This window comes from Micromonospora sp. NPDC050187, from assembly GCF_044459745.1.
GTDB lineage: Bacteria > Actinomycetota > Actinomycetes > Mycobacteriales > Micromonosporaceae > Micromonospora.
On the sequence record NZ_JBITJH010000007.1, the window covers coordinates 230,003 to 287,673 of the forward strand.

Annotated in this window: 15 protein-coding genes and 1 tRNA gene (2 of these 16 running past the window's edge); 10 read left to right on the forward strand and 6 right to left on the reverse strand. The window is 71.9% G+C overall.

The window, feature by feature from the left end; genetic code table 11:
• Positions 1 to 33,565 carry the 3' portion of a toxin glutamine deamidase domain-containing protein gene (locus ACIBJE_RS14315; protein WP_396748100.1) on the forward strand. The gene continues 10,880 nt to the left of window position 1, outside the view, so only the last 33,565 of its 44,445 coding nucleotides appear in the window; its start codon lies off the left edge, out of view; it ends in the stop codon at positions 33,563 to 33,565.
• A gap of 193 nt (positions 33,566 to 33,758) precedes the next feature.
• Here ACIBJE_RS14315 and ACIBJE_RS14320 read toward each other — a convergent pair whose 3' ends face one another.
• The 6 genes from ACIBJE_RS14320 to ACIBJE_RS14345 all read right to left on the reverse strand — a co-directional run bounded on the left by ACIBJE_RS14320 (position 33,759) and on the right by ACIBJE_RS14345 (position 40,642).
• Positions 33,759 to 35,018 (reverse strand): DUF6357 family protein, encoded by a 1,260-nt coding sequence (locus ACIBJE_RS14320; RefSeq protein WP_396748102.1) that lies wholly within the window; start codon positions 35,016 to 35,018, stop codon positions 33,759 to 33,761.
• Between the two features lie 492 nt (positions 35,019 to 35,510).
• On the reverse strand, positions 35,511 to 37,646 hold the full coding sequence (locus tag ACIBJE_RS14325; RefSeq protein WP_396748104.1) for an Hsp70 family protein: 2,136 nt from the start codon (positions 37,644 to 37,646) through the stop codon (positions 35,511 to 35,513).
• Positions 37,647 to 37,935: 289 nt separating this feature from the next.
• Positions 37,936 to 38,007: transfer RNA gene (locus ACIBJE_RS14330), tRNA-Arg, on the reverse strand.
• 200 nt (positions 38,008 to 38,207) lie between these two features.
• Entirely contained in the window at positions 38,208 to 38,927 is a 720-nt protein-coding gene (locus ACIBJE_RS14335; protein ID WP_396748106.1) for a winged helix-turn-helix domain-containing protein, read from the reverse strand.
• Positions 38,928 to 39,153: 226 nt separating this feature from the next.
• Positions 39,154 to 39,819 carry a DUF305 domain-containing protein gene (locus ACIBJE_RS14340; RefSeq protein WP_396748108.1) on the reverse strand — a complete coding sequence of 222 codons (666 nt, stop codon included), beginning with the start codon at positions 39,817 to 39,819 and terminating at the stop codon, positions 39,154 to 39,156.
• Between the two features lie 4 nt (positions 39,820 to 39,823).
• Positions 39,824 to 40,642 (reverse strand): DUF3105 domain-containing protein, encoded by an 819-nt coding sequence (locus ACIBJE_RS14345; protein ID WP_396748110.1) that lies wholly within the window; start codon positions 40,640 to 40,642, stop codon positions 39,824 to 39,826.
• 98 nt (positions 40,643 to 40,740) lie between these two features.
• On the opposite strand from ACIBJE_RS14345, the gene argS reads away from it, so the two are divergent.
• From argS to ACIBJE_RS14390, 9 genes are all read left to right on the forward strand, one after another.
• Complete coding sequence (gene argS / locus ACIBJE_RS14350) at positions 40,741 to 42,405, forward strand: arginine--tRNA ligase (protein WP_396748112.1); 1,665 nt, start codon at positions 40,741 to 40,743, stop codon at positions 42,403 to 42,405.
• Between the two features lie 5 nt (positions 42,406 to 42,410).
• Positions 42,411 to 43,796 (forward strand): diaminopimelate decarboxylase, encoded by a 1,386-nt coding sequence (gene lysA, locus ACIBJE_RS14355; protein WP_396748114.1) that lies wholly within the window; start codon positions 42,411 to 42,413, stop codon positions 43,794 to 43,796.
• Positions 43,797 to 43,804: 8 nt separating this feature from the next.
• Positions 43,805 to 45,118: a homoserine dehydrogenase gene (locus tag ACIBJE_RS14360; protein ID WP_396748190.1), complete on the forward strand. Its 1,314-nt coding sequence runs from the start codon at positions 43,805 to 43,807 to the stop codon at positions 45,116 to 45,118.
• Between the two features lie 225 nt (positions 45,119 to 45,343).
• The gene (gene thrC / locus ACIBJE_RS14365; RefSeq protein WP_396748192.1) at positions 45,344 to 46,393 is read left to right on the forward strand and encodes a threonine synthase; all 1,050 of its coding nucleotides are present in this window, start codon (positions 45,344 to 45,346) and stop codon (positions 46,391 to 46,393) included.
• A gap of 192 nt (positions 46,394 to 46,585) precedes the next feature.
• The gene (locus ACIBJE_RS14370) at positions 46,586 to 49,843 is read left to right on the forward strand and encodes an efflux RND transporter permease subunit (protein ID WP_396748116.1); all 3,258 of its coding nucleotides are present in this window, start codon (positions 46,586 to 46,588) and stop codon (positions 49,841 to 49,843) included.
• A 116-nt stretch (positions 49,844 to 49,959) separates the two neighbouring features.
• Complete coding sequence (locus ACIBJE_RS14375; protein ID WP_396748118.1) at positions 49,960 to 51,204, forward strand: MFS transporter; 1,245 nt, start codon at positions 49,960 to 49,962, stop codon at positions 51,202 to 51,204.
• Positions 51,205 to 51,257: 53 nt separating this feature from the next.
• Positions 51,258 to 52,202 carry a homoserine kinase gene (gene thrB / locus ACIBJE_RS14380; RefSeq protein ID WP_396748120.1) on the forward strand — a complete coding sequence of 315 codons (945 nt, stop codon included), beginning with the start codon at positions 51,258 to 51,260 and terminating at the stop codon, positions 52,200 to 52,202.
• 297 nt (positions 52,203 to 52,499) lie between these two features.
• Complete coding sequence (gene rho / locus ACIBJE_RS14385; protein ID WP_396748122.1) at positions 52,500 to 54,608, forward strand: transcription termination factor Rho; 2,109 nt, start codon at positions 52,500 to 52,502, stop codon at positions 54,606 to 54,608.
• A 145-nt stretch (positions 54,609 to 54,753) separates the two neighbouring features.
• Positions 54,754 to 57,671: the 5' portion of a phosphodiester glycosidase family protein gene (locus ACIBJE_RS14390; protein WP_396748124.1), read on the forward strand. The gene runs 526 nt beyond the window's last position; the window shows 2,918 of its 3,444 coding nt (coding positions 1-2,918); it begins with the start codon at positions 54,754 to 54,756; its stop codon lies beyond the right edge, outside the window.

Sequence of the window (57,671 nt, forward strand, 5' to 3'; positions counted from 1 at the left end):
TATCGGTATCGCCAGAATCCCGTACACCGCGCCCGACGGCACCGAGAGGTTCGCCTACAAGGAGATCGCCCACAGGTTCACCGACAGCGAGCTGGCCGAACTGTGGAGCACGGCAGCCGGCTCAGTGTGGGAGACCGTCGACCGGTGGACGTTCGGCAATGTCTACCACATCACGGCGCCGGTGAGCGAAAGCGGAACCTTTGACATCACCTTCGGCGGCCAGCGAGTCACGCTCCCACCCGTCGAGATGGCCGACGGACTTCCGCCGGTCATCGCCGCCGAACTGAGGGAGGGGCGTTTCCGGCTCGGATACGGCATGGATAGCCGACCCCTGGCGGTCCTGGAAGCACCGGCCGGAAGGAACGGCACCGGAGCGCCCCTGTACCTGGAGTTGTCCTCGCCGGCCCCCACCGCCTACGACATCGAGCAGCTGCGCTCGATGGCGCTGTGGGAACCAGCCGAGCCAGCGGCGCTTCTTGACGAAGTATCCATCGATCTCGTCATGCAAGAGGACATGCGCACGCCAAACCCGCTGCCGCTCATGCTCGGCGATGACAACTCGGGCAGGACGCTGGACGGGCAGGAGGTGGATCTCTCTGCTGGGACGGAGGTCGCCCTGCGGGTCGGCCGATTCCTCCGGATGGAGGAGTCGAACGTCGTCACGAGCATCTTCGCCGCCGTCAAGGCGCCGTTGGCCGACCAGTCCGGATACGCCTACCGGCTCATCGACACGAACCTGCCGAACGAGTGGTTCGACGAGTTCAAGACGCAGTGGGAGACGACCGACAGCGGCAAACGTCCGGCCGCGCCGGCATGGCCTGCGGGGCCACTCGAGAAGCGTCCGCGTACCGGGGGGTCGTCGTTGCCTGGGGGGCCGGCGGCGTTCGAGTGGGCTGGTGCGGCTTCGGTTGATGCGGAGGTTGGGTCGTCGGGGTGGGCGGCTGGGGTGGAGCCGTCGGTGGTGCGGGTTGATGGTGGTTGGCGTGTGTCGTATCGCAGTGTGGAGGGTTTGCCTTCGTGGGGCGAGATGACGCGGGTGTATTCGGATCGGTTTACGTGGCGGGGTTCGGAGCCGTTGCGGTTTGTGGAGACGCCGGGGGAGGGGCGTCCGTTCCGGGTGGAGACGGCGGGGGAGGACGCGGGGGTTCGGGTCCACGTCGATCATTGGGTGCATCGTGGGTCGGGGAAGGTGGTGTTCCGTCTTCGGTTGGAGCCCGACGCGAACGTGGTGGAGGGTTCCATCCTGCGCACGTTGCGTGCGGTTGAGCAGTGGGTGGTGCAGACCAACGAGCGGGTGCGGCCGGAGGGCGGGCCGCAGACGCAGGCGGTGGCGGTGGTGTTCGATCCGGGCGCGGAGACGGTGGTTCGGCTCAGCCCCTACGGCAGTGACCTGCGGGACAGTGATCGTGTTTGGGTCAGCGAGGATGGCTCGGCGGGTCGGATCACCCAGTTGCACTGGCTCGCGGAGCTTCCGTCCCGCGCCTACGGGCATGAGTTGAAGCATTTCGCTGGGGTGCCGCACGATGGTTCGCCGGGTGATCTGCTCAGGACGTCCAGGACTGTGGGTGACGATCATCTGCACGAGCCGGGGTTCACCGCCTGGGAACTCGACCAGATCCGGGCTACGGCCGCTTCGTACGTCGCTCCCACGGACGCGCCCCAACCGGTTCTGGTCCCGCTCGGCGTGCCCCGCGACGGTCGCGACCTGTTGTCCGCGTTCGTCGCCTCCGAACCGGCCGTGGTCCGCACCGCGCTGGACGCGGGGCTGCCGGCGGACCTGCGGGAGTTCCTGTCCGATCCGGCCGGGGTGCGGGCCGCTGTCGCCGAATCGGTGCGTACCGGAGTGCCGCAGGGGTCCGAGCTCGGTCGGGTCACCGAGTTGTTGCGGGACCACGTGTCGGACTATCTGGCGGAGAACGCGTGGCGGTTGCCGGCGGACGTGACCGCGCAGCGGCTCGCCTTCCGGGAGCAACACGAGCGGGACGTGGCGGCGCTGAGCCCCGACCAGGCGCTGCGGCGCGTCGGTGAACTCGTGGACGCCGGTCTCCTGGACCCGGACACCGCGCGGGCACGTCTCGACGAGATGCGGGCCAATCCGGCGGACGCCGGCCGTCACCTGCTCGAGGTGTTGACCGACCCCGATCGCCAGCTCGACTCCGGGGAACTGGCCGCGGTGAAGGCAGCCGTGCTCGACTGGGCGAACCTGTCGAACAGCCCGGCCGGCCGGTTCCTGGCAGCGCTGCTGGCCCACGCGACCGGTGCCCGGATGCAGGTCTCCCAGGTCGCCCCGGACGGGGTGCGGCCGGTGGGCGTGTACGGCCCGACCGGGGGCACCCCGGTCAACCTGGCCCGATCGGCCGCCGACCCGGAGCGACCGGGCGTCCACTTCGACGCGCTCGTGCCGGAAACCCCTGCGGCGGTCGAGCCGTCGGCCGTACCCCCGCAGCAGCTCGCGCCGACCCCGCAACCGCCGGCCACGGCCGCCGACGACGGTCGACAGCAGGTCGTCCCGCTGGCCGCCTCCCCGGACGCGCCGCTGGTCCTGATGGCCGAGGGGCTGCCGGACGACCTGCGGCTCCAGCGCGCGGTGGGTGGTGTGCTGCTGCACGACACGGACACCGCACCCGGCCCGATCAGCTCGCGGGTGTTGCCCCCGACCGGCCCCGGCCCGGCCATCCTGCTGCACTCCTCGGTGCTCGACCCGGACCGTCTCGGCACCGCGCTGGCCGGGATGCGGACGCAGGACGCCACCATGGCCGTCCTGCACTGGCCGCAGGACCAGCCGGTCAGCGTGGCCCGGGCGCTGGAAATCACCGCGCAGGGGCTGGGGCCGCAGTCCTCGGCCATGTTGTCGGTGCCCCGGTCGGCGCTGCGGGACCGGCCGACGCCCAGCCCGCAGATCGTCCCGCTGGACGCCAACGGCGAGGTGACCTTCTTCAGCGGGCGGCCCGAGCGGTACCTCTTCCTGCCCGAGGTCACCGGCGCACCTCGCCGGCCCGCCCCGTACGGCCTGCCCGAGCAGTCGCCCGGCGTGTACGGGCTCGGCGACGGCTGGGTGGTCTGGGACGGCGGTAGCCACCTGTGGATCGGGCCGGCGACCGAGTTGGACGGGGCGCGGCGGTTGCTGCCGGACACCGGTGGCTGGCTGGCCGAGCCGGTGGTCTTCCTGGGCTGGGCAGCGACTGCGCTGCCGGTCGAGGTGGGTCACCGGGTCGGTCGGATCTTCGGGGGCATGCCCGCTGCCGCGCCGACGCACCTGATCACCTCCGGGATGGGGCTGGACCGGCGTACTCTCGTCCCGTCGGATCTGTCCGGCCTGCCGGCTGGCGTCCAGTTGAGCCACGTTCCGGGTGGGGTGCTCGCCCACGCCGGTCCACGGCCGCCGGCCGGTGCCACGACCCTGAACTGGTCCGACCTGACCAGCCCGGACCGGCCCCGGCTGGTGGTGGACGAGTCGGTCGGCGACCCGGTCGCCGTCGTGGAGGCCGTTGATCGAGGGCTTCCTTCGGGTGCCGGCCCGCTCCAGGTGTTCGTCGCGCCACCGGCCGCCGGTACTTCGGGCACGTCGTCCGGTGCGGTGGACGCTGCCCGGGTGGCGGAGGTGTTGCGGGAACGGTTCGGCGGGCGGCTGGAACTGGTGCTGCCGGTCTCGGTGGTGGGCCGGCAGCCGGCCGGTGCCGACGAGCTGATCCCGGTCGACGCCCGGGGGCAGGAGACCTTCCCGGCCGCCGCGCACGCCTGGCGGGTGCCGCTGCGTCCGGCACCGCCCCGGCAGCCGGGGCCGCTGGGCCTGCGACCGGCTGCCACCGACGGGTACGAGGTGTACCGGGGTTGGACGGTCCGGGAGCAGACCGGGGTCGTCCTGTTCGCGCAGAACGGCACCAGCCCGAACACGCTGTCGCCCGACGCCCTGGCGGCCCCCGCGAGCGGGGTGGCCGTGGTGGTCCAGTCCCGGGGTGGTCCCATCCCGCGCGAGGTGGCCGACACGGTCGCCCGGCTGCTGTCCGGTGTTCCCGAGGCCGACCGGGACGTCCGGGTCTTCGGTAACGCGACCAGCGCCGGACCGGCCGCACCCGATCCCGACGGGTCGTCCGCGTCGGCTCCGGCGCGGCCGGCCACGCCGGACCGGCGGGCGCTGGCGCTCGGCGATCCCAAGGCCAACCTGCCGGACGTCGACCGTATCGAGCAGGGACTGCGCGCCGAGGTGGCCCGTCGGGGCGTCACCGTGCGGGACAACGAGTGGGAACAGTTGCGTGAGCGGCTGCTCAACAACTACCCGCAGTTGGTCTCCGCGGACGGGCACCTGTTCACGCTGGGTGGCATCGAGGTGCGGGCCCGCCTGCGGCCGGAGGACCCGCAGCTGGTGTCGAACCCGGCCGGCTCGTTCGACACGGAGACGCCCGGTCCGTCGCTGGACGACACCGAGGGCCGGACGAGCGAGAACGGCCGTTTCCACGCCAACCAGTTCACCCAGGGTGTCTTCCAGACCGGTGCGCACAGCCAGTCCGACGGCACCACCACGCGGGCGATGCGGTTGCGGGGTGGCTTCAACGTCGACGTGCCGCTCGGCCCGATGACCCACTGGGGACCCAACTTCAACGCCACCCTCAACAAGGTCGACCAGAAGTCCGCCTACCTCATCGACGCCGAGAAGGGCCGGGTGTTCGACACCCGCGCGGATTCGACGTTCTACTCGTACGAGCCGGGGTGGTTGATCGAGGCACGCGGCGACGGGCAGCCGTGGCAGGCGGTGGAGGTGCCGGAGCCGGCGGACGGGCAGGAGGCCGCCCGGCTGGTGGTGGCGATCCCCGACCACCTGCTGGAGAACGCCGGCGAGCAGGTGGTCGCCGGCCTGCCCGAGCACCTGCGGGACAACCTGACGCGGGTGCCGGAGCTCTTCTCCGCCAGCAACATCACCGGTCTCAACGAGCTGTACGACCACATCATCGACCGGCTGCGCGCCGACGGCTTCGACATGTCCATCGAGAGCCCGATGCGCAACGAGTTGCAGCGCAAGCTGTGGAACATGGAGACGCACTTCGACGAGGCGGTGAACAACCGGCGTACGCCGGAGACGGACGGCGACGCCGGCGCGCTGACCCGGGGCTTCGCGTTCACGTTGCACGACGACGGGAACGCGGCGGCCAGCATCCGGGTGTACGGCCGTCGTCTCGGCGGCTCCGTGCAGGTGGGCCTCGGCGGCGGCTCCACGCGGGTGGGCGCCAGCAGCGACAAGGCCCACATCGAGCAGGTGCGTACCGGCATCGTGGGGCAGGGCGGCGAGTTCACCCTCGGGCAGTCCGCCGGGGTGTCCTTCGGTGGCGCGGTGGACCTGCCGTTGGCCCGGCGTCTCGACAATCCACAGGCGTACAAGGAGAACACCAAGCTCGGTCTCTCCGCCCGTGCGGGGATGAGCTGGACCAGCAACGACGGTGGTGGCGTCACGGTGGCGTCGCTGAACGTCGTGGTCGGCCGGTACACCGGTCAGACCGTCGGCCACGAGGTGCCCTTCGAGTGGCACGCCGAGGTGTCCACCTCCCGCCGCCCGCGCGAGTGGCCGCATCCGACGCCGGTGGTGAACGGGTCGGCGGTGCTCCGGATGTCCGAGCCGGACGCCTTCGACTACGGGTTCAGCGTCGACGCCGACGCCTTCGCCCCCGATCCCGTCCCCGGACTGGCGGACGGTGACCTGGCGGTGGTGCCCGCAGGCGGACGACCGCGGTCGGTGCCGCACGACCAGTGGCGGCCGAGGTTGCGCAACACCGGCGTGCACCCGGAGGACACCGGCGGCAACCTGCTGCCGCGGCACGTCATCCAGGGGCGGGGTCTGCTGGGTCAGGCCCTGCCGAGGATCGACAAGCCGGCGGTGCGGCGGCTCCGGGCCGGTCTCATGGAGGTGCTGGCCGGTGAGGGGTTCCTTCCGGCGGACGGGGACCGGCCGTGGGCGCACGGGGAGCAGAACCGGCCGGCGACGCCGGATCCCGGTACGCCCCTGGAGGAACGGCCGCTGCTGGGTCGGATGGTCGACGGGGCGCGGGACGTCTACGACGAGGTCGTCCACCGCGACACCGACGCCACGATCGACAACCTGGACCTGTTCAACAAGATGGTCAGCGGCGACGGCCTGGAGTCGCACTTCGACTCGCTCGTCCAGGACGGCGCCGCGCTCGTCGACGACCCGGACGCGCCCGCCCCGGAGGCGGGCATGTCCTTCACCCTGAACACTTGGCGCAACGCGGTGAAACTTACCGCCGAGGTGACCGTCTTCGCGATCCCCCGGATCACCGCGGACGTGGACGCGGACGGCAACTCGGTGCACTTCGAACGGCTCAGCGACGAGGTGAGCACGGTCACCCTCGGGATGTCGCTCGGCATCGCCGGCCAGGGCGCGAGCGGCAACCAGGGCTGGTCGGTGGAGGGCGGGGTGAACACCGCGCTGCCGCCGAGCGTCAAGGATGTCCGGTCCGTCGGACTCCTCGGCGGGTCGGTGAGCCGCAACGTCGGCGCCGCCGAGCGGGTGACCCGGGTGGTCAACCGGCCGGAGCTGAAGGAGTACGGCGGCCGGGTGATGTTCGTCAACGCGCCGTACGACCTGGGCTACGTGGTCCGGATCAGCGACCGGGACGCCCCGATCGTCTCGCCGGAGCTGATCCCCGCCAACGTGCACGCCGCGCTGCTGAAGTTCAACTCCGACCCGGCCACCTTCAGCGAGGTGACCCCCGGCGACGTCGCACCGTCGGCGCTCCACCAGGGCATCGTGTACTTCGTCGACGCGCACGGCCTGCGCGCCGCGGCGCAGAACCAGTTGCCGCGGGACCTGACCCAGGCCGGCCGGCCGATGACCGGGCCGGTGGCCAGCCTGACCAACCACGTCACCTTCCAGGCGCGGTTCAAGGAGGCCATGCTCGGCCAGTACGGCGCGACCACCCTGGTCGAGCCCGGCTTCTGGGCGAACACCAACGCCGCGCTCTCGGTCAAGGTGCCCCGGATCCGGAGGGCGCGGTTCGTCGGCGCCACCCCGGACCAGTACGTCACCGGTCTGATCGAGCTGTACCTGGCCGAGACCGTCAACGTCGCCAACCGGTCGTTCGCGAAGGCGTTCAACCTGCCCAACATCGGCCTCAACCACAAGTTCGGCCCGCTGAACGTCAGCTTCGGCGAGTCGGCGGGCGTGCGAATCAGCGAGAGCGAGTCGGCGGAGACCAAGCGCGTCGGCGGCCTGGAGATGCTCAAACTGGCCTTCGGCCGGGGGTACGCCTTCGAGGCGGAATTCGACGCCAACGTCCGCGCCGGCGTCCGTACACAGGTCGGGTTCGTCGCCAGCCGGGTCAGCGTGCCACCCGGTGCCGACCTGCGGGGCCGCACGATGCTGTTCATCCTGCCGGAGGCGGAGGCCCTGGCGCAGTACGCGGCCGGGAAGCTGCCGGTCAGCGATGTGCAGTTGGTCGACGCGATGGGCCGGTGGTCCCGTGGTGAGCTGGTGCTCAGCGGCAACACCGTGGCGGGGTTGCTCAGCCGGTGGCGTGGCGAGCTGGCCGACCGCGTGGCCGGCGGTCTGCCCGACCTCGGCGCGTACCTGATCCAGCACCGGGTCCAGACGTGGGCGCACACGCTCGCCGACCGGCACGTGGACCTGGCCCAGCGCGGCGCGGTGCTCGACCCGCGCCGCCGCGCGCAGTTCGCCACCGAATTCGGGATCACCCTGGACCCGAACGCCAACCCGTTCAGCGCGCTGACCATGCCGCCCTACCTGACCCGCACCGGTGACCGCACGCTGGGCCACGCGGGCGTCGACGAGCTGACGCTGTTCACCGGGCCGGCGCCGGCGGACGGCGGGCCGCGCCCCACCACGACCGTGCTGGACGCCGTCCGGGAACTGGTGGACGCCGGCCGGCCCGGGCTGCTCGGAGCCAGCCACGACAACTGGCCGGGGGCGGGGAACAGCTGGGGCGTGCTGATGGTCTCGCCCGACGAGTCGGTGGTCGGCGCGCTGCCCGGCGGCCTCGAAACGCTCCAGTCCACGCTCGCCGGCCAGCGCGCCAACATCGTGTTCGCCGACATGCTGCACCGCTACAACGGCGTGTCGTTCTACCTGGTCGACCAGCGCAACCCGGTGGCGGTCCAGATGTTCAAGCTGAAGGTCTCGGGCACCTTGGGCGGCCGACCGCGGTTCACCGGCTGGCGGGCCGACTATGGCATCGAGAACTACGAGCACGCCTACGGCGCGACCGCTCGCATCATCGGGCAGGCGCTGGGCTGGAACCTGACGCCGGCCCGGTTCGGCCTCTCGGTCGACGGCGTCCCGGTGTCCACCGCCGGGTCGCTGTCGTTCGCGCCGGGAGGAGGGCGCGGCGTCAAGGGTGCCGCGCAGGTCGTCCGGGAACGCACCGTCTACGACTGGACGGGGAACTACGAAGGCGAAGACGACATCGGCCTGACCATGGAGCTCAGCCGGGTGCAGATGCACGGCTGGCAGCCGAGCTACCTGGTGAACCACGTGTTGACGGGTCTGAACAACGCGGCGGACTGGGCGTTGCACCGCGCGCCCGCCGGTTTCGCCGACTCGATCTCCCTCGCGCCGGTGGAGCCGGTGCTGACCCGTCACTACGAGGGACGGATCGACTTCAAGGTGCCCCGGGGGCTGGCCGAGGCCACCCCCGTCCCCCGGTCGCCGCAGCTGGACCTGCGCGCGCTGCCGTCGCTGCCCGGCGACGCCTACGTCAGCGGCGCCCTGGTCGACGACCTCTACCCGGCCGCCCGGCACCTCATGGGCAAAGTGCTCGGCCCGCAGGCCAACGCCCCGCTGTACCGGGGCAGTGTGGCGCTCGACGGCCTGCTGTCCCGGCTCAACGTCGACAACCACCTCTCCGAAGGGCTGGACGACGGCGGATACCTGCTCGGCTCGCACCTGTTCGTCGCCGGCGCGTCCAACAACCGGGTCGCCATGCGGATGTACGTCAAGCTGCACTCGCTGGAGATCATCAGCGAGCTCGCCACCACCGGCACCGGCCGGTACGCCAAGTTCGCGTTCACCACCTCGGCCACCCAGTCGCGCAGCCGGTGGCGGCCCAACGTCGACGTGGGGATGGCCTACGGCGCGCCGATCGGGAAGACGAACATCGGCCCGCAGGAGGACACGACGGCCACCGGCGGAATCTCCACCGGCGCGAACCGGAACGCGCCGGCCAGCCACAGCGCCACCTTCGACGACACCAAGCGGCTCGAGAACCACCTCAAGATGCAGGGGCGGACGTACCTGGTCCGGATCCGCACCCAGGCGCGTTTCGTCGCGGTCCCGCACCGGCACAGCGCGTTCGACCGCGACGCCGGCCTGGCGCCAATGGAGCCGGCGCGGTTCGAGGCCGACGACGCCCCCGGCACCGGTTGGATGAGCGGCGACGGGTATTACGAGATGTTCGCCGACGAGGTACACGAGCTCCAGCGCGCGCTCTCCGAACGGTACGACTGGAAGGCGAACAACCCGGCCGGCTGGCCCGCACCAGCGACCGACGCGCCCTCGATCGGTCTGGAGGGTCTGCTGCAACGCGCGACCCCGGCGGGCATGGCCGCCGCCCCGGTGGCCGGCCGGGTCATCGACGCCGGCACCTTCGACCCCGGCCAGGCGCCCCAGCATGTGGCCCTGCTGATCCGTGACCAGCTCGGCAACCACTACGACCAGGTCAGCCCGCTCCGGCTCACCGCCAGTGCCGGCGAGCAGACCCGCCTCCGGTACGAGGTGACCTTGGACTGGGCGGTGGGCCACCTCCAGCGGCTCAACCCCGTGCAGCAGGCCGCCGCCGGCCTCGCCGAGCTGACCGCCTGGAAGAACCGGGTCGGCAAGCTCGCGGTCGGCGCCGTGCTGCCCGCCACCGACGTGCGGCAGTTCGCCGAGCGGATCCCCCAGATCGTCGAGCGGGTGCAGGCGGTGCAGCCGCCCGGCTCCGTGCCGGTCACCCCACCGGAGGAGGTGGAGCTGCTCGCCCAGGACCCGCGCACCGTGGCCCGGGTGGTGGCGGTCGAGCTGAAGACCCACCTCGACCTGACCGTCACCGACGACCAGGGCGCGGCCAGCCGGTACCGGATCGACCCGCAGGGCTGGATCGTCGAGCTGCGGGAGGGTCCGGATGGCACGTTCGCCCCGGTCACGGCCCCCGAGGTGATCTTCGACCTGGACCGTGACCTGAAGCTGCGGGCCGACGCGGCCGGGATCCGCCTGCGGCGGCAGATGGCCCTCTACCACGAGCTGCTGGGGCGTACCCCGGTGCAGATGGACGCCGCTGCGGAGCTGGGCCCGGAGCTGGAGACGCACATCCGCCAGGCCCGCGCCGACGCCGACGACCGGGCCCGTGAGTGGATCACCGAGGGACTGCCCGCCAAACCCGCGAACCCTCTTGCCGTCCACGCCGCCCGGCACGACACCGACACCGCCCAGACGCGGGCCGGTCAGGCGCGGCGGCTGCTGGCCCCCGTCCTGCCCTCGGGATGGACTACCACCGGGCCGTTGCCGCAGGCGCCGGACCTGCTGCGCCCCGGCACCCGCGTGTGGATCACCCGCCCCCAGGGTGCCGCCGCGGCACGTGTCGACGCCGACGGCACGTACCGGCTCTACGACCCGTTCGCCCTCGGGACGGCCGAGCGGACCCTCGACGCCCAGCAGTTCCAGGACGTACTCGCCGGGGCGCCGGCCGTCACCCTGGTCGAGCCCGACGTGCTGACGAGCTGGCTCCTCCAGGACGGCAACTGGGCGGCGTCCCGGCAGTTCGCGGAGGCGAACCTCGGGACGCTGCGCGCCGACCCGACCGCGGCGCGGCTGACGCAGGACCAGCAGCAGGCCCGGCCGGCGTCACCCTCGACCGCGCCGGCCCAGCCCGACGCGGCCCAGCCCGGGACGGCCCCGGCACCCGCCGGCGATCCGGTCCTCGACCGGCACCGTGCCCTGCTCGACGCCATCCGGGCCGGACAACTGACCGCCGCGTACGACTACCTCGCCGCCGCCGACGCGACGGCCCGGCACCGAGTGCTCGCCGACGCGGTGGCCGCGGTGACACCGACCGACCCGACGGCTCCGACCGACCCGGCCGCCCCGGCCGGGCTGCGGGCCCTGGCGGACCTCGTCGACGCCGACCCCCGGGTGACCCGACCCCGGCCGGGGCCGGAGGCCGTCTCCGACGCCGGCATCCTGCGGGCCGTGGCCGACATCCTCGACCCGGCCGTCGGCGCACTGGACACCTTCCGGGCCATCGCCTCCGCCGCGTGGACCATCAACCCCCCGCAGAACTGGCCGGAGACCCTGCAAACCCTGGCCGAGCTGCCCACGGCAGCCGGCCGCGACGCGGCGACGCTGCGCGACGCGCTCGACATCATCGAGCGGCAGCGGTTGCACGGCGTCGCCGACCTGCTCGACGGCCTGAACCCGGACGACGCCGGTGCGGTCGCCGCCGCGGTGACCGCGTCCGGGGCGACCGCGACCGGCCTGGCCGACGCGTGGCGGGACGTCTCCACCGCCGCCGACCTGATCCCGGCGCTGCCCTTACCAGCCGACGCCTGGGCCGGGACGGCGGACACCCCACTGCCGCGGGCCCACGTCGTGCACCATCCGATGCCCCCGGTCACCGACGCTCTCGACCAGTGGCTCGCCGTCGGCAACTGGGACGACTCCCGCGCCTTCCTCGACGGCCACCGGGCGGACCTGCTCTCCGACCGGGCGCACAGCGCGCTTCAGATCCGCCGGGCGGGACTGCCCCACGACGTCGACCTCGCCGCCCGGGACGCGCTGCTCACCCTGGCCCGCTACGGTCACCTCGACGACGGATACCGGTACCTGCTCGGCCCCACCCCACCGGCACCGGCAGCGGCCGGGACCCCGGCCCCGCTGCCGGGGGCGCCGACCGGGCGGCAGGAGTTGCTGACCAACCTGCTGGCCCGGCCGGACGTGGCCGACCCGGCCGCCGTGTCGGCCCTCGGCTACCTGGCCGCCACCCTCGACGGTCCGGTCGACGCCGTGGACGCGGCGATCCTGCACCTGACCGCCGACGCGCTCGCCGGCCTGAACGTCGCCGATGCCGCCGTCACCACGCTGGTGCAGGACGCACGTCAGGCCCTCTCCGCGCCGCAGCGGCAACAGTGGGCCGAGACGATCCGCCACCTCGCTGACAACGCCACCGGCACCCGTGGGCCGGCACTGCGTCACCTCGCCGACCGGCTGTTCACCACGGCACCGGATCCCGCTCCGGCCCTGGACGCTTCGGACGCCCCGGATGCCGAGGTGGCCCGGGTGCGGCAGGTGACGCGGGAGCGCCTCCAGCAGGCCACCCAGGAACTCCAGCGCACCGTCGACGACCTCGACCAGGCCCGCCGGGACGAACGGGTCGCGCAGGGTGCCCGGGACGCCGCGGAGGCGTCGCTCGACGCCGCCAGGACCGCCGTCACCCGGGCCGAAGGCGAACGGGCCCGGCTCGAGGGGAACATCGACCACCTCAACCGGGCGATGCCGGAACTCGAAGCGGAGGTGACGCGACGAGAGAGGCTGGAGTCAGCGGCCCGGCAGACCGTCGACGACCCCGCCACCAGCCAGGACGAGTCACGGCGTGCCGCCGCCCGGGCAGAGCTTGACCAGGTGCGGCGGGAACTAGACGCGGCCCGGACGGCGTTGGAGAAGGCCACCAGCGACCTCCGGGACGCCGGACAGGACCTCGACCGGGTCCGCGCGGAGCTGCCGGACCTGCGCCGGCAGGTCGAGACCGCGAGCGAGGAGTTCCGGGCCCGCGACGTCTCGGCGCAGGCGCACACCAACACGGTACGGATGCTCGACGAGGCCAGGACGGTCCGCGAGGCCGCCCGGGACGCGGCGCAACAGCAGGTGGACGCGATGGCGTTGCCGGTCCCGCCGGTCCCGCGCAGCACCCCGGTCGTGGACGTGGACACGGCGTTGGCCGAGATCGCCCGCTCCGGCCACGGCCGGTCCGTCGTCCCGGAACTGGAACGCGCGGTACGCGCCGAGCACGGCGGAACGCTCCCGGCGCGCGTGGTGCTGAGCACCGACCCGACCCGGCAGGCCGACAACGCCGCGACCGCCCCGGCGGACGAGACCGCCGTACACGAACTGGACCGGGTACAACTGGCCCGGGACCTCGCCGCGACCCTGGCGGTCCCGGTCGAACTGCGGGTCGACGGCGGCACCAGCGCCGAGCCGCCGTACCTCGCCTACCCGGGTGGAGAGGTGGTGCGGCTGGACGTCACCGGCCGCCCGGAGACCCTCGACGACGCCGTACGGCGGCTGCCGCAGCGCGTCCAGGACGACCTCGCCGCCCACCGGGGCCGGCCCGACGTGAACTCCCGGCTGGAGATCCTGCACGAGGCGGAGATCGAGTCGCGGCAGGACTTCGCCACGGCCGTGGCCGCCCTGGTGGAGAACCTGAACCGACACCAGGGGTACCTGGCCCACCGGTGGGTCACCCAGGCCGTCCCGCCGGTCGACGCCGCCGGCCTACGGGCCTTGGCCGACGGCCTGGACACCACGGCCTGGCCGGAGCCCACCAGCACGCCGCCGGCCGGACCGGTGGAGACCGGCCGCCCCGACGCCGTGGCCACCGCCTGGCTGGCGTACACCCCGCAGTACCGCGCCGACATGCTCGCCGACATGCTGGACGCCGTCCCCGGGCTCGGGTTCACCGTGAGCCGGCCGACCCGTGAACTGCCGGCCGATCAGCGCCCCGGTGCCCGGGTGCTGGCCGTGGCCGGGTCCACGGCCGCTGCCGGGGTGGTCCTGCCCACCACGCAACTGCACTGGTACGAACCCGCCCGCAACCAGATCCACACCGGCAGCATGCGGATGCTCGGCACCTGGGCCAACGACCGGGCCGGCGAGGACGCCGGACCGGACGGCATCTGGTACATCGTCCTGACACCGGACGGGACCGACCGCCCCCGTGACCCGTCGCCCCTCGCGCACCACGTGGACGTGGCAGCGCGGACCACGTCGACGTCGACCCCGCCGGTCGAGCCGGCCCCTCCGGCGGACGTGGCCGGTGCGGTACGCGGTGACGTGTCGCTGCCGGGGGGCGCGGCGGCGTTCGAGTGGGCTGGAGCGGCTTCGGTTGATGCGGAGGTTGGGTCGTCGGGGTGGGCGGCTGGGGTGGAGCCGTCGGTGGTGCGGGTTGATGGTGGTTGGCGGGTGTCGTATCGCAGCATGGAGGGTTTGCCCCGCTGGGACGAGATGACGCGGGTGCATTCGGATCGGTTTACGTGGCGGGGTTCGGAGCCGTTGCGGTTTGTGGAGACGCCGGGGGAGGGGCGTCCGTTCCGGGTGGAGACGGCGGGGGAGGACGCGGGGGTTCGGGTCTTCGTCGACCATTGGGTGCATCGTGGGTCGGGGAACGTGGTGTTCCGTCTTCGGTTGGAGCCCGACGCGAACGTGGTGGAGGGTTCCATCCTGCGCACGCTGCGTGCGGTTGAGCAGTGGGTGGCGCAGACCAACGAGCGGGTGCGGCCGGAGGGCGGGCCACAGACGCAGGCGGTGGCGGTGGTGTTCGATCCGGCTGCGGAGACGGTGGTTCGGCTCAGCCCCTACGGCAGTGACCTGCGGGACAGTGATCGTGTTTGGGTCAGCGAGGATGGCTCGGCGGGTCGGATCACCCAGTTGCACTGGCTCGCGGATCTTCCGTCCCGCGCCTACGGGCATGAGTTGAAGCATTTCGCTGGGGTGCCGCACGATGGTTCGCCGGGTGATCTGCTCAGGACGTCCAGGACTGTGGGTGACGATCATCTGCATGAGCCGGGGTTCACCGCCTGGGAACTCGACCAGATCCGGGATACGGCTGCTTCGTATGTGGCTCCTACGGTCGCGCCTCGGCCGGCTGGGTCGTCCGGGTCGGGTTCGGGGTCGTCGGAGCGGGTTTCCGGTTCGCTGCCGGGCCGGCCGGCGGCGATGGAGTGGCGCCCCCCGGACGACTCCGAGGCGGACGGACAGCCGTCCGGCCCAGCGGAAGGTGACCCCTCCGGTCTTGACCCGGAGGTTTTTCCTTTGTGGGACGACCCGCTGGCCGGACTCGATCTGACCACACCGGCGGCCGGCTCGGGATGGTCGCCGTCGGGCGGGCAGAGGCCGGACTGGGAAAAGAAGGTAGCGGACGCCACCAGCTCCCTGAAGCACGCTGGAGCCGCTGCCGAGACGGCATTCGGCAAGTGGGCGAGCGAGGTGTTCGAATTCGATCCCGAAAATCTCGACTGGAGGCCGAACTACGTCTTCAACGAGTCGGTGTTGAACACCTACCGGGAAGAGTTGGAGAAGAAAGGCATCACCACCCCGGCTGGATTGAGCGGATGGCTGGCCCGCCAACTGGCCAAGGAACTCGCCCCGGGCGGATCGCCGAGGCTCAGGGAGATTCTTCCGTATCCGGATCCGGAGAACATGTCCGAGCAGCAACGAGACGCCCTGCACCGGATCTGGATCGACAAGATGGCAAACCCCCGATCCGTGGGTTACGAAGTCACCCATGTCGCTCTCCATCTGCTGGCCATGGGGTTGGACCAGCAGATGCGGGTCCACCATCCGTTCGGCGACCCGTACGACGACATCGGCCCGCCGTCCGATAACGGTGCCCTCCCACGCCCCGTCGTGTGGTGGAAGGGTGGTTACATCGTCCTCAGACCTCGTGACTCGGCCGACATCCTCGCCCGCATCGCCAGCGGCTACCGGAGGAAGTGGCCCGACCACGCACGGTCGCGATGGGGCAGCCTTTTCAGCGGGGCGCTCGGTCTGTTGAAGGACAGGATCGACACGGCGGAAGAGAATTCTCCCGGGCCTCACCGGTCCCTCCTGCGATACAAACTCGACCGCGACCTCGCGGCCATCGGTAAGCGCCCCTTTTCTCCTCGCCGCAAAGCCGAAGAACTTGACGCATACCACCGATACTTCACCGGCCTCAGCAGCGACGACGCCTGGGCAGGTGACTACCGATGGGAACTCAAAGACCCGTTCACCCTCCGTATCGGCGCCACCGTCAAAGCCAACAGTGGCGCGCACGCGGAATTGCGCTCCCGGCTGGGCGGAAAGGACGTGCAACTCACTCGTGTCGACCACGTGGTCCTACCGGGCGACATGGTCGCTGTCGACTTCGGGTCGGTCAACGGGGTGGGTGTCGGCATCGTCAAGATCCCGTACCTGGCCGACGGCGCCGAGAAGTTTGCCTACCGGGAGATCGAGCGCAAATTCTCTGACACCGAGCTGGTTGAACTGAGAGGCAGGGCACCCGGCCATGTGTGGCAACTCGACGAGCCGTCGGTCAGCTCCCTCTTTCACATTACGGCGGGCTTGGACCCGAAAACGGGGCTATTGACCCGCTCCTTCGGCAAGGGATCGGAGGGCGATAAACTCCAGAGAGTCCGGATCCCGGTCGTCAAAGTGGCCGACGGAAGTCCGTTTGTCATCCCGAGGAACATGAAGGAGGCCATTCTTCGACTCGGGTATGGTCCGGATGGTCGACCCATCGCGGTCGTGGTGATGCCGGCTGAGAAGAGCGGGGTCGGGCGGGACCTGTATCTGCAACTGGTCAATCCTGCGCCCACCATCGACGACATCGAGTTGCTGCGCAAAACGGCGTTGTGGGAAAGAGAAGTTCATTGGTGGAGCATCTCCCGGGTGAAGTCCTTCGCTGACACAATTGGCTCGCACAGTCGATTGCCTGGTCCTCTGGGTTTTTCTCTCGGCGGCGGAACCTGGGCCAGGACGTCAGATGGGCGGCAGGTGAATCTCGCTCCCGGGACGCCGGTCACCCTGGAGGTGGGGGAGCGGCTCCGGCCGGTCGGCAAGGATGACGTTGTCGAGAGCGTCAAAGAGGTTGTCGTCGTGGTCAGGGCGCCGTTGGTCCCTGAACCGAACGCGCCGGCGTCCGAACCCGAATACGTCTTCCGGCTCTTCGTCAGGGATGCGGCGGATTACGACGCTCTCATGAAGCAGCTCGAAGACCGGCAGACGTTGCTCGACCGGCGCAGAGAGCGCGCCGAGTCGGGATCTCGGCGGGCCCCGAAGCGTCCGCGCGTCCAGGATGGATCGTCGCTGCCCGGCCCGGCGACCGCGCCACACCAGCCGCCACCCCCACCGGATGTGGCTGGTGGGTCGGTGCGTGGGGATGTGGTGCTTCCGAGTCAGTTGTCGCCGGCTGAGGTGTCGGTCTGGTTCCCGTGGCTGGGTGAGGTGAACCCGTACCGGGGCCGGGGGGAGGGTTTCGACACGAATTGTGTGTTGGCGGCGGTCGGTACTGACATGTCGTTGGCGGGTGGGGTGGGTTGGCAGGTGCCACCGGAGGTGCCGTCGCCGGTGGTGTGGTTGCAGCGGTACGCGGAGGGTCGGCCGTTGGTGGAGGTGGCTGATTACGACGCGGTGGTGGAGGTGATGGCGGGGGCGGAGCCGGGTGCCCGGGGTGTGTTGGTGATGACCGGTGTGGGCGACACGGTTTCGCATGCCGTGAACGTGGTGCGCGCCTATGACGGGAGGGTGGTTTTCCTCGACGGTCAGCGGGGTGAGCTGGCGCGGGGGCCGGTGGAGCCTGGCCGGTTGCGGTTCGTGGCGACCACCGACGGTGTGGGTACCCCACGCCCGCCAGCGGGGATGGCGGACGCCGCGACCACCACCGTCCCGGAGCATGCGGACCTGGCCGGGATGGAGGCTACCCGCGACCATCACAACGCTGCCGTTCCGGTTCCTGTGCCGTTGCCGTCCCGGCCGGCCGGGCTGCTGCAGTCGGATGTGTGGGATCGGCTGTTCACGCAGTTCCTCGACCGGACGGGGGATGAGGTCGCGGCGTCGCTGGGGGAGCGGACACCGGACGCCGTCCGCGACCACCTGCGCGACTCGTTCGACCACTTCGTCGACAGGACCAGCGTCCTCGACGAGGGAAGGGCCGGCCTGTCCCCGGACGACAGGACGTTGTTGCGGCAGGCCCTCGATGCGCGGGGGACGTCCGTTCCCCGCCTCACGGGGGCGCTACCACACCTGCTCTCCGAGGCGTTCTCCGTCAACGTCACGGTGGCCCCGGCCGGGCCCGGACCGCACGAGAACGGCGGTGTCGCACCCTGGCACGACCGGCCCGTCGCACTGCACCTTCCCACCGCCCGCCTGTCCGCCGTGCCGGATAGGCGGGGTCCGCTGGTCGGCCACTTGGGCGAGGTGTTGGCGGTGACGTCGTGGCAGGCGGTGGAGGGCCCGCGGGTGGCCTCCGTCGACGTGGCCGGGGCGGTGCGAATCTGGGACGTGGACGGTGAGGTGGTGCTCCGGAGGTTGGAGGGCCACTACTCCGGGGTGTTGACATCGTGGCCGGCGGGGGCGGGTCGGCGGGTGGCCTCCGCCGATGTGGCCGGGGCGGTGCGGGTCTGGGACGTGGACAACGGTGTGGTGCTCCGGGAGTTGGAGGGTCACACCGGCGCGGTGGTGGCGTTGACGTCGTGGCAGGTGGGGGCGGGCTCGCGGGTGGTCTCCGCCGATGTGGCCGGGGCGGTGCGGGTCTGGGACGTGGACAACGGTGTGCTGCTCCGGGAGTTGGAGGGCCACGACGGCGCGGTGGTGGCGTTGACGTCGTGGCCGGCGGGGGCGGGTCGGCGGGTGGTCTCCGCCGATGTGGCCGGGGCGGTGCGGGTCTGGGACGTGGACAACGGTGTGGTGCTCCGGGAGTTGGAGGGCCACGACGGCGCGGTGGTGGCGTTGACGTCGTGGCAGGTGGGGGCGGGCTCGCGGGTGGTCTCCGCCGACGCGGCCGGAACAGTGCGGGTCTGGGACGCGGACAACGGTGTGGTGCTCCAGACGTTCGAGGGCAGCGACGGCTTGGTGCGGGTGTTGACGTCGTGGCAGGACGAGTCGGGCTGGCGGCGGTTGGCTGCTGGCGACGTGGCCGGGAGGGTGCGGGTCTGGGACGTGGACCGCGGGGTGGTGCTCCAGACGTTGGAGGGCCATGACGGCGTGGAGGCGTTGACGCTGTTGCCGGAGGGGCCGGGCCGGTGGCTGTTGGCTGTCGGCCAGAGGCGGGCGGTGCGGTTGTGGTCCCTGTCGGACGGAGTTGCCTGGCCGGCGGGGTTGCCGCTGGTGTCGGGGGAACGGTTCCGGACAGAGTCGGGTCGTGGGTCGGTCGTGGTGTATCCGGAGGGCGTGAGCGCCGGGATTGATGTGGAGCGTCTCGCTGCGGTGGCGCGGGAGCAGGCGGTGACGGACGCCGAGGCGTGGGCGGCGAGGACGGGGCAGGATCGGCCTGCGGATGATGCGGTCTGGCGGGTGGTGTTGGCGTTCGAGGACCGTGGGCATGAGGACGTGCTGGCTCTGGCGGAGCGGTTGATTGACGGTGCGTTGGGCGTGGAGGTGCCGGAGGCGGCGGTGATCGAGCTGTCGCCGTACAGCGCTGACCCGTCCGGTGTTCCTGTGGTGCAGCCACGGACGTTGGTCGAGGTCGCGGCGTTGCGGGCAGCGCGTGACGAGTCGGGGGCGGTGGCGATCCTCGGGCGGCACGTGGCGGACGTGGGCGCGGGGGTGCTCCCGCCCGGTCTGGTCGCTGTCGATTTCTCGGGTCGGGAGACGTTCCCGGCGTTGTTGCGGGAGGTCCAGGCGCGTCCGATCAACGAGGACGTTGACCTTGATTATCGGGGCCGGCGGAGGCTGGCTGGATTGCCCGTTCACCATGGGCCGTACCTCCTGCCTTTCGATCTGCATTGGGCGCGGTTGAGGCAGCGGGCGTTCTCGCATTTCCGGGACTGGGTGTTCCTCCCGGATGTGCCGTCGGAGCGTGGTTTGCGGGTGACGCAGTTGCGGCAGGCGGAGTTGCTCGCGGGGGAGATCGCGGCGGCGAGTGTGGGAGAGAGTCTGGCGGGGGTGCCGGATGTGGGGCCGGCTGGGTGGGTGCCGGATGGCGCGCGGGTATTGGTGGTGGGTGTGCCGGGGCCGTATCCGGGCGATCCCAAGGCGGTCGTGCCGTCTTTGTTCGACTTCCTTAATGGCGCGTTGCCGCCGGCGGCGTCGGGGTTGCGGGAGCCGGTGTATGTGGTGGTGCACGGGTTCGGTGGGTGGACGTCGACGGTGGTGTTGACGCATGCGGCCGAGGATGACCTGTGGCCGGTGCGGATGGAGGAGTTGGCCACCGGCGAGCCGGCGGGTGGGGGCCTTCGGGAGGCGCGGGATCTGGTCGAGGCGGAGGGGTGGACCCGCGTGTTGGCCGAGGTGGAGGGCGCCGCGGAGGCGGTGGGGGCGCCGGCTCTGGGTCGGGTCGGTTGGGCCGGGGAGTTGCGGGCGGCGCTTCCCGATGTGGTGGGTGGTCCGGCGGCTGTGGACGGGCAGCGTCGGATGGGTGAGCGGGTGGACCAGTTGGTGGCGTTGGGTGAGCGGCTGGTCGGGCTCACGCGCGGGTGGACGGGTGAGGGTGCGCTCCCGGTGGGGACGGATCGGCCTGATCTGCGGCTGGAGAGGTGGGCCGGCGACGAGCGCAACCGGCGGCTGGCGGCGGCGTTGGTGGCGACTGACGACGTGGTGGCCGAGGAGGTGGTGGAACGGGTCGAGGAGGAGATCGACCGGGTGTGGGAGACGGTGGTGGCTCCGGTGTCGGCGGTCCGGGCGGACTGGGGGGTGCCGGACGCCGCCTCGGAGGTGTTGCGGGCGGTGTATCTGGGTGCCTGGGTCTTCTACACGGCACCGGGCCAGCCGGTGGTGACCGAAAGACCTGTAAACCCCCGCGAGAACCTGCCGGAGGGGGTCCAGAGCGAAAACGGTCGGTGGATTGTCGATCTGTCCGCTGTGCGGGATCTGGGATTGGCGGACTTCGACCGGTTCCTGGCGGATCATGGCCAGGATGTGGCGTCGTTGTGGTCGGCGGAGGGTGCGGTAGCGCAGGTTTCCGAGCTGCGGGCGGCCCTTGGGGTGTCGCCGCCGCTGCCCCACCTGCGTGTGGTGGGGCGGGTGCCGGAGGTGTCCGAGCAGTGGCGGGCGGAGTTGTTCTCCGCGGTCAGCGCGTTCGGCCTGGCGCGGCAGTGGTTGGAGGAGCAGATCTCGCCGTTGCTGGCGGCGGCGCTGCCGGGGCAGGCCCGGGACGGTGCAGCCGGGTCGGGTGAGCAGGCGGTGCCCGTTTCCGACGGTGGGGTCGCCGCTGTGCGTGCGGATTTGATCGGGCGGTGGCGAGATCTTGCCGACGGCCACGCGAGGCGGATGGACGCCGCTGACCGGGAGTTGCGGCGGATGACCGCCCCCGGTCAGGACGACAGCCCGGCGCGGTCCGCCCTGGCGGGGCTGTCCGACCGGTACCTCCATGCGATGCAGGGTCTCAGCCGGGCGCGGATGCACCGCACCGTGGACGCCTACGTGGAATCGTTGCCCGCGACCGAGCTCGGGGGGCTGGGGGACCGGGTCGGTCAGGTCGAGACAGCGGCCGCAGAGCTGGACCAGCACCTCGGACAGGCGCCTGACACATCTTCGGTGGACGTCATCGACGGTGTGGAGCTCCGGACGTTGGAGGGTCACACCGGCGCGGTGTGGGCGGTGACGTCGTGGCCGGGGGAGCCGGGCCCACAGGTCGCCTCCGCCAGCGACGACGGAACGGTACGGATCTGGGACGCGCTCACCGGTGCGCCGCTCCGGACGTTGCGGGGCCACACCGACGGGGTGGTGGCGGTGGAGTCGTGGCAGGCGGGGCCGGACCGGCGGGTGGCCACCGCCGACATGCAAGGGGCGGTGTTCGTCTGGGACGCGGTCACCGGTGCGCGGCTCCTGACGTTGCGGGGCCACACCGGCCCGGTGTGGGCGGTGACGTCGTGGCCGGGGGAGCCGGGCCCACGGGTGGCCTCCGCCAGCGACGACGGGACGGTGTTCGTCTGGGACGCGGTCACCGGTGCGCGGCTCCTGACGTTGGGGGGCCACACCGGCGGTGTCGGGGCGGTGGCGTCGTGGCAGGCGGGGGCGGACCGGCGGTTGGCCTCCGCCGACTGGGCGGACGGGACGGTGTTCGTCTGGGACGTGGCCAGCGGTGCGCGGCTCCTGACGTTGCGGGGCCACGCCGGCGGTGTGGTGGCAATGGCGTCGTGGCAGGCGGGGCCGGACCGGCGGTTGGCTTCCGCCAGTTGGGACGGGACGGTGCGGGTCTGGGACGCGGTCACCGGCGCGCCGCTCCTGACGTTGCGGGGCCACGCCGGCGCTGTGGTGGCAATGGCGTCGTGGCAGGCGGGGCCGGAGCGGCGGTTGGCCTCTGCCAGTGAGGACGGGACGGTGCGGGTCTGGAACGCGGTCACCGGTGCGCCCCTCCTGACGTTGGAAGGCCACACCGGCGGGGCGGTGGCCGTGACGTCGTGGCAGGCGGGGTCGGAGCGGCGGTTGGCCACCGCCGATGCACACGGGACGGTGCGGGTCTGGAACGCGGACAGCGGTGCGCTGCTCCGGACGTTGGAGGGCCACACCGGCAGGGTGCGGATGGTGACGTCGTTGCAGGGCGAGTCGGGCCGACGGGTGGTGGTCTCCGCCGGTGACGACCACACGGTGCGGTTGTGGTCCCTGCCCGATGATGCTGGCGGGCCGGCGGGGTTGCCCGGCGTGCCGGATGGGCCGGTTGATGGGGGGAACGACTCCGAGGCGGGCGGGTCGGATTCTTCGGCGGATGTGGCTGGTGCGGCGGGACGTGGGGATGTGCTGCTGCCGAGTCAGTTGTCGCCGGATGAGGTGTCGGTTTGGTTCCCGTGGCTGGGTGGGGTGAATCCGTACCGGGGTCGGGGGGAGCAGTTCGCGACGAACTGTGTGTTGGCGGCGGTCGGTACGGACATGTCGTTGGCGGATGGGGTGGGTTGGCAGGTGCCGCCGGAGGTGCCGTCGCCGGTGGGGTGGTTGCAGCGGTATGCGGGTCGGCCGTTGGTGGAGGTGGCCGATTACGACGCGGTGGTGGAGGTGATGGCCGGGGCGGAGCCGGGTGCCCGGGGTGTGTTGGTGACGACGGGTGTGGGTGACGAGGTTTCCCATGCGGTGAACGTGGTGCGTACCTATGACGGGAAGGTGGTGTTCCTCGACGGTCAGCTTGGTGGGCTGGCGCGGGGGCCGGTGGAGCCTGGCCGGTTGCGGTTCGTGGCGACCACCGACGGTGTGGGTATCCCGCGCCCGCCGGCGGGGGTGGCAGACGCCGCGACCGTGACCGTCCAGGGGCATGCGGATCTGGCCGGGATGGACGAAGCTGCCCATGCGTCGCCGCATTCCCCCGGTCAGATCCCCTCGCCGGAGAGTTCCTCGTCCGAGGACCTCCCCGGCTCGACGATCGACTTCCGGAAGGCCAAGGACGACTGGCACAAGATCGAGTACCGCATGTCCCGCTACGACAAGCTGTGGAACAACCCCGAACTGAGAGCCGCCTACGAGGACTTCAAGAAACAGATGAAGCTCGAGCTCCGGCTGAAGGCTGAGGGCCGGACCAACGACGAGATCGACGCCGAGGTCGTCAAGCAGTTCGGCTCTGACCGGGTCGCCCCGTTCGCGCAGTTGATGGCGGACAACCACGCTTTCTCCGCCCCGGCCAAGTGGTGGTTCAACCACCAGCACGACAGCGACTTCGACGACCAGTTCCGGGAAGCCGTCCAGCAGTTCCGGTCGAAGCTCGCCCTCTGGGGCAAGATCGGCCCCGCCGTCGCCGAACGGATTACCGAGCAGAGCGGCAACCGGATGCTGGAGGCGACGCCCGGTGGGCAGATCTTCGACAACATCATGCTCGGCACCGGCAGCTTCTTTAACTACCCGCCCGGCTTCAACCGGATGTGGGAACAGTTCTCCCACCAGCTCGTGGCAGTCACCGACGGGATGATCGACGCCCACGTGTACCGGGGGGTGATGGTACCGAGCGTCCTGCACAACACCGAGGCGAAGATCCTCTTCGAGAAGGTCGACCGGCGCGAGATCGAGGGCCTTCGGGTCGTCGCCTGGGAGTTCGTCGCCGAAAACAAGCTTGAGAAGGCGGGTGAGTACGTCGTCCGTTCCCAGGGGTCCTACAACGAGCGGGTTCCGAAGCTCGAGAAGGGCAAGACCTCGAAGACGTTCGACATGCGCCAGCAACAGCTCTACGAGCAGCTCACCTACCGCCGGGAGGAGTACAACCGGATCGGTCTGCAGGACTCGCTTCCCGAGCTTCCGCCGATCGAACGGAAGGACAGCAAATACATCTTCGTGGTGTCGGACGCGAACCAACCCGCGGTCGACGAGAGCCCGGAGAGCCTCACCAGAAAATGGTCGATGGCGCTGGAGAGCCAGACCGCCGACAACCCGTTGGCCCAACTGGACCAGATGCTGGCCGTACTCGAGTACGCGCAGAACAACCAGGAGACCTCGGATAGTGGATCCTCGTTCGTCGATCTCACCACCGGCCTCTCGCGGGCCAACACAGGCACGGCTGGCAGCCTGTCCGGCTCGATCGCCAGCATTCTCGTGCCCCCGACCCGGCGCAACACCGCGCTGGACCCGACCGACGCCGAGCCCGGCCCGTTTCCGGAGGACCCGAATCCGAGCCCGCTCGAATCCGACTACTCGCCCAGGCTGGATGCCGTACCGGAGGAATGGCCCCCGCCGGCCGACCCCGGCAGTCCGGTCGACGCCGAGGGTCGGGCCGCCACGTTCGGAGGTGGCGGTGCCACGTCAGCCGCGACGGCGGACGCGACGCCGACCGGAAACACGCCGAAGGTCGAACGGCCGCGGCTGACGAGAACACCCTTGCCGCACCCCCGGCCGAGGCCCAGAACGACGAGCGCGTACCAGCTCGAGGCATCCGCCGGTGGCCCGAGCGCGGGGCAGGTCAGGGCTCCGTCGCGGTCGTACCAGCGGCTGAGCGTCGTCAGCACGAGCCCGGACAGCCGGCCCACCGAGGCGGACTTTCCCGCGCACGTTCCGGCACAACAGGTGGTCGCCCACAGGCATCCACCGCTGCGGCTGTCCGACGACGGCACGCTCGCCATCAACGGCACCGCCTCGGTCACCGGCGTCCGCCCGGTGACCGAGGCGACGGAGTTCTACGCGACCGATGAGGTCATCGACGCGGCACGACGCGGGCTGGCCAGGGCCGGGGCCAACGTCAGGCTGACGGTGGACAGTGCCGTCACCGTCACTGTCGACCACGGTGGCCGACAGGTGACGCTCCGCAAGGTGAGCGCGGACTTCGACAACCCCCCGCCGGACGTCTGCGTCGAGTTCGCGGGCGTCGTCCTCGGTGGCGTACCCGACGGGGTGGTCTTTCGAGCCGAGGGCCAGACCCTCCTGGCGGAGACCGACGCCGGGAACGGGAGCGAGTTGCTGGGTGTGCATCATCTCGCCGAGGGGGTGGCTGCCGTCGCTGCCGGCGACCTCCCCCTCGCCGCCGTCGACCCGGGATGGGCGGCGGCCACGATCGCGGCCGACCGGCGGTTGACCGGCGGCGTCACACAACCTCCACTTCCCGGTGCCGCGTACGGTGCCGCGCTCCGGAACGATTGGGGGAGCCGCGCCGAGCACGCGCGACTCAGCCAGGTCGCGAGGCGGATCGGCATCAACGAACATGCCTGGCCCAGGATCGGCGAAGCCTACGCCACCAGCACCATCATGTCTCAGGGTGCCGACGGCGAAGCATCGATGACGACGGACTTCGCCCGTGGCGGTACGGTCGCCAACGCCTACGGCTACCACTTCGCTGCGGTCGTCGCGCAGAGCGCCGACGGAAAGACCCAGATCACCTTGGAGAACTACGCGCGTCTCGGTGGGCGCAGACGTGCCGTCGACGAGGCGATCGAACGAACACTGGCCGCGTATCGCGGTCGGTTCGACACCGTCAAGGCGACGCTTGAGCAGGCGGTGGCGGATGGTGGCGGCGACCCCCAGGTCGTCGACGCGCTGCAACGCAGATTGGACCTGGCGGAGGCACTCTCCATCGTCGAGAATTCGGGAACCGAGGCGGCCAGGTCTGATGCGGTGGCGTGGCAGTCCGCTCGCGCCGCGATGGCGAAGTTGATGGATCTGCCGCGGGCGAGCGACATGTGGCATTTCAAGATGTTCAGCCAGCGCCCCGGCGAGACCTTCCACGAGCAGAGGGCGGTGCTCTACGACGCCGCCGTGCCGGTTCCGCTGCCCAACCCACTCACCACAGTCGTCGTCGGCGGCTCCACCGTTCCCGATCCGATGCGGATCAGCTTCGATCCAGGGTCCAAGACTCCGGGACCTGTCGAACTCAACAAGCTGCGCTCGGTCTCGCGGCAGACCAGCAAGATCGCGGTATGGCGGCACGACAACGGCCTTCCCATGCCCACTATCGGTGTCACCGGATACGGCAACGGCACCCGCCTGTGGCCCGGTAGCGCGGTGGCCACCGGGCGGGAACGGGCAAACAGCGTCAGCGACGTCCTCAGTCGGCACCTGGCCCAGGACCTGAGCACGCTGCTCGATGGCGGGCAGGACGTGACGGCGGCCGACATCGTGCTCACCTCGGACTCTCAAGGTCGTGACCTGGGCGACACCGTCTCTGACGGAGTCACGGCGGCCGACGACCTCCGCCGGGCCGACGTCGTCGTCCATGTCCCGTCCCCGCGTCCGGCGTCCGCCGGGTTGGCCGGCCGGGCGACGGAAGACGAGTTGCTGCCGGGTGGGTTGTCGCAGGCCGAGGCGTTGAGTCGGTTCCCGTGGCTGCGTGGGGTGAATCCGCACCGTGGTGGGGACTTCGAGACGAACTGCGTGTTGGCGGCGATCGGCACCGACCTGTCGTTGGCTGATGGGGTCGGGCACCAGGTGCCGCCGGAGAAGGCCAGCCCGGTGGCATGGCTGGAGCGGTACGCGGATCGGCCGTTGGTGGAGGCGGCCGACTACGCGGCGGTGGTGGAGGTGATGAAAGCCGCGGCGCCGGGGGCCCGTGGTGTGGTGGTGGTGACGGGTGAGGGTGACCGGATCTCACACGCGGTCAACGTGGTGCGGACCGACGACGGGAAGGTGGTGTTCCTGGACGGTCAGGAGGGTGGGCTGGCCCGGGGGCCCGCCCGACCCGGCCGGGTGCGGTTCGTGGCGACGACCGACGGGGTGGGTGTGCCACGGGCGCCCTCGACGGCGGGGGACGACGCGACCGCGACGGTTCCGGCAGGGGAGGATCTGGCCGGTGCCGGCGGGGAGAGCGCCCCCGCGCCTTCCACGGCGGCAGGCATCCTCGAGGGTGGCGACGTGGCGGCGATGTCGGCCGGGAGCACGCCGGAGGTCGAACGGCTGACCCGGGAACTGACCGGCATCCGGGACAGGACCACTGCCGTCGAGACCGACCTCGCCGCAGCGCGGAGCGAGCTGTCATCGGCGCGGGAGGCCGTGGCGCGTCAGGTCGAGGCCCGCGCGGCCGTGCCGCCGGTGCCCGCGACATCGTCGAGGGCGGCGTACAGGTCGACGGCCTGGTCCCAGACCCCGACCACCGATGAGACGCCGGCCAGCGGTGATGTCGCGCCGACCAACGCCGATGCGACGCCGGCCAGCGGTGCTGCGGGGCAAGCGGCGGAGCGTACGGCGTGGGAACGGCTCACCCGGGCCCAGGACCGGGTCGCGGAGCTGGAACGGCAGCGCGGCGCGACACGACAGCTGCTGGAGCGGGCCGTGCGGGCGGCGGACCGGACGCGGCAGGCGCTGGAGCAGGACGCCGCCGTCCGGGAGGCGGACTGGCGGACGGCGGCACAGCAGTGGACGGACGGCATGCAGGCGGTGCAGGCCGGCGCGGCAGCGGCGGCGGACCGGGCGGCGGAGCGATTCCGGGAGCGGAACGCGGCGCAGGTGGCTGCCGAGCAGCTCGCGGCCCAGTGGGCCGGTGAGCGGGAGGTGGCCCGGCAGGAGGCGGCCACCCGGGCGGCCCAGCGCCTGGTGGCGGGTCAGGAGGCACGCGAGCGGGCGGCGGCACGCGAGCAGGCCCGGCGGGACGAGCAGGCCCGGTGGGACACGTGGCAGGGCGTACAGCGGGCGCTGGCGGCCCGGAAGGCGCTCCGCGATGCCGCGCAGGCGGAGGCCGACCGGCAGGAGCAACGACGCCAGGAGCAGGAGGCACGGGCTGCGGAGGAGGAGACGCGTCGACAGGTGGCGGACCAGGACCCCGGGCAGCAGCACCTGGCGGCGGAGCGTGCGCAGCAGCGGCAGGTCGCCGCCACGGCAGCGCAGTGGCGCGCGCGGGAGCGCGAACTGGCCGAGGCCGCAGCGAGGACCTGGCAGGACCAGCAGCGCGCCGACGACGAGTTGGCCGAGCAGGCGCAGCGGCAGTGGGCGGAGGGCCGGCGGGAGGCCGAACTGGCGGAGGCCGAACGGGTCCGGGCCGACGAGGACGCGCGGCGGCAGGAGGACGAGTGGCAGCGGGCCGACCTGCGTGCGGCCGAGGAGGAACGCGAGCGCGTCGAGGCGGAGCGGGAGCACGCCGACGACGCGGAGCGCCGGGCGGAGACGTGGCGTGAGGCCGAGCTGAGGGACGCGGTCGACGCGGCGGCGCGTACGGCGGAACGCACCCGGTTGCAGCAGAACGTCGACCGCCACCAGGCGCAGCTCGACCGGGCCCGGAACGCGGCGTCCGACGCGCGTACGGCCTGGGAGCGTGCGGTCGGGGAGCGGGACCGGGGCGACGCGGCTCGGGCTGCGGTCACGGGAACGGCCAGGGACGTCGAGCCGGCGGCGCCGTGGTATTTCGCCGCCGGTGCCCTCGGTGAGCTGAGTGTCTCGGCGGTGCGGCACCTGACGCCGCAGCAGGTGACGGAGACCGTCGCGCAGTTGATGGACGACTTGCCGTCCGGGTGGCCGACCGGGGCCGCCGACGACATCGAGTTGGGCGCGACCGACTGGCTGGACCTGGGCACCGCAGCCATCCACGCACGGGTGTCGGCGGCGCTGCACGCGCTGCTGACGGCACCGGATCCGGCGGACTCCCGCGCGGTCGAGGAACACCGGGAGCGCTGGGAGCAGGTGCTGTACTCCGGGGAGACCCTCAGCGCCGGCGGCCGGCTGGTGTGGATCCGTCCCGTGCCGTACGGTCCGCGACCGTCGCCCGCAGGGGATGCCGGAGGCACGCGGGTGTACGGAGTCTCGTTCGGCTCGACCAAGGTCGGCGACGGCACGTCCGTGTCCAGCGGACGGAAGACCGACGGTGGGCTGGAGGAGACCTTCGACATCTCGACCGGGCACGCGTCCAGGTTGATCGCGAACCTCCCGTCTGTGTCGATCAAGAGCGAGCGCCAGCACGCGATGTCCCGGGAGACCCGGGTCATCTGGGGCCGGAAGATGTACGTGACCCAGTCGACGTCGTTCACCAGCGGAGTGTCCTTCCAGGTCTTCGTGAACGGCGTCGAGTGGGGACGGGCGTCGGTGCCGGCCGAGACCGGCCTCCTCGACATCTCCCTGCCCACCCTGTACGCCGACGGCAGCGCCGCGCCGAACCCGGCGGCCCCGCTCGCGCCGTCGCCACCCGGGCCACCGGCACGGTCGACGTCGCAGGCCCGGGACGTGCTCAACGCGATCGACCTGACCCCACTCGTGACCGGCTGGCACCAGGCACTGACGGCTGCCCTGCCGGCCGACACCGCAGCGGGCGTCGCCGCGAAGGTCACCCGCCAACTGCTCAACGAGCGGACGACCCGCAATCGCAGTCGGTGGCTGCTGTCGAACGGGGACATGACGGACACGATCGACGAGCGACTCACGGTCGGGAAGTTCCGCGGCTACGTCGACACGAAGGCGGTCCTGCGGGAGTTGCAGCTGGTGGGGATCACCGAGGGCGTCACGGTACGGGACGACCTCGGGGTGATCGCGACCTCGGGCGAGGAGGTGTCGGACACCAGCGGCGCCGGCCTCGACGTGGACGCGGTGCTCCTCGGACTGACCCACGCGGCGGCCGACCCGGGTGGCCGGGAGGAGGCCGCCGAGAAGACGGCCGGTGGCTTCTCGTTCGGCTTGGGCGGCGAGTCCGAACGCGAGTCCGCGCTGGAGGTGGGCGGCAAGGCCCTGAACCACACGGTGCTGAACCGCAAGGAGGACCAGGCGCGTTACCGGGTGGCGTTCGACCTGACGTTGACCACGCACGGCGATGCTCCGGTGGCACCGGTGACCCGGCGGGTGATCGCGGAGCTGGGTGTACCGGTGAGCGAGGCCCAGCAGTTCGAGCGCAGTGTCTTCGGAACCGTCTTCACCCCGGAGTTCGGTGGGCCGGGCACGGGGCGGCCACGGGCGGTGATCACGCCGGCCGCCGCGACCCCGGCGCCGGCTCCGACCCCGGCGGACGAGATCGCCATCCGGTTGTCGCCGCCGCTGCCCTGGGCGCCGCAGGCGCGGCAGCCCTACGTGCCGCCCGCCGGCCCGGCGCCCCGCGAGCCGCTGGCGCTGGCCATGCGGCGTGGTCAGGGTCTGGGGATCGCGGCGAACATGCCCGGGGCGGAACAGGTCGCCGACCTGGTGCAGTCGGTGCTGCGACAGAAGTCGGGGCGCGCCGACATCGGCGCCGTGGCGCGCCGCACCGTTTTGGCGAAGGTGGGGCGGGCCGCGATGGAGGCCGATCCGACGCGGACGCAGGCCGGGAAGAAGTTCACCGTGCGGGTCGCCGGAGAGCGGTACCAGATCCTGGTGACCGAGCACCGGAGGGAACTGCTGGACAGCCCGGAGTACCCGATGACGGTCAATGCCCGTGCGTTGACCGGAGCCACCACGTCGGCTTCCCGGTCGACCGAGGGCAGCGTCAGCGGCCGGTTGGGTGGCCGGGTGTCGAACCCGGCGGGCACGGGCCAGCGGTCCGACCGGGACGGGCACCGGACGGAACACCAGGGGAGGGTGTTCTTCCCACGTCTCGGCGTCACGGCGGAGCACGCTCGGTCGAACGAGCACGAACTCAGCCAGGTGGTGCAGGAGTACCGCCGGACCGAGACCCTCGGAGACGTCGTCGACCATCGCTACCGTACGGCGTTCGAGGTCGTGATCCGCGCGCAGACGGACAGTGGCTGGGGGCCCCGCGAGACCTGGTTGGTCGGTGCGGGACACGGTGCCGAGGTGGCGACCCACATCGCGGTGCCGGTCGAGCATGTGCCGCGTGATCCGCGCACCGGCGAGGAGCGGGCCGTCACGCTGGCGCAGCTCGACGGCGCGGGCGTGACCCGCTCGAACCCGCGACCCGACTCCGCGTGGGCACCGGCCGACCGACCGCCGCACCTGCCGTTGGACGTCCAGGGCAGCGCCGGCCTGTACGCGGCCTTCCGGTACGTTCCCGAGCTGCCCGCCACTGCGGCGCGGCTGTACCGGCAGGTGAACGACCTGCCCGACGAGTGGTTCGACGAGCCGATGAACTGGCCCGACGCGATCTTCGATCTCGGTGCCGGCTCGGAACTGGCCGCCGGGTTCCCGGAGGCGGTCGAGGAGCACGGGTGGGAGCTGCAACTGCCCGCCCACGACGGGTACCAGCAGGCCGTCCGGATCCGGGAGCGGTTCTTCGCGGCGGGCCTGACGTACCAGTACAGCAGCGACGGCGTCGACAGCGCGGGCGGTGTCGAACTCGAGCAGTACCGGCAGTCGGCGATCAGCCATGCCGCCGGAACGAGCAACGCACTCAGCCTCGGCGGCAAGGCCGGCGTCGGAGGTCAGTACCTCAACCACGCGACCAAGGCGAAGAGGAGCGGATCGGACAGCGGCGGCGCGGGCAAGGCCCACGAGCGCGGCCGTTTCGGCGGCGGCCTGTACGTCGAGGGTGGGGTGTCGTTCGGCGGCTCGGACGGCAGGGACTACGGCGCCATCGACATCACCCGGGCCACCTACAACGACGTCGTCCACGCCTATCACGGCCGAGTCGTCTTCGAGGTCACCGCCCTGCGCACCAGGGACGGTGAGACCACGGCCACCGCGCCCGTCTACCTGGACGCCGACGACGCGGTGGATCTCCTGGCGACCGATCGTGCGGCCGAGGATCTGGGGCTGTACCGTCCCCGGCCGCAACCGCCCGACCCGCCGCCGTCCCGCGAGATCATCGACCCTGAGCTGTTGCCCGCCGTGGGGCATCCCGAGCGCTTGCGGGCCAACGCCGTGCTGGACACGATCCTGGAACGGCTGCGGCAGCGTGGCCTGTTCGCCTCCGGCGGGGGTATCCCCGACCACCTGCGGCGCGCCCTGGTGAAGCGGTTCTCCTCCCGGAACCTGGAGCCGCAGTACCTTCCGCTCTCCGGCCAGGGCGTGTACGGCTGGTTCCCGGTGCCCACGCCGTACCACACCACGCAATACCTGTGGGTACGGGTCAGCGCCACCCCGTCGGCCGGGCAGTCGAGCGACCGCCCGCGAGAGCAGGTCAGCCTCACCCTGCGGGGGGAGACGCACGACGCCCAGTCCAACACGGAAACCTCCGGATCGTCGTGGGGTGGGCTCGTCAACCTCTCCGGCCGGGGCGCGTGGAACGATCAGGGCAGCGTCCTCGGCGGGCTCGGTGACTACGGGCGGGAGAGCGCGGAGTCCAGTGGACGTGGCACGCAGTCCGGGTCCAAGGACATCTTCCGGACCGGACCCAAGAAGTCGCACGAGGTCGAGTACCCGTTGGACTTCACCATCGATATGACGCTGACCACGGAGATGCCGCAGGCGGTCACGTACGTGCTCGACTCGGTGCGCAACGTGCTGTTCGGTGGCGCCTGGCTCGCCGGCCTCTGGCAGCCGAGCCTGGAACGGTCGGTCCGCGACCTCTGGGACAACCTCCCCGGGATCGGCTGGCAGGAGCAGATCCAGGTCGCCGGGGACGTCCGGCTCGTCGTGCCGCGCTACCTGACCCGGCCGGCGGCCGAACAGCCGGGGAGCTGGCAGGGGCAGGGGCTGGCCCTTGTCCCGATGCCGGCCACGACCGGCGCAGGCCGGCCGACACCTCGGTGGGCGGAACCCCGGCCTCACCGGCCCCGGTTGAACGACGACCTGGCCGGTGACCGCAACCTCCATCCGTGGCGGCTGCACCGGGTGGCCCGGGAGTTCGAACGCTGGGCGGCGCTGACCACCCGACCGCCGCGGCTGCGGCAGGGCCTGGACCTGGGCGCCGACGGCGCCTGGCGGGTGCCGGGCGTGCACGGGGGCAGCGACTTCGACCGTCTGATCGCGCACCACGCGTCCGAGATGATGCTGCGATCACGTCTTACGCCGCTGCTCGAACACCGCTACCAGGTTCCGGGCACCGGCGTCACCCTCGGGCTGGACATCCGGCGGGCGGAGTTCTACGTCGACAAGGACGGCCGGCCGCTGGCTTTCGAGCAGAAGGCCCGGCGGTACCAGCAGAACGAGGCCGGCCCGATCAACAAGGGCGACTCCTCCTCGGGCTGGGAGTTCTCGTTCGGCCCGCAGACCGGCGACCCTACTGGCGGCATCAAAAAGCTCGGCTGGAACGGCGACGGCTTCGGTGCCGGTCGCGAGGACGGCAAAGCCCACGCGGCCGAGATGAGCGAGGTGAACGAGCGCAACGTGGAGGCGAAGCGGATGTTCCACCAGTACCGCTACGACGTCACGGCGGTCATCTACGGTCCGCACGGCACCCTGCTCGTCGACGTGGAGCGGGGCCTCTACGTCATGCGCGAGCAGGCGCCGACGGTTCCGATGGCCGCCGCCGGTTAGGTTCTGTCTTGCGGATCTTGGTTGTCGGGGACGGCACGTAGCCAGTCGAGGGTTTCGACCAGGTCGAGGGTGGCTCGGAAGTTGGCGGCGGTAGGGACCTGGGCTGTACGAAGTGTCCTGAAGCGCCGAGGGCCCTGACCCGAGGATCTCGAGATCTCCGGCAGAACGGCGCGGGCGTGGATTCCCTCTGGGACTACCGGGCGTCGCGCCGACGACGCGCGCGCTCGAACTCGGCGACGTCCGACATCCAGGGACCGTGCTGTTCGAGTGCGGCGCAGCCGCCGCGGACGAAGGCGCTCACCAAGTTCCGGTACCCGCCGATCCCGTCGACCAGGCTGTACTCGACCTGGTACTGCGGATCTGACCCGGCTTCCCCGTGTCGCACCGTCGTGATCCGTGCGATGGAGTCCGCGTAGAAGTGCAGCTGGATCCCCTCGCCCATCTCCTCGTCCTCGATGGTGAACACTTCGTTGTCCGCGGCAGAGCGATCGGCGACGAACTCCCAGAACTCGGCAGAGGCGGTGCGAGGACCGTCCCGTAGCCACTTCTTCTTGCCACCCTTGTCATCGGTGAACGACAGGGCCGTCTTCTTCGCACCAGCCCCGAGGTCGGCGTGGTCGTCGGCAGCCTCCTCGTCGTCCACCGGCGTGCTCCTGGAGCGGTCCGCAGCCTCTGAGCACATCAGAAAGCTCACCGTACGCACCGCGTCGTCGACGAGTTCGGGGTGCGCGCGGCGCACAGCCGCGTCGACCGTCGCCGCCACCCGATCCCAGTCGCGCTTGTCCGTGGCCCGGTTCCCCCGCCGTGGGTCGAGACCGATCCGCATCCCGGCGCACGCCTGCTCCGCGGTGGCGATCACCCGCATGACCTGGGGCAGCAGCGCAGGGTCGACGGCGTCGGGCATCCGCCTTGGAACCGTCGCGCCATGCAGATACTGGCCCGTGTACCTCAGAATCTCAGCGTCGAGTGGCCCGAGGACTACTCCGCGCTCGGTGCGACGGCGGTCCGCGTGATACTCCTGGACACGTTTCTCGTCCGGTCCCTCCGTCGCCGCGCGCATCGCCTCGCAGACCTGACCGCGCTCAAGTAGGTCGATGTCGGCACCATGGGCGACGAGCCGGCTCCTGTCCCACCGGATGCGCCGAAAGAGCGCGTTGACGTCCACGGGCGAGGAGAGCAGGACCGGGTCCAGGAGCGCGACGGCAGCGTTCTCGTCGAGCCAGCCCCGGGTTCCGGCGGCGTCGCACAGCGGAAGGACCGCACTCCACAGCAGCAGGTGTCTAGGCAGGTCCTCCCGGATCACCGCAAGATGGGCTTCCCCGATCGGGAACGTGAACGTGCGAGGCTCATGGTTGGCGTCGGCCCCGGCGGCGAGCATCAGCTTCAGCTCGCCGTCCTCGCGAATCACGCTCGGGATCCAGCCGCTGCTCCGCGTGAAAACGATTTCTGTCATAGCTCAGGCTTCCCCCGAACGGCACCGACTGGAAATGGTCGCTCCGGGTCCACGGCGAATATCACGGCGAAGTCGCGACCACCCTGCACCATCTGTTCACGACCACCGTGCACATTCGACGTCGAGACGTGCGTCGGCGTGCCTGAGGGTCGCCTACCGAGACTTGTTGATCGTTGCCATCACCGACAGCGAAGACGAACTGCTTTGGTCCGGAATTGTAGGGGCGAGCCATGGGGCTCCCTCGTTCTCGTGTGATAGCTCCACCAGCGTAGTGGATCAGAGCGGACATGCCTGCGGCCCCTGATCACAGGCGTGCTGTGCGCGCTGGCCCTGCGCGAGCGACCAGCCGCCCGCAAGCCCTGAACCGGACCAGCCCTGAAGCGCACTCGCGTCCGCGCCGCCCGCTGAGGCCATCCGCACGGAGGTCGCCCGCGCCGCTCTGGCGGGGCGGACCTGCCGTTGCGGCTGTCGACCGAGCTCGCCGAACCATCGTCAGCGGGCGGTCAGGAGGGTGATGTAACCGGTCGAATACACTGTCGTCGATCCGTTCGGTCCGAGCGTGACGCGTCCTGCCGGCACCTGCTTGGCGAACACGACGAAGCCGGGCTGGTCCTTGTCGGTGGACTTGATGGTCATGCCGGTGCGCGCGAAACCCTGCTGGCCCAACCACGCCGGCCACCAGTTGTCCACATCCGGTGCGCCGCGACTATCCATGGCGACGTACACGGTGGCGTTGTGCTTGACATCGAAGACCAGATAGTCCGCCGGCGAGGTCATCTGCTTGTCGTTGCTGGCACCGGGGATCAGCACTCCACCGGCGAGCAGGCCGGGAAGGCTGGCGATGGTGAACCCCCGGTCGACGAAGTGCTTGGCACCGACCACTGCCGGGCGAACCTTGGACAGCTTCGACGGCTTGCCCACCTGGACGTCCGTGAGCGCGAGCACCGTCCGGGTGGGCTGCGTGCTCGGGGTGGCGGACCGGGCGGGTGGGCTGGACGGCCGTGGGGTGCTGCTCGGGGTGGTGGTGGCCCTCGGGGTCGAGTTCGGCGTCGGTGCCGGCGGCGGGCTGCTCGGAACGGTGGCGATCGACGTCGCGCTGGGTGATCTCGGCGGGTCGGTCGGGGTGTCGGTCCCGAACACGATCACCGCGCCCACCAGGCTGAAGACCGCGACCAGCGCGACGACGACGCGCGTGATCGCGAGTCGTGACCACCGTCGCCACGGCGGGGGCGGCACGTCCGCCGGGGGTTTGGGCCCGGGGGGACCGCTGACCGGGCTGACCGGCGTGACCGACTTGGCTGGCGGGGCTGGCGGCTGCGCCCGATGCTTCGCGCTACGCCTGCCCTTGGGCGTCAGTACGGCCGTGGCTGCGGCTGCGAATGCGGCCGCGGTTCTGGGTGCTGCGGCTGCGGGCGCGTCGCTGTCACGGCCGACTGTCGCGGGTGGAGCCTCGGTCCGGGCCGGCGCCGCGACGGCCAGCGCGGCCGGCGGCGCGGCGGGCTCGGGCCGCCGGGGTGCCGGGATGGCCCGTGCCGCCGGGCGGGGAGCGGCGCTGAGCATCGCGGCACCCAGGGCGACCGCGTGCTTCGGATGGGTATTGATCATGATCGGTCGCCGCAGGGTGTCCCGCAGCATCCGGTTGACCAGGGGGATCTGGGACGATCCGCCGACCAGAAGCACGGCGGTGAGGTCCTGCAGGGTGATGCCGGCGGCGGTCAGGGTCCGCCGGAACGTCTCGATGGTGGTTTCCACGGGCGGCGTGATCATCTGCTCGAACGCTTCCCGGGTCACGGTCACGTGCCGGACCGATTCGGGTAGCGGCACCCGGATCTCGGCCTTGTCGTGGCTGGACAGTGCCTCCTTCGCGAGCATGCAGTTGCGCTGGACAGCGGCCAGGACGGACGTGGTGCCGGGATCGGTCGGGTCCAGCGCGGTGACCGCTCCGTCCAGTTGACGGTCGACGTGGTCCACGAGCGCCTGGTCGAAGTCGGCGCCGCCGAGCCACTCGATGCCCTCGGGGGTGCCGATGATCTCCAGTCCGTCCCGGCCGTTGCGGACCACCGCACTGTCGAATGTGCCTCCACCAAGGTCGTAGACCGCCAGCAGGCCGTCCGGGGGAAGTGGCTGGGTGGAGCAGTAGTACGTGGCAGCGGCGACCGGTTCCGTGGTGGTGATGACGGTTGGGCCGTCCGATCCGGACCCCGGCTCGTCCTCCGGGCGGGACAGACCGGCCAGGTGCGGGATGGCGGCGAACTGTTCGCGGCGGTACGGGCCCCACACCGCCGGGTGGGTCAGCACGATCCGCTCGGGCGGGCCGCCCTGGGCCTGACCGACGGTGTCCACCACGGAACGGAGCAGACTGGCCATCAGGGCGGTGGGGGAGTACGGCGCCCCGTCCAGGATCACCGGGGTGGGATCACCGAGGCGGCGCTTGAACTCCCGCGTCGACCGGCCGGGGTCCTGGAGACCGAGGCGGTCGGCCGCCTCACCGGTCAGCAGCGTGCCCTTCTCGTCGAGGAAGGCGACGGACGGGGTGACGAGTGCCTGCCCGGCCAGCGGCACCATGTTCACGGTCCCGGCGGAGGCGACAGCAGCGGCGGTAAAGCTGGTGCCCAGGTCGATACCCACGCTGTACATACTCAGGGTCCCCCTCGCCGAGCCCGCTACCACGCACACGTCATAGTCGGCCGCAACAGCGCCACCACGATACGTCGCTGTCTCTGGGGATCACAAGATCGTCGGCCCGGCAGCCGTTGCCGTTGGCGACGACGCCCACCGCCGCCCACCGGATCCTGGTGCCCCGCGAACTGCAACGACCACGGCCCGGTTGGGCTCGTGGTCGTTGCTGTCGCAGTTTATGCGGTGTTGCCATTGGCGACAACCAGCGTCTCTGATGGCGTCGCGCAGTTGTGTGAGGTGCCCCCGGCAGGATTCGAACCTGCGCCCCCGCCTCCGGAGGGCGGTGCTCTATCCCCTGAGCTACGGGGGCTCAGCGACCGGGAAAGAGTAGCAAACGCTCCCCGGAACCGCCGAATCGGTATCGGGCGATCCGTTCGCTGGCCGGTGTGTCGTCACGTCGTACCTGGTGAAACGCGGTGTCCCGGCGGTCTGCGCCGGCCGCCGCCGCCCGTGTCGAGGGCGCTCCCGCCGGTAGGAGCTGGCGGTTTCCCGCCCGGTGGCCGGGACCGGTCAGGCCGCCGGCCCGAGACGACCGGGCCGGGTGGCCGCGGCGCGTCCGCAGCTCGGCAGCGGGTGCAGCACGATCCGTCGGGGCAGCCGACGGGGCCACTCGTTCCTCGGCCAGGAGCCGTCCATGATCACGTGCACGGTCCGCTCCTCCGCGCCGCTGAGCCGGAGCACGAAGTCCCGGGGGAGCGGCGGGTCCACCGACGGCGTGGTGATCATGAAGCGGACCCGTCCCCGGGAGGAGACCGCAGAGACCACGTCCGCCGCCGGCATGGTGCCGCGCAGGCGGACCCGGCCGAGCCAGTAGACCTCCGCCAGGTGCTCCTGGGCGGCCCGGGCGATCGCCGGGTACTCGGTGCGGACCCAGTGCTCCACCGCGCCGACGCAGAGCCCACAGGCCCGTTCCCTCGGTTCCCGGGGGCCCAGCCCCCACGCCCGCAGGTACGCCCCGACCGCCCCGGTGTCCATGGACGGGTCGTAGCGGCGCTGGATGAGACCGGTGAGGCTCTGTCGTGTCCACAGCTCCTCGTCCAGGCCGAACTCGTCGGGGTGGACGCCCCGCAGGGCGTCGATCAGGTCGAGTTCCTGTTCGCGGCTGAGCGTTCCCGGCTCGCCCGACCGCTGTCCGCGACGGACGGCTGCCACCGTCCCGTCACCGCCGATGGTGTGGCGCCGGCACCAGCTGGTGACCGAGCGTCGTGCGTCTCTGAGTGCAACCCCCACGTCTTGCGCAACGACCCCGAATCACAACTGGTCACGATATGTGGGTAGAAAAACCTTGAACCAACCGAATCGGACAAAAGGTTCGCGGTCGGGGTGGTGTCGGAGGCCGGACGGTAACGGGGCGCGTCGACCGGATGCCCACCCCACGGCGGTGCTTCTCGCCCCGGAACGACGATCGCCGCCCCGCCAGGCGGGACGGCGATCGTCGGAGCGTGGACGGGGCGGCTCAGCCGCGCAGCCGCGCCAGCGCGTTCTGCAGGTTGGTCAGGTCCTTCTGCTGGGTGTTCTTCATGGTGCGGGCGCTGCGGACGACGTCGGGTTCGTCGGTGACCTTCAGCACCGCGTCGATCATGTGCACCCCACCGATGTGGTGCTTGATCATCAGGTCCAGGAAGAGGATGTCCAGGTCCCGGCCCTGGGCGGCGCGCAGCCGGGCCATGTCCTCCGGGCTGGCCATGCCGGGCATCAGCCCGTCACGCACCATGTCGCCGCCGTCCGGGACCCAGGACATCCGCGGCTCGGAGCCGGTCGGGTCGAGGCCCCAGGAGCGCAGCCAGGTCTGCATCGCGCCGATCTCGCCCTGCTGGGCGGTGGCGATGTCGCCGCCGATCTGGCGTACCTCGGGGTCGGTGCCCTGGTCGAACGCGATCAGGCCCATCTCCACGGCCTGGGCGTGGTGGGTGGTCATGTCCCGGGCGAAACCGGCCTCCGCCGACGTGTCGCCGGGCCGGGTGACCTCAGGGGTGAGCAGGCCGCCGGTGTACCCGAGGAGGAGCCCGAGCACGACGGCGACGGCGAGTGCGACGGTGCCCCAGCGCCGCGCCGGGGCCGCCCCCCGGCCGCCGTCACCGGCGGGCGGGGTCGTGTTCTCCGTGGTGGTGGCGGTGGTCATCGGCTCAGCCCTGAGTCATCGGGTCGCCGAGGTCGCGCGGAGCGGTGCCGGTCGCGGTGACGCCCTGTCCGCAGTTGGCGTTCGGGCCCTCGACCGAGGCGTTGATCCGCAGCGTCTTGATGAACTCGTCGATCCGGCTGTCGTCGGCGTTGTCGACCTTGAGCTGGAAGCCCCACGCCTGGAGGGAGATCGGCTTGTCGAGCCCCTGGAACGGGCTGAGCATCATCTTCTCCTGGCCGCGCACCCGCTCGGCCAGCTTCTCGACCTGGGCGGCCGGCAGGTCGGGGCGGTAGGTGATCCAGATCGCGCCGTGCTCCAGGCTGTGCACCGCGTGCTCGTTGGAGATCTGCGCGTCGTAGACGTCACCCTGGCAGTTCTGCCAGGCGGCGTTGTGCGGGCCGGCGACCGGCGGGAGGACCGTGTACTGGATGGAGCCGGTCTGGTGGTTGCCCGCCTTGACCAGCTCCGGGTCGCTCTCCCGGAAGTTGCTGATGCCGTCGATGGCGGCGGCCCGCTCCTCCCACGGCTTGGAGCCCTTGAAGGCGGCCCAGCCGCCGTAACCGATGATCGCGGCGGCCAGCACGCCGACCGCGACGAAGAGCGCGATCGGACCCCACGAGCGCCCCTGGCTGACCTTCACCGGGGTGATCGGCTTCCGGGGGCCCTTGCCGCCCCCTCCCGGACGGGCGGCGCCGGGCTTCCCACCGGCCGCTTTCGCGCCGGCCGTCTTGCCGCCGGACGCGGGCCTGCCGGCGGCCGGCTTCTTGCCGGTGCTGACCACGGACGGACGGCGCTGGTCGCCGCCCGGGGTGCTGATGCTCATGGTGCCTCGTCAGGTCGGTCGGTCAGGGGAAAGTGGCGGGCCGATGACGTGCAGGGTCGCCCACGAGTGACCGAGTCTACCCCCGATAACATGGATCGGTGACTCCCGCAGAACTCGCCGAGGTCGTCCTATCCGCTGCCCACGCCGTCTTCACCGACCGCGGGCTCGACCGTTCCGCTCTGCCCGAGCGGACGGCGGTGGAACGACCCCGAAACCCGGAGCACGGCGACTACGCCTCCACCCTGGCGCTCCAGCTCGCCAAGAAGGTCGGGCAGCCGCCGCGGGAGCTCGCCGCCGCCCTCGCCGAGCAGCTCGGCCGGGCCCCGGGGATCAAGTCGGTGGAGATCGCCGGCCCGGGCTTCCTGAACATCCGGCTCGACGCCGCCGCCGCCGGGGTGCTTGCCCGGTCGATCGTCCAGGCCGGTCCGGAGTACGGCCGCAGCGACCGGCTCGCCGGTGAGCGGATCAACCTGGAGTTCGTCTCGGCCAACCCGACCGGCCCGGTGCACATCGGCGGGGTCCGGTGGGCGGCGGTCGGCGACGCGCTGGCCCGACTGCTGCGCGCCACCGGGGCCGGCGTCGGCACCGAGTACTACTTCAACGACGCCGGCTCCCAGATCGACCGCTTCGCCCGGTCGCTGCTCGCCGCCGCGAAGGGCGAGCCGGCCCCGGAGGACGGCTACGGCGGGGCGTACATCGCCGAGATCGCCGCCGAGGTGCTCACCCGGCGGCCGGACACGCTCGGCCTGGACGACGCGGCGGCCCAGGAGGTCTTCCGGGTCGAGGGCGTCGAGCTGATGTTCGCCGAGATCAAGTCGTCGCTGCGCGACTTCGGGGTGGAGTTCGACACCTACTTCAACGAGAAGTCGCTGCACGACCGGGGCGGGCTGGACCAGGCCCTGAACCGGCTGCGTGAGCAGGGTCATATCTACGAGACCGAGGGCGCCGTCTGGCTGCGCACCACCGACTTCGGCGACGACAAGGACCGGGTGCTGCGCAAGTCCAACGGCGAGTGGACGTACTTCGCCGCCGACTGCGCGTACTACCTCGACAAGCGGGAGCGCGGCTTCGAGCGGGTCGTGATCATGCTCGGTGCCGACCACCATGGCTACATCGGCCGGATGAAGGCGATGGCCGCCTGCTTCGGCGACGACCCGGCCCGCAACCTGGAGATCCTCATCGGCCAGCTGGTGAACCTGGTCCGGGACGGCGTGCCGGTGCGGATGAGCAAGCGGGCCGGCACCGTGGTCCGTCTGGAGGACCTGGTCGACGCGATCGGCGTGGACGCGGCCCGCTACGCGCTGGCCCGTTACTCCTCCGACTCGCCGATCGACATCGACGTGGAGCTGTGGACCCGCGCCACCCGCGACAACCCGGTCTACTACGTGCAGTACGTCGCCGCCCGGACGGCCAGTGTCGGCCGCAACGCCGCCGAGGTGGGGCTCACCCGGGGCGACGCCGAGGCGTTCCGCCCCGAGCTGCTCGACCACGAGAAGGAGAACGAGCTGCTCAAGGCGCTCGCCGCCTTCCCCGCCGTGGTGGCCACCGCCGCCGAGCTGCGCGAGCCGCACCGGGTCGCCCGCTACCTGGAGGACCTCTCCGGGGCGTACCACCGGTTCTACGACCTCTGCCGGATCCTGCCGCGCGGTGACGAGGAGGTCACCGACCTGCACCGGGCCCGGCTCTGGCTCAACGACGCCACCCGCACGGTGATCGCCAACGGCCTGCACCTGCTCGGCGTCTCCGCCCCGGAGAGGATGTAAGGCACATGCGGGCACACGAGGCCGGTGCGCTGCACGGCGACATCGGCAGCCGGGGGCCGGCGTGGCTGCGTCCCCCGGCCGACGTCAACGCCCTGGTGCCGCAGCTCTGGCCGCGCAACGTGGCGCGCGGCGCGGACGGCGCGCTCACCGTCGCGGGCCTGGACGTCCGGACGGTCGCGGCCGAATACGGCACCCCGGTGTACGTCCTCGACGAGGACGATCTCCGGTCGCGCTGCCGCGACTTCCGCTCCGCCTTCGCGGACGAGGACGTCTACTACGCGGGGAAGGCGTTCCTCTGCCGCGCGGTGGTCCGGATGATCGCCGAGGAGGGCATGTTCCTCGACGTCTGCACCGGTGGTGAACTGGCGGTCGCGCTGGCCGCCGGCATGCCGGCGGAGCGGATCGGCTTCCACGGCAACAACAAGTCCGTGTCCGAGCTCACCCGGGCGCTGGACGCCGGGGTGGGCCGGATCATCCTCGATTCGTTCGACGAGATCGACCGGCTCACCGCCCTGGCCCGGGAACGTGGGGTCCGGCCCCGGGTGCTGGTCCGGGTCACCGTCGGCGTGGAGGCGCACACCCACGAGTTCATCGCCACCGCCCACGAGGACCAGAAGTTCGGCTTCTCCCTCGCGGGCGGGGCCGCCGCCACGGCGGCCCTGCGGATCCTCGACGAGGACGTGCTGGAGCTGCGCGGCCTGCACTCGCACATCGGCTCGCAGATCTTCGACACCGACGGCTTCGAGGTCTCCGCCCGCCGGGTGCTCGGGCTTCAGGCGCAGATCCGCGACGCCCGGGGCGTGGAGCTGCCCGAGCTGGACCTCGGCGGCGGCTTCGGTATCGCGTACACCACCCAGGACGACCCGGCCGGCCCGCCCGAGCTGGCCAAGCGGCTGCGCCGGATCGTCGAGGCGGAGTGCCTGGTGCAGCGGCTGGCCGTGCCGCACCTGTCGATCGAGCCGGGCCGGGCGATCGTCGGCCCGGCGGTGTTCACCCTCTACGAGGTGGGCACGGTGAAGGACGTGGACGGGATCCGCACGTACGTCAGCGTGGACGGCGGGATGAGCGACAACATCCGGACCGCCCTCTACGACGCCTCGTACTCGGCGACGGTGGCCTCCCGGGCCTCGACCGCAGAACCCCTGCTCGCCCGCGTGGTGGGAAAGCATTGTGAGTCCGGGGACATCGTGGTGAAGGATGAATTCCTGCCCGCCGACGTGCAGCCCGGAGATCTTGTCGCGGTGCCCGGCACCGGTGCCTACTGCCGGAGCATGGCCAGCAACTACAACCACGTGCCCCGGCCGCCGGTCGTGGCCGTGCGTGACGGCCGCGCCCGGCTGATCGTCCGGCGGGAGACGGAAGCGGACCTGCTCGCATTGGATGTCGGATGACCTCACCCCTGCGCTTGGCGATACTCGGCTGCGGCACCGTCGGTAGCGAGGTGGTCCGGCTGCTGCACGAGCAGTCGGCCGACCTCGCCGCCCGGATCGGCGCGCCGCTGGAGATCGCCGGGATCGCCGTCCGCCGGCTCGGCCGGGACCGGGGCGACCTGCCGGTGGCCCCGGAACTCTTCACCACCGACGCGGTCGGGCTGGTCAAGTCCGAGGACGTCGACGTGGTGGTCGAGGTGGTCGGCGGCATCGAGCCGGCCCGGGGCTGGCTGGTCGACGCCCTGCGGGCCGGCAAGAGCGTGGTCACCGCCAACAAGGCGCTGCTCGCCGAGGACGGCGCGGCGCTGCACGACGCGGCGGCCGACGGCGGCGCGGACCTCTACTACGAGGCCGCCGTGGCGGGGGCCATCCCGCTGCTGCGCCCGCTGCGCGAGTCGCTGCACGGCGACCGGATAAACCGGGTCACCGGCATCGTCAACGGCACCACCAACTTCATCCTCTCCGCGATGGACGCCACCGGCGCCGGTTTCGCCGAGGCGCTGGAGGAGGCGACCGAACTCGGGTACGCCGAGGCCGACCCGACCGCCGACGTGGAGGGCTTCGACGCGGCGGCGAAGGCCGCGATCCTGGCCTCGCTGGCCTTCCACACCCGGGTCGGCGCGGCCGACGTGCACCGGGAGGGCATCACCGAGGTCACCGCCGCCGACGTGGCCAGCGCCAAGGCGATGGGCTGCACGATCAAGCTGCTCTGCATCGCGGCCCGGGGCACCGACGCGGCCGGCCGGGAGTCGGTCAGCGTCCGGGTGCACCCGGCGATGATCCCGCTGGGCCACCCGTTGGCCAGCGTCGGCGACGCGTACAACGCGGTCTTCGTCGAGGCGGAGGCGGCTGGGCCGCTGATGTTCTACGGCCGGGGAGCCGGCGGGGCGGCCACCGCGAGCGCCGTCCTCGGCGACGTGGTGGCGGTCTGCCGCAACCGGCTCGCCGGGGTACGCGCGCCCAGCGAGTCCGCCTACGCCGACCTGGCGGTGCGGCCGATGGGGGAGGCGCTCACCCGGTACCACGTCAGCCTGGACGTGGCGGACAAGCCGGGCGTGCTGGCCGCCGTGGCCGGCGTCTTCGCCCGGCACGACGTGTCGATCGCGACGGTCCGGCAGGCGCCGGCCGGCACCGAGCCCGCCGGACGGGGCGCGGACGCGGTGCTGGTGATCGTGACGCACACCGCCCCGGACGCCGCGCTCGCCGCCACCGTCGAGGACCTGCGCGGGCTGGACGCGGTCCGCTCTATCGCCAGCGTGCTGCGGGTCGAGGGCGGCGAGTGAACGACCACCGGCCGGCGGACGTGACGGTGGTGTGCGTGGACGTGCCGCCGACGTCCGGACCGCGCCGTCCCGGCCGGCTGCGGGCGGGCGGCCACCACCGGTAGGCGAGCCGGGCTCGTCCCGTCCCGTCAGGTGGTTATTCCCGGGTCCGCCCTCCCGCTGGCCGGGAGACTGGTCCACGCTGGGCTGGTCCGGCGGGTCGACGCGGAACACGAGGAGAGCGATATGTGGCGGGGTCTGATCGAGGAGTACCGGGAACGACTGCCGGTCACCGACGCCACGCCCGTCGTCACCCTGCACGAGGGCAACACGCCGTTGCTGCCCGCACCGGTGCTCTCCAGCCGGCTCGGCTGTGACGTCCACCTCAAGGTGGAGGGGGCCAACCCGACCGGCTCGTTCAAGGACCGGGGGATGACCCTCGCCGTCTCCAAGGCGATCGAGGCGGGCAACAAGGCGATCATCTGCGCCTCCACCGGCAACACCAGCGCCTCCGCCGCGGCGTACGCGGCCCGCGCCGGGCTGACCTGCGCCGTGCTGGTGCCACAGGGCAAGATCGCCCTGGGCAAGCTGGCCCAGGCGCTGGTGCACGGCGCCAAGCTGCTCCAGGTGCAGGGCAACTTCGACGACTGCCTGTCGCTCGCCGCCAAGCTCGCCCAGGACTACCCGGTCGCGCTGGTCAACTCGGTCAACCCCGACCGGCTGCACGGGCAGAAGACCGCCGCCTTCGAGATCGTCGAGGCCCTCGGTGACGCCCCGGACATCCACTGCCTGCCGGTGGGCAACGCCGGCAACATCTCGGCCTACTGGATGGGCTACTCCGAGGAGCTGGCTGCCGGCACCACCACCCGCGCCCCGAAGATGTACGGCTTCCAGGCCGCCGGCGCAGCCCCGATCGTCAGCGGGCAGGTGGTGCACGAGCCGTCCACCATCGCCACCGCGATCCGGATCGGCAACCCGGCGAGCTGGACGAAGGCGGTCGACGCCCGGGACGACTCGGGCGGGCTGATCGCCGCGGTCTCCGACCGGGAGATCCTCAGCGCGTACCGGCTGCTCGCCCGGGAGGTCGGGGTCTTCGTCGAGCTGGGCAGCGCGGCCAGCGTGGCGGGGCTGCTCCAGCAGGCGGCGGCGGGCCGGGTGCCGGCCGGCTCCACGGTGGTCTGCACGGTCACCGGGCACGGCCTGAAGGACCCGGAGTGGGCGATCTCCACCGCACCCGCCCCGATCACCATCGCCAACGATCCGCTCGCTGCGGCCCGCTCCCTCGACCTGGCCTGACCCGTCCTCCACTCCGGGGCGGGAATTCGTCGTCCCCGGGGTGGAGATCTTGGCGGCCCGGGATGGAAAAACCCTGGAAAAGAGCTGGTCACAGGCGGTTTCCGTGCGGTGACCCCGGAGGTGGGAGCGTTACCTCGGTCGGGCAGACTAGCCGTACCGAGCCAACCCATACTCCAGGAGTGAGCCACGCCGATGTCGCTGCTCGCCAGATTGAGCCTCGCCAACCGAGGGCTGGTCGCCCTCATCGCGGTGGTGACCACGGCGTTCGGGTTGTTCGCCGTTCCGTCGCTCAAGCAGCAACTCCTACCGTCGCTGGAGTTCCCGGCCGCCTTCGTGGTCGCGACCTATCCCGGCGCCGGTCCGGAGGTGGTCGAGTCCCAGGTCACCGAACCGATCGAGAACAGTCTCCAGGGCATCCCGGGGGTTGAGGAGATCACCTCGACCTCCCGTGAGGGCGCCGCCACCGTCGTCGTGCAGTACGAGTTCGGCTCGGACGTGGACGACATGGTCAACAAGATGCAGACCGCGGTCAACCGCATCCAGGGCCAGCTCCCCGCGGACGTCGAGCCGCAGGTGCTCGCCGGCAGCACGGACGACCTGCCCGCCGTCGTGATCGCCGCCTCCGGCGGGGACGACCCGCGTGCCCTCGCCGGCAAGCTGGAGAGCGCGGTGCTGCCCGAACTGAAGGCGGTCGAGGGGGTCCGTACGGTCGACCTGACCGGCACCCGCGACGAGCTGCTGGTGATCACGCCGGACCCGGCCAAACTGGCCGCCGCACGCCTCCAGCCCACCGCGATCGGCACCGCGTTGCAGACCAACGGGGTCACCATGCCGGCCGGTGCGGTGGTCGAGGGTGGACGGTCGCTGACCGTCCAGGTCGGCACCCCGCTGGCCACCGTCGACGATCTGCGTAACATCGTGCTCGCCCCGGCCGCCCGGGGTGCGGCACCGGTCCGCCTCGCCGACGTGGCCACGGTCACCGAGCAGCTCGCGCCCCCCACGTCGGTCACCCGCACCAACGGCCGGGACAGCCTCGGCATCGCGGTCACCGCCACACCGGACGGCAACGCGGTGGAGATCTCCCACGAGATCCGGGACCGCCTCGCCGACCTGGAGGAGGCCTCCGGCGCCGAGCTGACCATCGTCTTCGACCAGGCGCCCTTCGTCGAGAAGTCGATCGAGAGCCTGACCACCGAGGGCCTGCTCGGCCTGGTCATGGCGGTCATCGTCATCCTGGTCTTCCTGGTCTCCGTCCGCTCCACCCTGGTCACCTCGGTCTCCATCCCGCTGTCGGTGCTGGTGGCCCTGCTGGCGCTCTGGAGCGGGGACTACTCGCTCAACCTGCTCACCCTCGGCGCGTTGACCATCGCGGTCGGCCGGGTGGTGGACGACTCGATCGTGGTGCTGGAGAACATCAAACGCCACCTGGAGTACGGCGAGCCGAAACGCCAGGCGATCCTCACCGCCGTACGCGAGGTGGCCGGCGCGGTGACCGCCTCGACCCTCACCACCGTCGCGGTGTTCGCCCCGATCGCCCTGGTCGGCGGTTTCGTCGGGCAGCTCTTCGCGCCGTTCGCGATCACCGTGACGGTGGCGCTGCTCGCCTCGCTGCTGGTCTCGCTGACGGTCATCCCGGTGCTGGCGTACTGGTTCCTCAAGCCGGCCGGCGACTCGGTCGACGTCGAGGCGGTCCGCCGCGAGGCCGAGGAGAAGGAACTGCGCAACCCGCTCCAGCGGGCGTACCTGCCGGTGATCGGGTTCGCCACCCGTCGGCGGTGGGCCACGGTGGCGATCGGCCTGGTGGTGCTCCTGGGCACCTTCGGGCTGGCCACCCGGCTGGAGACCAACTTCATCGACGACTCCGGCCAGGACACCCTGAACATCAGCCAGAAGCTGCCCGTGGGCACGGGGCTGGCCGGCACCGACGAGGCGGCCCGCAAGGTCGAGGCGGTGCTGGAGCGGACCGAGGGCGTCGAGACGTACCAGGTCACCATCGGCGGTGGCGGCCTGCCCTGGGAGGGCGGTGGCGGCAACAGCACCGCCAGCTACGTCGTCGCGCTCGGCGGGGACACCGACACCGAGCAGCTCCGGGAGGACCTGCGCCGGGAGTTCGACGCGCTCGGCGAGAGCGCCGGTGAGATCAGCTTCGGCGCCGCCCAGGGCGGCACCTCGGCCAACCAGCTCGCGGTGGTCGTCCAGGCCAGCGACCCGGAGGTGCTCGCCCGCGCCGCCGAGGAGGCCCGGAAGGCCATGGCCGAGCTGGACGGCGTCGAGGACGTCTCGTCCAGCCTGGCCGAGCGGGTGCCCCGGATCGACGTCACCGTGGACCGGGTCGCCGCCGCGCGGGCCGGTCTGACCGAGGCGGCGGTCGGCCAGCTCGTCGGGCAGACGTTCCGGGGCAGCCCGGTGGGCCGGGTGAACCTCGGCAGTGGACAGCGTGACGTGGTGCTCCGCTTCGCCGCGGCCCCGCCGACCTCCGTGGAGCAGCTCCGTCAGCTCCGGGTCGGCGCGGTCACCCTGGACGCCATCGCCGACATCGAGCAGGTCGAGGGGCCGCAGCAGGTCACCCGGATCGACGGCGAGCGCAGCGTCACGGTCACCGGTACGGCGACCGGCTCCAACCTCGGCGCGACCACCGCCGAGTTGCAGCAGAAGCTGGACGGGATCGACGTGCCGGGGGCGACCCTGACCATCGGCGGGGTCAGCGCGGACCAGGCGGAGGCCTTCGCCGACCTCGGGCTGGCCGTGCTGGCCGCGATCGCGATCGTCTTTCTGATCATGGTGGCGACGTTCCGCAGCCTGGTGCAGCCGCTGATCCTGCTGGTGTCGATCCCGTTCGCGGCGACCGGCGCGATCGGACTGCTGCTGCTCACCGGCACCCCGATGGGCGTGCCGGCGCTGATCGGCGTGCTGATGCTGGTCGGCATCGTGGTCACCAACGCGATCGTCCTGCTGGATCTGATCAACCAGTACCGGGAGCAGGGGATGAGCGTCCGGGAGGCGGTCGTCGAGGGCGGCCGGCGCCGGCTGCGTCCGATTCTGATGACCGCGGTGGCGACCATCTTCGCGCTGCTGCCGATGGCGCTCGGCCTCACCGGTGAGGGCGGCTTCATCTCCCAGCCGCTGGCCATCGTGGTGATCGGTGGCCTGCTCAGCTCGACCCTGCTCACGCTGGTGCTGGTGCCGACGCTCTACACCATGGTGGAGGGCCGCAAGGAACGGAAGCAGGCCCGGCGGGCGGCCGGCGACGGCACCGCCCCGGCCGGCGAGGAGCCGGCGGAGGCCACCGCGCCCGAGCCGGCCACGGTCGCCGCCGGTCCCGCGTCGGCCGCGTCCGGGGACGCCCCGGCCCGCCCGACGCCCTCGCCGGCGCTGGTCGACGGCACGGACCAGTTCGAGGTGCTGCGCCTGCCGAAGAGTCGGCATTCCCCGCTGCCCCCGCAGGAGTGATCCCGGTGTCCCCGGTACGGCCCACCGGCCGTACCGGGGACACCCGTGGGGGGCGGTGACCAGGCCGGCGACCGGTGCCCCACCGACGTCGGTCGTGGCGGGTAGCGTGTGGGTACGTGGCGTCGACCCTCTCCGTCCTCAGCCGGAACCGCAACTTCCGCATCCTCTTCCTCGCCGAGCTGGTGGTCTTCGGCGCGGACTGGTTCGTCATGGTGCCCCTACTGGTGCTCCTGCCGGAGCTGACCGGCAGCGGGGTGTGGGGCGCGCTGGTGCTCGCCGTCGACACCGGGGTCGTGGCGCTGCTGCTGCCGTACACCGGCACCATCGCCGACCGGTTCGACCGTCGGCGGATCCTCATGGCGGCGAACGGCGCCGCCCTGGTCGGCGCGCTGCTCCTGCTCGCCGTCCGCACCTCCGCCACGGCCTGGCTCGCCATGCTGGCGATCTCGGTGATCGCGGTGGCGAAGGCGTTCTACTCGCCCGCCGCGCAGGCCGCCCTGCCGAACGTCCTCGACCCGGACGAGCTGGCCGCCGGCAACGCCGTCGCCGGCTCCGCGTGGGGCACGATGACCGTGGTCGGGGCGTCCCTGGGTGGCCTGCTCAGCGCGGCCTTCGGCCCGTACGTCTGCTTCTGGGTCGCGGCGGTCGCCCTGGCGCTCGCCGCCGGCCTGACCGCGCTGATCCGCCGGCCGTTGCAGGCGCCCCGTGACCACGCCGAACCGGCCCAGCGGACCTGGGCGGCGATCCGCGAGGCGCTGGCCTACATCGCCCACCGCCCCCGGGTGCTCGCCCTGGTCACCGTGAAATCGGCGGTCGGCCTCGGCAACGGGGTGCTGACCGTCTTCCCGCTGCTGGCCGGCCTGTACGGGGTGGGTGCGGTCGGCACGGGCCTGCTCTTCGCCCTCCGGGGCGCGGGGGCACTGGTCGGCCCGTTCCTGATGCGCCGGGTGCTGACCAACCGCCGCTGGCTGCTGACCGGCCTGGCGCTGTCCATGTCCGCCTACGGACTCTCCTACATCGGCGTCTCGCTGACCGGCTGGTTCCCGCTGGTCCTGGTGCTGGTCTTCGTGGCGCACTTCGCCGGGGGCAGCAACTGGGTGATGTCGAACTTCGCGCTCCAGGGCGAGGTGCCGGACCGGCTGCGCGGGCGGGTCTTCGCCACCGACATGATGCTGGCGACGTTGGCCATCTCGGTCAGTCAACTGGTGGTGGCCGCCCTGATCGACAACGTCGACGAGCGGATCGTGCTGGCCGGCTGCGGGTTGACCACCGTCGTGTACGCGATCGGCTGGCGGATCGCCACCCGGGGGCTCTCGCTGACCGAGCAGGCCCCGGCGGTGGATCCGGTCACGTCCCGGTGAACCGGGGCCGTCCCGGCCCCCCACCCGACAGGTCGTGCTTCTAGCATCTAGCCGTGTCCCCGAAATTCGTCTCCGGTTCCGTCCGGGTCCGGGTCCCCGCGACCAGCGCCAACCTGGGGCCGGGCTTCGACGCGCTCGGCCTCGCGCTCGGTCTCCACGACGACGTCGCCGCCGAGGTGACCACCGGCGGTGTCCGGGTGGCGGTCACCGGCCAGGGTGCCGGTGAGCTGCCCGACGACGAGCGGCACCTGGTGGTGCGCGCCATGCGCGTCGCCTTCGACGCTCTCGGCGGCCAACCCGCCGGACTGGCCGTTGAGTGCGTCAACCGGATCCCGCAGGCCCGGGGGCTGGGCTCCTCCTCGGCGGCGATCGTCGCCGGGGTGCTGCTCGCCCGCGCGCTGGTGGCCGACGGGGTGGAACGCCTGGACGACGCCGGGGCGCTGCGACTGGCCGCCGACATCGAGGGCCACCCGGACAACGTGGCGCCCTGCCTGCTCGGCGGCTTCACCGTGGCCTGGACCGAGCCGACCGGCGCGCGGGCGGTCTCGCTCGCCCCGGCGGCCGGGGTGAGCCCCACGGTGTTCGTGCCGGACGAGCGGGGGCTGACCGCCACGGCGCGGGCGGCGTTGCCGGCCTCGGTGCCGCACGCGGACGCCGCGCTGACCGCCGGCCGGGCCGCGCTGCTGGTGCACGCGCTGACCGCAGAGCCGTCGCTGCTGCTGCCGGCGACCGAGGACCGCCTGCACCAGCACTACCGCGCCGAGGGGATGCCGGCGACGTACGCGCTGGTCACCGCGTTGCGGGAGGCCGGTGTGGCGGCGGTGGTCAGTGGGGCGGGGCCGACGGTGCTGGCGTTGACCGATCCCGGAGCGGACTTCGAGCCGGGAACAGGATGGCACTCCTGGCGGTTACCAGTGGACAGCAGCGGTGCCCAGGTCAGTCGGGGTAGACTGGGACACGCCGAGCGGGACCCTGTTGCCGCAGGTCGTATGAGTTGATTACGCTCTAGACTTAGCACAGCCGCGAAGCATGCGATCTTCCTGCGGGTCGGCGCACCCCCGAAGCTATCGGCGGTCAGCCCGTCTCACCCCTGCCTAGGCCCACGCCGTACCGCAGTTTCCGCAGGTCGCCGCAGACGGCGAGACCTACCCACCGAAGTTGGTGGGTCGGGAAACCGACCGGCTGCTGTGTCAAAGACTCCCGCGGCGCGTCACGCGACACGGGTGCACCGAGGCCGCCCGGCCACCTGAGCTCTTGACCCCGGGCGACCCCGGCCTATCGAGGGAAGGAATCCATTGAGCGACACCACCGACGTGACGTCGGATGTTTCCAACGTCGCTGGCGAAGCCACCGCTGCCGCCGCCCCTGCCCGTCGTCGGCGGAGCGGGACCGGTCTGTCAGCGATGCTGCTGCCGGAGCTGCAGAGCCTGGCCGCGTCGCTCGGCATCTCCGGCACCGCACGCATGCGCAAGGTTGAGCTGATCAGCGCCATCACCGAGCGGCAGGGCGGGGCCGCCGCCGGGGCCCCCCGGCCGCGCGCCGAGGTGGCGGCCGCAGCCGCCGCGCCGGTTCGCGAGGAGGTCCGGGAGACCGCGGAGCCGGCCGCCGCCCCGGCCGAGGCCGAACCCCGGCCGCGGACCCGGCGCAGCCGGGCCGCTGCCACCACCGAGCGTGCCGCCGCGACGGCCGCCGCCGCCCCGGCCACCACCGAGGCGGAGCCGCGCGAGGCCGTCACTCCGGGGGCCGCCGAGCGTCCGGACCGGGCCGAGCGCGGCGAGCGCGCGGAGCGTGGCGACCGTGCCGAGCGCGGCGAGCGGACCGAGCGTAACGACCGCGGTGACCGTGCCGAGCGCGGCGAGCGGACCGAGCGTAACGACCGCGGTGACCGTGCCGAGCGCGGCGAGCGGACCGAGCGTAACGACCGCGGCGAGCGGACCGAGCGTAACGACCGCGGTGACCGTGCCGAGCGCGGCGAGCGGACCGAGCGTGGTGAGCGGGCCGAGCGTGGCGAGCGTAACGAGCGGGCCGAGCGCGGTGAGCGTAACGAGCGTACGGAGCGCGGCGAGCGGGCCGACCGCAACGAGCGCGGCGACCGGGCCGAGCGGAGCCAGCGCGGCGACCGGGACCGCGACACCGACACCGACGACGACGGCGAGGGCGGCGGCCGGCGGGGCCGGCGCAGCCGGTTCCGGGACCGCCGTCGGGGCCGTGGCGAGCGCAACGAGGCCGTCGGCGACGGCGGCGGCGGGCGCGAGCCCCAGGTCAGCGAGGACGACGTGCTCGTTCCGGTGGCCGGCATCATCGACGTGCTGGACAACTACGCCTTCGTCCGGACCACCGGCTACCTGGCCGGCCCGAACGACGTCTACGTTTCGATGTCCCAGGTCAAGAAGTACGGCCTGCGGCGCGGTGACGCCATCACCGGTGCGGTGCGCGCGGCGCGTGACGGCGAGCAGCGGCGGGACAAGTACAACCCGCTGGTCCGGCTGGACTCGGTCAACGGCATGGAGCCGGAGGAGGCCCGCCGCCGTCCGGAGTTCTACAAGCTCACCCCGCTCTACCCGCAGGAGCGGCTGCGGCTGGAGACCGAGCCGCACATCCTCACCACCCGGGTCATCGACCTGGTCACGCCGATCGGCAAGGGTCAGCGGGCGCTGATCATGTCGCCGCCCAAGGCCGGTAAGACCATGGTGTTGCAGGCGATCGCCAACGCGATCACCCAGAACAACCCGGAGTGCCACCTGATGGTGGTGCTGATCGACGAGCGGCCCGAAGAGGTCACCGACATGCAGCGCTCGGTCAAGGGCGAGGTCGTGGCGGCCACCTTCGACCGTCCGCCGCAGGACCACACCACCGTCGCCGAGCTGGCGATCGAGCGGGCCAAGCGCCTGGTCGAGCTGGGCCACGACGTGGTCGTGCTGCTCGACTCGGTGACCCGGCTCGGCCGGTCGTACAACCTGGCGGCGCCGGCCAGCGGCCGGATCATGTCGGGCGGTATCGATTCGACCGCGCTGTACCCGCCGAAGCGGTTCCTCGGCGCGGCGCGGAACATCGAGAACGGCGGCTCGCTGACCATCCTCGCCACCGCCCTGGTGGAGACCGGGTCCGTGATGGACACGGTCATCTTCGAGGAGTTCAAGGGCACCGGTAACGCGGAGCTGAAGCTCGACCGGAAGATCGCCGACAAGCGGGTCTTCCCGGCCATCGACATCCACACCTCCGGTACCCGTAAGGAGGAGATCCTGCTCGCGCCGGAGGAGTTGGCCATCAACCGCAAGCTCCGCAAGGTCCTGCACTCGCTGGACTCGCAGGCGGCGCTGGATCTGTTGCTGGACAAGCTCAAGCAGACCCGGACCAACATCGAGTTCCTGATGCAGATCGCCAAGTCGACGCCGGGCGAGTAACCCGTCGCACCACGCGAGAAAGGGGCACGGCCGTTCGCGGTCGCGCCCCTTTCTGCTGCTCAGGGGGAGATCGCCGGCTGAAGTTTTCCTACGGTTCGCTGGCTGGGTATTGAAAGTTCTGTTCGTCGCGGGTTGACTGACGCGCATGCGTACCCGATCCGCCCGACTCGCCGGCGTGCTGTTGCTGACGCCGTTGCTCGGCCTGGCCGGTCCGCCTCCGGTCGTCGCCGCGCCGCCCGGGGCCGACACGGCCGCCGAGGACGTCCCCCGTGCCTCCTCCCATCCGACCACGGTCACCACCCTGGCCGCCGCAGGCGTGGCGCCCGCCGACGGCCTGGAGACCGCGAAGACCACCCGCCCGGTCGCCCCCGGGCTCGACCTGACCTCCTTCGACCGGTACGACCAGCAGGGCTGGCTGCGCGCCGACGCCCTCACCGCCGACCTGACCGGCGGCCTCCGCGTCGACTACGTCAACTCCGGCGCGGTGAGCCGGGCCGAGCCGCTGCGCGGCGCGGCGGACGCCTCCCGCGCGGTCGCCGCGGTCAACGGAGACTTCTTCGACATCAACAACTCCGGTGCCGCGCAGGGGATCGGCATCCGTAACGGTGAACTGGTCCAGTCGCCGGTGGCCGGGCACACCAACGCGGTGGCGGTCACCGCCGAAGGGCTCGGCCGGGTGATCCAGGTGCACTTCGACGGCACCGCCACCCTGCCGTCCGGGCCGGTCACCCTGACCCAGTTCAACAACATGGTCCAGGCGGGCGGCATCGGCGTCTTCACCGCGCTCTGGGGCTCGTACGACCGGGGTCGGGCGGTCGAGGGCGCGACCCGGGTCACCGAGGTCACCGTGGTCGACGGGCGGGTCGCCACCGTCACCGACCGGGCCGGCAGCGGCCCGATCCCCGCCGGCACCACCATCCTGCTCGGCCGGGACGCCGGGGCGGACGCCCTCGCCGACCTGCGGCCGGGCGACGCGGTGACCGTCGCCTACCGGCCCAAGCCGTCCGACGGCAGCACCCTGCACGCCGCCGTCGGCGGCGGCAACGTGCTGGTCCGCGACGGTGTGGTGCAGCAGATCGCGGACACCTCCCTCGCGCCGCGCACCTCCGTCGGGTTCACTGCCGACGGGCGCAAGATGATCATGTTGACGGTGGACGGCCGGCAGGTCGACAGCCGTGGCGTCACCCAGACCGAGATGGGCCGGATGATGGCCGAACTCGGCGCGCACCACGCCCTCAACCTCGACGGCGGCGGCTCCTCGACGCTGCTCGCCCGCGAGCCCGGCGCGGCCACCGTCCAGGTCGAGAACAGCCCCTCCGACGGCACCGAGCGGGCCGTGCCGAACGGCCTGGCCGTCTACGCGCCCAAGGGCAGCGGCCGGCTCACCGGCTACTGGCTGGAGACCGCCGCCGACCCCACCGCCGCGCCCGGCGTCGCGCCGGTCCGGGGCGGCCGGCCGGACCGGGTCTTCCCCGGCCTGACCCGCCGGCTCACCGCCGCCGGCCACGACGAGACGTACGGTCCGGCGGCCGGCACGCCGAAGTGGCGGGCCAACCCGGCGGCCCAGGGCAAGGTCGACGCCGACGGCGTCTTCCGGGCCACCCGCCCCGGTAAGACCACCGTCACCGCCTCGCGCGGCGCGGCCCGGGGCACGCTGGACCTCACCGTGCTCGGGCCGCTGGCCCGGGTCGACGGCACCGTGGACCGGGTCGGCCTCGACGCCACCGGCGGCACCGGCACCTTCGGCGTGGTCGGTTACGACGCGGAGGGGAACACCGCGCCGATCGAGCCCGCCGACCTGTCCCTCGACTACGACCGGGACCTGCTGCGGATCACGCCCACCGCCGACGGCAACCTGACCGTCGCCGCCCTGAAGGACAGCGGCTCCGCCCTGGTCACCGTCACCGTCGCCGGGCAGCGCACCATCGTGCCGGTGACCGTCGGCCTCACCGACGTGCCGGTCGCCGGCTTCGACGACGCCCCGAACTGGAAGTTCAGCGCCGCCCGCGCCACCGGCTCGGTCGCGCCCGTGCCCGGTCGTACCGGCACCGGCCTGAAGATGTCGTACGACTTCGGCCAGTCCACCGGCACCCGGGCCGCGTACGCCGACCCGCCGACCTGGATCCAGGTGCCCGGGCAGCCGCAGGCCTTCGGCATGTGGATCAAGGGCAACGGCACGGGGGAGTGGCCCAGCCTGCACCTGCACGACGCGCAGGACACCCAGCACGTGCTGCGCGGGCCGCTGATCACCTGGACCGACTGGCGGTACGTCGAGTTCGCCGTGCCCGCCGGCGTGCAGTACCCGCTGCGGGTCCGCCGGTTCTACGTGGCCGAGACCAACGCCGCCGCGAAGTACACCAGCGAGGTGGTCATCGACGAACTGGTGGCGAAGGTGTCGCCCACCGTCGACGTACCGGCCGAGCCGCACCGGACCGACCCGGTGGTGCTGCGCGACGGCACCGTGGCCGGGATGCCGTGGCGCTTCGCGGTCCTCTCCGACGCCCAGTTCGTCGCAGCGAACCCGGACAGCGACCTGGTCGCCCAGGCCCGCCGGACGCTGCGCGAGGTCAAGGCGGCGAAGCCGGACTTCCTCGTCATCAACGGGGACTTCGTGGACACCGCCTACCCGGCGGACTTCGCCCTGGCCAAGCGGATCCTCGACGAGGAACTCGGCGGCGAACTGCCCTACTACTACGTGCCGGGCAACCACGAGATCATGGGTGCCCCGATCGCCAACTTCGAGGCGGTCTTCGGTGCGCCCTCGCGGGTCTTCGACCACGAGGGGACCCGCTTCGTCACGTTGAACAGCGCCACCGGGACCCTGCGCGGCGGCGGCTTCGACCAGGTCCGTGCCCTGCGGACCGCGCTGGACTCCGCCGCCGGTGACGACCGGATCGGCTCGGTGGTCGTGCTGCACCACCACCCGCCGCGCGACCCCGGCCCGGCCAAGGCCAGCCAGCTCACCGACCGGAAGGAGGCGGCGCTGGTGGAGCAGTGGCTGGCCGACTTCCAGCACCGCACCGGCAAGGGCGCGCTCTTCGTCGGCGGGCACGTCGGCACGTT

Excerpts from the sequence above, each read along its gene's own strand:
- ACIBJE_RS14320 (WP_396748102.1), bottom strand. The coding sequence starts at position 35,018 with ATGACAGAAATCGTTTTCACGCGGAGCAGCGGCTGGATCCCGAGCGTG.
- ACIBJE_RS14340 (WP_396748108.1), bottom strand. The coding sequence starts at position 39,819 with ATGACCACCGCCACCACCACGGAGAACACGACCCCGCCCGCCGGTGAC.
- ACIBJE_RS14345 (WP_396748110.1), bottom strand. The coding sequence starts at position 40,642 with ATGAGCATCAGCACCCCGGGCGGCGACCAGCGCCGTCCGTCCGTGGTC.
- lysA (WP_396748114.1), top strand. The coding sequence starts at position 42,411 with ATGCGGGCACACGAGGCCGGTGCGCTGCACGGCGACATCGGCAGCCGG.
- thrC (WP_396748192.1), top strand. The coding sequence starts at position 45,344 with ATGTGGCGGGGTCTGATCGAGGAGTACCGGGAACGACTGCCGGTCACC.
- ACIBJE_RS14370 (WP_396748116.1), top strand. The coding sequence starts at position 46,586 with ATGTCGCTGCTCGCCAGATTGAGCCTCGCCAACCGAGGGCTGGTCGCC.